This is a genomic window from Flagellimonas sp. L-11 (assembly GCF_056857735.1).
Map to the genome: position 1 here is coordinate 1 of NZ_JBSXNR010000033.1, position 56,180 is coordinate 56,180.

Genomic DNA, 56,180 nt, shown 5'->3' on the forward strand with positions numbered 1-56,180 from the left:
AAAACCTATAATAACAAAAGACCACATTTGAGTCTTAAATACAAAACACCTAATTTTATACATAACAAAAAATCCAGCGAAGCTAGCTTCGCTGGATTGATTTAATTATTAAAAACTGTCAACCTATTTTAGGACGACTCAATCCTTGCCAATTATACTTTGGCGTTTTTTTGTTGTTTGATATTGGAAATATCGTAACCCGCAAATTTTTTCATGTAATGCGAAATACTACTTCCGTAAGCATCGGTTACATCGTTTTGTCCATAAGACCGTAGGTATTTCTTCACGTTTCCAGCCCCTGCCAAATGTGCCGCAGCCAAAATACCGGATTCCGTTACTTTAACACCACCAATTGTTTTTCCGTTGAAGCGCTTTATGTCTCTTCTCAAAATCCACTTGTTTCGGGCAATATTAGCCTCAAAGGCCTTTTCCTGAAGTTCTGGAGTGACCAAAAATTCATCCATATCGTAAACCCCCATCAAATTCAAGGTACTACTACCAAACTGGTATTTACCCAAATAACCCAATGTGTTTACGCTATGATATTTACCCCGGGATTCTTTAAAAGCGAGTGCTTCCTTAAAGCCATTAAAGGCTTTGCCCAGAAAAGGAGGTGGTGCAACCTCGTCCTCGTCAAGAAGTGCGACGGAGCCTTGCGGTGCAAAAAACTCCAAATTGGTAGTTACCTTCAATGATTCAGGAATTTCAATATCCTTTTTATTCATTACGGTGTAAGAACCAAAACTTGTCAAAACTACGATCATGGCAAGATGCAGTATAAAACCTATCCATCTTTTCATAATGTTCATATTTGTGATCTCAATACTATATACGTATCAAAAATCAAATTGGCCGGCAAATATAGGGGGAGTTAACTTAACGGATACCCTAAAGCTCATAAAGATTTCTTAAATCAGCCTTAAAATCCGTTAAAGTGATGAAAATCAACGATAAAGAACTTTATCTCATTACTTTTTGTTGATTCAACCATCGGGTGTATTGTACTTTATTTCGGTTATGTTGCGCCAATGTCTTGGCAAACATGTGATATCCAAAGTTGGAAACATCGGCTACAAAATAGAGATAATCATGTTTTTCAGGATTCAAAACAGCGTCGATTGAAGTAATATCGGGCATGGTGATCGGACCTGGAGGAACCCCTGCATATTTATAGGTGTTGTAGGGTGAATCCATTTCCAAGTCACGGAAAAGTACTCTTTTTATAATGGTATCGTAGTTACCTGTTTCCTTTTTAATGGCATAAATAACCGTGGGGTCGGCCTGTAGTAACATGCCCCTTCTTATTCGATTCAAATAAACACCGGCCACCCGTGGACGTTCATCCACCTTGGCGGTTTCCTTTTGAACTATGGCAGCCAGAGCAGTAACCTCATTGGGAGTAAGACCTAGATTTTCGGCTTTTTGCAGGCGTTCATCGTCCCAAAAACGGTTATATTCAGTTCGCATTCTATCCCTAAAACTTTCAGCATCGGTATTCCAGAAGAACTCGTAGGTGTTTGGAATGTACATGGCCAGCTTGGTGTCTTCGTCAAACTTGGTCTCTTCCAAAAAGCTCGAATCATTAAAAGATTGAAGCAAGGAAAGACTATCCGCTTCAATTTGTTCGGAAATCCTGCCCGCCAACAGGGCCAAGGATTCTTGATTGTTAAAAGACACTTGCACAGGGATATTGGCACTGCGCAGGGTATTGATGATCTCGTTGTTGTTCATCCCTTTTTTCAAAGCATATTTTCCAGCCTTAATATTGGTAATATATCCTTTACGTTTGGCGACAGCTTCAAAAGTGGATAGATCCTTCAACAAAGGTTCCAAGGAGGTTTTTACATCGGTAAAAGATGCATCCGTTTCAATGTAAACAAATGCTTCATCATTATTGAACTGTGTATTGGGGCTAAAAATGGCACTATAAATTTGATAGGCTACAAAACCGCAGATCAACAGCCCCAGAATAGCCGTTGCCCAAAGTACTTTTTTAAGATTCATTTGAGTTGATCTTTTGATACATTATTTCGTTTTTGAACCCTTTACTGGTTCTGATCCATTCTTTTTTGATGCCAACTTCTTCAAAACCCATTTTTTGGAACAAATGGATACTTGCTTCGTTGTCTTCCAAGATATTAGCATACAATTGATGCAGGTCTAAAGTGGAAAAGGCATAATCACACAAAAGTGACAGTGCTTCCGCGCCTGCCCCCTTGTTTCTGTCCCCGGGTTTAACAATCACAATTCCAACACCTGCTCTGCGATGTTTGGGATCAAAATCGAACAAATCAATCAAACCTATGCAATCATCTTGATGATTACTGATGCTAAGTCGTAATTGTTTTACATCGTAAATATCCCTGTGGGCATTATCCAAATATAACTGAAGTACTTTTTTGGAATATGGTTTTAGAGTTCCGCTCACCTCCCAAACCGATGTGTCGTTTTCCAATTTGTACAGAAAATCGAGATCGGTGGGCTCCAAAGCCCTCAAATAGACTTGTTCTCCTTTTAGATTGAGCATTCGATGGTTCCTTTAAATACTTGTATGGCTGGGCCTTTTAAAAAGATATTGCTGTATTTCCCCTCCTTTTTTTCAAAAGCAATCGTCAAATCGCCCCCGATGGTATGAATGTGCACTTCGTTGGCAGTGGTTTTACCGGATTGGTGCATGGCCAAGGCCACAGCCGTAACACCGGTGCCGCAGGAAAAAGTCTCGCCCTCCACTCCTCTTTCGTAGGTTCTTACATCAAAACCGTTGTCTTTGGTCTGCTGCACAAAATTGATATTGCTCCCGGACTCGCCATAAATACCATAGCGGAGTTTTTTACCTTCTTTTTGCACATCAAATTTTCCCAACTCCTTCACTAGCTGAACATGATGCGGGGAACCTGTATCCAAAAAACTATGGTTCTGTTTTTCGTGGATTTTAGCTACATCGATCATCTTTAAGTTGACAATGTCCCCTTCTACCGTAGCATAGTGCAAACCATCGACCGCATTAAAAGTGGCTTCTTTATCAATTACCCCCAAATAATGGGCAAAGGCCACCAAGCAACGTCCTCCGTTTCCGCACATGCTGCTTTCGGCTCCATCGGCATTGAAGTAGACCATCTTAAAATCCGACAAATTGTCATTTTCAAGAAGTATCAACCCATCTGCTCCTATGCCAAATCTTCGGTCGCAAAGCTCCGCAACGAGCTTGGTATTGTTTTTGGGAAATACATCCTGACGATTGTCAATAATTACAAAATCGTTTCCCGTTCCTTGATATTTAAAAAACTGAAGTTCCATACGCATCTACAAAGGAACAAATATATGGGATTCTTTAAGGTTTTTTTTGGAGTTAAAACAGCGTTAAACCGACCTGATCAAGAATTAAAAACTTTTAATTTTGAAACAGCTAAACGTTAAATAATTATAGAATTATGAAGAAGATAGCGAGTTTATTGCTAGTATCTGTATTTGCAGGCGCAATTACACTGGGAGCATACAAATTATTTTTTGAAGAAGAAAACTACAAGTTTGTTACTTCGGAACAAGAAACGCCATTTGTTACCACCAGTAATATGGGTACTTCGGCCAAAGGTGCTGGAATCAACGAAGCTGATTTTACCTTGGCAGCCGAAAAAACGGTCAACTCGGTGGTACACGTAAAAAACCTCACCATTAGTAAAGGACCATCCAGCATAGCAGATTTCTTTTACGGTTTTGAACGCCAACAAACCCCACAAGTGGGAACTGGTTCAGGAGTTATTATCTCTCCTGACGGATATATCGTTACCAACAACCATGTAATCGCCAATTCCAGCCAATTGGAGGTAACCTTGAACAATAATAAATCCTACGAAGCCGAAGTTATTGGTACCGATGCCGATTCCGACATTGCCCTTTTAAAGATTGATGCCGAAGAAGAACTGCCATATTTGGCATTTGGGGATTCCGACAATACTAAAATTGGTGAATGGGTATTGGCCGTTGGCAATCCGTTTAACCTAACATCTACAGTAACCGCTGGTATTGTGAGTGCCAAAGCTAGGTCCTTGTCACCGCGAAGAGCTCAATCCTTTATACAAACCGATGCTGCCGTTAACCCTGGAAACAGTGGTGGCGCCTTGGTGAATACTAACGGTGACCTAATTGGTATTAATACAGCCATTACTTCACAAACTGGTTCTTATGTCGGGTATGCTTTTGCAGTACCCAGCAATATTGCCAAAAAAGTGGTGGAAGACATTATGGAGTTTGGCAATGTTCAAAAAGGACTTTTGGGCATTAGGGGTGGAGACCTTAATCCAGAGGTAGCTACCGAAATGGGAATAGATGATTTGGAAGGCGTTTATATTGCAAGTGTGGAAGAGGAATCTGGGGCCGAGGAAGCTGGTTTGAAGGAAGGCGATATCATAAAGCAGGTAGACAATATCCAAGTAAGCAAGTTTTCTCAACTTACGGGGTACCTTTCCTCCAAAAGACCAGGTGACAAAGTAGAGGTTACATTGAACAGGGATGGAAAAAGTCTTGTGAAAAATGTGGTCCTAAAAAAACAACTCAGTGTTGTTTTGCCCGCTACAGGATTTACGGTTAAGAACTTGTCCAAAAAAGACAGGAAAACTTTTGGGGTCTCGAAAGGTGTTAAAATCACCAATGTCCCTGAATCATATTCCAGATATGGTTTAATCAACAAGGTAATCATTGAATTGGATGGAGAACCTATAAACAACATTGATGATGCCAAGGAGCGTTTTGGCCAATTATCCAGATACGGCAGAACCAGCTTCACCATGATCAATGAAAATGGTGAAAAGGAGCACATGATACTTCAGTAAAAGTGCAGAAAAAACACTTGAAAGCGTCTTTAAACAAGGCGCTTTTTTTATACCCAATATGTTTTACGAAAACGTTTGAAATATATAATTTAGCCGAAAACAATAAACTTCACAACCGCAATCATTATCCATGAGCAACATTTCATCTTACGAAAAAGAACTTGCCTTTCAGGCAGATAGACGAAAAGCAACCACTGAATTCATAAAAATTATCAGCGATCTTTGGTACGACAAGGCCATTGAGGTGGTTTTGTTCAAAAATCAAATCATAGACAAAAATGTAAGTGACATCATTAACCTACACGAATATGCGGGCGAATTTGTTCAAAAACCCATGTCCATTTTTGACTCTGTCGAAATACTTAGGGCAATAAACGACATCAACCTCCCTCCTGCCAAACTGGACATAGGAAAATTGACCTACGAGTACCATTCCAACCAAAGTGCCCATCTTAACGTAAAGGCCTTTGTTATCGACAAACTAAAGGATGCACAATCTTCCAAGACCATTAAACCTAAAGATGTAGTGCTTTATGGTTTTGGGCGCATTGGCCGTTTGGTGGCGCGAGAGCTTATGGCAAAAACCGGTCGTGGTAGCCAGCTAAGGTTGCGCGCCGTTGTTATTCGAGGTGAATTGAACAAAGAAGTCCTTGAAAAAAGGGCTGCACTTCTTAAAACTGACTCGGTACACGGCCCTTTTACCGGTACTGTGGATGTTGACGAAGAAAAACAGGCTCTCGTTATCAATGGAACCACGGTGAATTTCATTAGCGCAAATCGACCAGAGGATATTGACTACACCAAATATGGAATCTACAATGCCCTGGTCATAGACAATACAGGAGCTTTTAGGGACAACAAGGAACTATCCAGACACCTAAAATCAAAAGGGGCCAGCAAAGTATTGCTTACCGCACCCGGTAAAGAAGTACCCAACATTGTGCACGGGGTTAACCATACCGACTTTGACCCCGATAAAACCAAGATCTATTCAGCCGCATCGTGCACCACAAATGCCATTACCCCAATTTTAAAAGTGGTCGAAGATTCCTTGGGCATCAAAAAAGGGCATTTGGAGACTATCCACGCTTATACAAACGACCAAAATTTGGTGGATAACATGCACAAAAAGTACCGCCGCGGCCGTGCAGCAGCCCTCAACATGGTGATTACCGAAACAGGGGCCGGTTCGGCCGTTGCCAAGGCACTCCCATCATTAAAGGGAAAACTTACCTCAAATGCAATCAGGGTTCCAGTTCCCAATGGTTCATTGGCCATTCTTAATTTGGAGGTAAAGAACAAAACATCCAAAGAGGGTATTGATACCATCATAAAAAAATATGCGCTGGAAGGTGATTTGGTGGAACAAATCAAATATGCTTTGAGCAATGAATTGGTTTCTTCGGATATTGTAGGAACCACGGCACCATCAATTTATGACAGTAAAGCCACCATTGTTTCGCCCGGAGGTAAAAATGTTGTGCTCTATATTTGGTACGATAATGAGTATGGATATTCCCATCAAGTGGTTCGATTGGCAAAATATATAGCGAAAGTTAGGCGTTATACGTATTATTAGTAGGGTACGAATTTGTTGAAAGAAGCAGTTTTCTTTTTTGAAATTTGCTATATTGATGTAATTTCGTTCCACCCTTAATCTAAATTTAATACGAGAACATTATTGAACATGAAGTATTTACGCATTTTATTTGCCTTAGCCTTACTTATCCCGTCCATCGCTATCCATGCCCAGGAGGAGGAATCTACCGATGAAGTAGACAATACCCTAAGGGGACAATTGGAAGAGTTGGAAAAAAAGTCGGGAAACTACCGGGCCAATGGTATCCGTTATGAAGTCGTTAAGTTGTCAGATCTCTATGAAACCAAGAAGAACATTTTTGACTCCATAGAAACTGCCAACAAAACCATCAAAGATTTATCGGCTACCATTACGGCCAACGATGCCGAAATAGAGGACCTTAACGGTAAATTGCAGGAAACCACCAATAAACTAAACGCTGTTACCGAAGAAAAGGACAGTATTTCATTTTTTGGTGCCCTGATCAGCAAAGGAACCTATAATTTTATTCTGTGGTCCATCATTTTCGGACTGTTGTTGCTTTTGCTGTTCTTTATCTACCGATTTAGAAATAGTAATTTCTTAACGCAACAAGCCAAATCCGCCCTTGCCGATTTAGAGGAAGAATACCAAAACCATAGGCGACGTGCCCTGGAACGTGAACAAAAAATCAGTCGCCAGCTTCAAGATGAGCTGAACAAGCAAAAAAAATAAGAATCAAGGCTTCCAAAACGGAGGCCTTTCTTTTTTATGCAACAGTTATTAATAGCTTTCATTACTTTTGGGGTGAATTAATTGTCAAGCAACAACGTCCATGCGCATCGACATTATAACCGTGCTTCCCGAGCTTTTAAAAAGCCCTTTTGAAGCCTCCATTTTAAAAAGAGCGATAGAAAAAGGATTGGTAGAGGTGCATCTTCACAATCTGAGGGACTACGCCTCTGGAAACTACAAACAGATAGATGATTATCAGTTTGGAGGCGGTGCAGGCATGGTGATGATGATAGAACCCATCGATAAATGCATTTCCCAACTCAAATCCGAAAGGGAGTACGACGAAGTCATTTACATGACGCCAGATGGCAACACGCTCAACCAGGGAATGGCCAATGAGGTTTCCATGAAAAAGAACATTATTGTGCTTTGTGGTCATTACAAAGGTGTGGACCAACGGGTCAGGGATATGTTTGTTACCCGTGAGATTTCCATTGGAGATTATGTGTTGTCTGGAGGTGAACTTGCGGCCGCCATATTGTGCGATGCCGTAATTCGATTGTTGCCTGGCGTTTTGAATGATGAAACCTCTGCCCTTACCGATACGTTTCAGGATAATCTATTGGCTCCGCCCGTATACACACGCCCGGCGGATTACAAAGGTAAAGAGGTGCCTAGAATTCTATTGAGCGGCAACTTCCCCGAGATTGAAAAATGGCGGGAACAACAAGCTTTGGAGCGCACCCAGCAAAGAAGACCCGACCTTTTGGAGAAATAAAGCGATCAGGAGTCCAAAAACAAAAAAACCACTTGTTATTTATAAATATTGCATTACTTTTGCAATCTCAAAATCAACCTCTGACGAAATCCGTGAAAGTTGGTCTTGTAAAAAACGCTAAAAAAAACAAAAATGGAATCCTTAGTAAAATTTGTTGAAGACGAATTTGTTCCAAAAAAAGAATTTCCAAAATTTTCAGCTGGTGATACCATCACTGTTTATTACGAAATCAAAGAAGGTGAAAAAACACGTACCCAGTTCTTTAAAGGTGTAGTAATACAACGCAGAGGGAGCGGTGCAACAGAAACCTTTACCATCCGTAAAATGTCCGGTACCGTTGGTGTGGAAAGAATTTTCCCCGTAAACATGCCGGCTTTGCAAAGAATTGAAGTAAACAAAAAAGGTAAAGTACGTAGATCTAGAATCTTCTACTTTAGAGGTCTTACCGGTAAAAAGGCCCGTATCAAAGAAGTTAAGGGATAACAATAAGCCCATACAACAAGAGAAAGCACCCAAAATGGGTGCTTTTTTTATGAACAATTGTTAATAACCTTAGTTTATATCATGTTGATTATTAATGCTTTGAAAAGTTGCTAAATTTAATGTTACGCTTTACTTTAGTCCAAGATATGATGGTGATACCATCACGGTCATATCAACTTTTAAAGTTGACGTTCTTTAAAACTGTGGATTCCCTTTTATTTGGTAACACTACTGATCACAAAAGGAATTTCGATTTGGGAAGTGCTTTGGCAGAACCCAATAAGAAATAATAAATTTTATGTGCGAATGGAAGAGCAATTTTCCATTTTGATAAAATTTAGGAATACAACAGCACGCTTTGCAAAATGTAGTTTAGTTGAAAAATTAAAAACATAGCAGCGTATAAACGTCGAAAGGGCGAAAGATGTAATCTAATTAGATTGCAGTTTTGGTACCACCAAACAAATCTTGAGTCCTATCTGAAAGCCATATCTTTTGTAAAAAAAATGATATGGCTTTTGTTTTTTTCACAAATTCTTATCAAAAGCACACACTTTTAGCCACTTCCATTCGTGCTTCACGGCCCATAAATCGTATATTTGCAACCGCTCAAACAAATACATATAAATGGCTAAACTTTATTATACCAAAACAGACGAGGCTCCTGCCTTAGCAACATTATCATTCTTACCCATTGTAAAATCTTTTACCGAAACCGCCAATATTGCCGTAGAAACCAAGGATATTTCTTTGGCCGGTAGAATTGCCGCCGTGTTTCCGGAATTGTTGAACGAGGAACAACAAGTCCCTGATGATTTGTCCATTTTGGGAGAATTGGCCAAAACTCCTGAGGCCAACATCATAAAATTGCCCAACATCAGTGCTTCCATCCCCCAGTTGAAAGAAGCCATTGAGGAATTACAAAAAAAAGGGTACAAGCTACCTGATTACCCTGATGAGCCCAGAACGGACGAAGAAAAAAACATTAAGGCCAAATACGACAAAGTAAAAGGTAGCGCGGTAAACCCGGTGCTTCGTGAGGGCAACTCGGACAGACGCGCTCCAAAAGCCGTTAAAAACTACGCCAAAGCTCACCCACATACCATGGGCGAATGGTCTTCGGATTCCAAAACCCACGTAGCTACCATGTCTCATGGTGACTTTAAGGCCAATGAAAAATCGTTGACCATGGCCCATGCCGAAGATATCCGAATTGAATTAGTGGACACAGCGGGCAATACAACCGTGCTTAAAGATAAACTTTCCCTGTTGCAAGGTGAGGTTATCGATGCCACGGTGATGAGCAAAAAAGCATTGGTAGATTTCTTGACCAAAGAAATCGCCGATGCCAGAGAAAAAAACATCTTGCTTTCCTTGCACTTTAAGGCTACTATGATGAAGGTTTCTGACCCCATTATTTTTGGACATGCGTTGAAAGTATATTTTTCTGAATTGTTCAAAAACTACGGAGATACTTTTGAAAAATTGGGAATCAACCCCAACAATGGCCTAGAGACTTTGTTGGACAAAATCGGGGAACTGCCCAAAGAGCAGCACAGAGAAATTGAAGACGCCATCAAATCCAGCATAGGAAACGGACCCGATTTGGCCATGGTAAATTCCGACAAGGGCATTACCAACCTACACGTACCAAGTGATGTGATCATTGACGCCTCCATGCCTGCCATGATTAGGAACTCCGGTAAAATGTGGGACAAAAACGGAGAGCTTCAAGATACCAAGGCCATTATTCCAGACAGTAGTTACTCTGGAGTTTATCAAGCCACTATCGATTTTTGTAAAGAAAACGGTGCTTTCGACCCTAAAACCATGGGAACTGTACCCAATGTAGGTTTAATGGCCCAAAAAGCAGAGGAATACGGTTCACACGACAAAACTTTCGAAATTGAAAAAGCTGGAACCGTAAAAGTAGTCAACACAGCTGGCGAAACATTGATTGAACACGCTGTTGAGGAAGGCGATATTTGGAGAATGTGCCAAGTAAAGGATGCTCCCGTACAGGATTGGGTCAAATTAGCCGTATCCCGTGCCAGGGCCACCAATACTCCAGCCGTTTTTTGGTTGGATGAAAACAGGGCACACGATGCCGAATTGATCAAAAAAGTAAACCTTTACCTAAAGGACCACGATACAAATGGACTGGACATCAGAATCCTTTCCCCCATCGAAGCTACCAAGTTCACCTTGAAGCGCATGAAGGAAGGAAAAGATACCATCTCCGTATCCGGTAACGTGTTGAGGGACTACCTGACCGACCTCTTCCCTATTTTGGAAGTTGGAACAAGTGCAAAAATGTTATCCATTGTTCCATTGATGAACGGCGGTGGGTTGTTCGAGACCGGTGCCGGTGGTTCCGCTCCAAAACACGTAGAACAATTCTTGGAAGAAGGTCACCTTAGATGGGATTCCCTTGGGGAGTTCTTGGCACTAGCTGTTTCTTTGGAATTCTTTGGAGAAAAGAACAACAATACAAAAGCCCAAGTTTTAGCTGATGCATTGGATAAGGCTACTGAAGAATTCTTGAACCAAGACAGATCACCATCCAGAAAAGTAAACGAACTGGATACTCGTGGAAGCCACTTCTACTTAGCACTTTACTGGGCCGAAGAATTGGCCAAACAAGATAAGGATACGGAGCTAAAATCTGTATTTAGCAAAGTGTACGATGCAATGTCTGCCAACGAGGAGAAAATCGCACAAGAATTGATAGATGCGCAAGGTTCCCCTGTGGATATTGGAGGTTACTACCTTCCAAACCCAGAAATGGCTTCAAAAGCTATGCGACCCAGTGAAACCTTGAACAAAATTCTAAGTACAATAGGATAAACAATAACTGCTTTATGCTCAAGGAGGTATAAAAAGCCTGTTGTCCGTCAGATCGAGTGCAGTCGAGAACCTAAAATGTTTTGATAATCAATAGGTTTCGACTGTGCTCAACCTGATAAAATTGAAATTTACCTGCCTTTGGACCTTTGGGCATTACTTTTTGCATCAAACAACAAAGTACAACAACAAAATCATCAAAATACCTACTGTACCCTGAAGCAATGTGCCCATGGTATGACCCCGCAAAGCAGTTTTCACATTCATGTTGGAAAATTGGGAAACTACCCAAAAATAGCTGTCGTTAATGTGGGAAACCGTCATGGCCCCAGCCCCAATGGCAAGAACGGCCAATGCTTTATCTGTAATAGAAACCAGTCCAAAAGTTTCCAATAGCGGAGCAATAATGGCCGAAGTGGTAATAATGGCTACTGTTGATGACCCTTGAGCGGTTTTAAGCACGGCTGCAATCACAAAAGCAATCAAAAGTCCACCAATACCTGTACTGGATTCCAGATTGATGATTGAAGCAATATCCATGGTACGGAGAATGGCTCCAAAGGCCCCTCCTGTACCAGTTATGAGCACAATGGCACCTGCCTGCTTAAAAGCTTCGGGCACCCACTCTTTTTTTTCTTCGGACGGAACATTTCTGCTCAAGGCAAAAGCAAAGAAAACACCGATCAACAATGCGATGACAGGATTACCAAAAAAATCAAAAACACGGAACAACCAGCCTTCTCCCAAAGGGTGCGTCGGATAATCCACGATGGATTTCATGGCAATCAGAATTATGGGAACGAGCAACGGAAGAAAAGCTTGAAATGGTTTTACCGTAGATTGAATTGCTTCTTTTTCTTCATATAAATGGGCAGTTTCATCTTCCTTTAAAGATCTACCTATGAACCGTGCCCAAAAATAGCCTGAAACGGAAACGGGTATCGCAACCAACAGCCCAAAGATGAGCACCATGCCCAAATCGGCATCTAAAATGGCTGCCGCTGCCAACGGTCCGGGTGTTGGTGGTACAAAAACATGGGCAGAATACAAACCTGTGGCCAATGCAATGGCAAAAACCAAGGCTGGGATGCCCGTTTTTTTGCTGATGGCTTTATTTAATGAAGAAAGAATAATGTAGCCCGAATCGCAATACACCGGAATGGAAATTACAAATCCAGCCAAATTCATCGCCAATGGGGAACGTTTTAAGCCAATCACTTTTAAGATGCTGTTGGCAAGAACTTGTGTGCTCCCAGTTTTTTCGAGATAAACTCCGATTACCGTTCCAAAAGCGATGACCAACCCAATACCCGAAAGGGTTTTTCCAAAACCCTCGGCCATATTGGACATGATGTTTTTGGGTGTTATCCCCAACAAAAAACCAGAAGCCACAGCAGCAATGGTCAGGGAGAAAACGGGATGCATCTTAAATTTTACGGTAGCAATAATAATGAAGAGGACGACAACTCCAAGAACTAGTATTTCCATGGTCAATTTTTGGCGCTATTTGCTCTAAATATAAGCTAATATTCCTACTTTGGCCCCATGAGGCGAACTAACAAGGAACTTCTGGTAAAAGGAATAAAATCGTTTGGCTACACCGTGCTTGCCATGTTTATGGGGCCATTTTTAATCTACGAAGCCTTTAAAAATGAAGGGCACCCCTTTTATTGGCCTGTGTTGATATTAGGGTTTATTTGTGCTGCTTTGGCAATTTATTTAGGTTTTCGTTCAGTAAGCATTGTAATGGAGGCCATTTTCGGTAAGAAACCCAAAAACTAGTTGCCCGTGCTGGGCGGTCTGCTTTTCCATTTATTGGTGAGTTGGGCATAATCATAATCCAAGACCGATTCTTGTCGTTCCAACCTGCTCGCTGCAAAAGCACGTTGCAGAATGTCCTCTATTAAATAATCCTCATGAATTTCTTCGGGCTGGAACTCTTCCTTTAAACTGATCTTGAACAAACTTGCCGTGGTGTTGTACCAAAATGCCCGCCAACCGCTACGGAGTTCCTTTACCAAATCAAAGGCTGTTGTTCCTGTTTGACGATGAATCAGTTTTACCAAAATCTGTCCTTCGGTACGGGTCAGTTTTTTTAACTCTTCGGAAAACTCCCCTTCAATATACTTTTGCACTTTTCGGGTATAACGCCTTTGATGTCTACGCTTTTTTATGAGTTGTAAGCTATCGTTGAGCTCTACCAATCGTTCTGCGGCCAACTTGGCGTAAGGGTACACCTTCAAGGTTTTTCGTCGTAGAATGTAATAGCGAAGTTTATCATTACGGTTCGTGAACTCCAGTTTTCCAAAAATGTAGACTTCGTCAAGTTCAATGGAGCTCATCAAAATGGAGTCACCCTCAAACCGGACATAATAATCCTCAATGGAATCGTTGGCAATGGAATCCTTGGGGTTCATCAACGAATCCTTTTGCGGTTCCTGAGCTAACCCAAGGGCGTTAATTGCCAGAAAAACAACAAGAAAACAGTTACGCAGCATAACATTTCTTTCGCAATAGTCTTGCCAAAAGTAAGTATAAAGGTGTGATTTGGCTATTAAATAAAAGTGAATATTCTTATGTTTGCGTACTAAATCAGATACATGGCAAAAGAGAAGATTATCAACGAAAAATCCCTTGAATTTTTAGAAAAATACTTGAACAATCCATCCCCGACAGGTTACGAGTGGGAAGGGCAGAAAATTTGGATGGACTACGTAAAACCTTATGTGGACGAATTTATTACTGACACCTACGGAACTGCAGTAGCCGTTATAAATCCAGATGCCAAATACAAGGTTGTTATCGAGGGGCATTCCGATGAAATTTCTTGGTACGTTAACTATATCACCGATGAAGGTCTTCTTTACGTTATCCGAAATGGAGGAAGCGATCATCAAATTGCTCCATCTAAATGGGTAAACATCCATACCAAAAATGGTATTGTAAAAGGTGTTTTCGGATGGCCGGCCATCCACACAAGGGACAAGGCCAAGGAAGAACCACCGAAATTGGACAACATTTTTATAGATGTCGGTGCCAAGGATAAAGAGGAAGTGGAAAAAATGGGCGTTCACGTAGGATGTGTAATCACTTACCCCGACAATTTCCAGATTCTGAACAAGGACAAGTTTGTTTGTAGGGCTTTGGACAACCGTATGGGCGGTTTTATGATTGCCGAAGTGGCCCGTTTGCTCAAAAAGAACAAAAAAGAGCTTCCTTTTGGATTGTACATCACCAATTCGGTGCAGGAAGAGATTGGACTTCGAGGTGCAGAAATGATCACACAGACCATTAAGCCCAATGTGGCCATTGTAACGGATGTTTGCCACGATACCACTACTCCCATGATCAATAAAAAGACGGAGGGTGAGACCAAGATTGGCGACGGTCCCGTTATCTCGTACGCACCTGCAGTACAGAACAAATTGCGGGAGCGCATTATTGAAACTGCGGAATCCAACAAAATTCCATTCCAGCGCAACGCTTCGTCCCGATATACAGGTACGGACACCGATGCTTTTGCCTATAGCAATGGTGGTGTCGCCTCTGCTTTGATATCGTTGCCGTTACGCTACATGCACACTACGGTAGAAACGGTCCACAAGGATGATGTGGAGAACGTTATCCGTTTGATTTACGAAACCTTGCTGAACATTAAAGCGGGAGAAACCTTCAGCTATTTTGATTAAACTTGTCATTTCGAACGGATGTGAGAAATCTCACGCTTAGATTTCTCAATCGATAATTTCAAATGACACAAAAATCTTAAAGCATCGTAATCCGAATATAGGCTGCGATGCTTTTTTGTTTTGGATTGATGCTCATTCCGAGCTGTTTTGAACGGAGTCAAAGGGAGCACGAAGAATCCGTCACCTTGTCCCGATAACTATCGGGATAGTTTCAGGGGCTTACAACGAATGGATTCCTGCCTGTTTATCCCGTTGAAGAACGGGACGCAGGAATAACACTAGCACCTGTCATCCTATGTTTGACCTGTCATCCTATGTTTGTAAGAGGATGACAAAGAGAAACATAAAACCGGTTTCAAGAAATTATATTCCATCTCGACTCCGCTCCATGTGACAATTTCTTATCTTTATGTAATATGGATGAGCGTGTTGACATTTTGGACGAACGAGGAAAACCAACAGGGGAATCCTGTTTAAAATCTGAAGCACACCGCAAAGGTTTACTACATCCCACTGTTCATGTTTGGCTGTACACACCCGATGGTCGTGTACTGATTCAACAACGAGGCAAAAACAAAGCTACCCATTCCCTACATTGGGATGTTTCGGTTGCCGGGCACGTGGCTGCGGGGGAAAAAATCATTTCAGCAGCTATCAGGGAAGTTGAAGAGGAAATAGGTATTCAGGTTTCAGAAACCGAATTGGAATCCCTTGGTACTTTTAAGGCCGTGCACAAAATTTCCGAAGATTTTATAGATGCAGAGCTGCATCACATTTTTTTGTGCAAGCTAAACGTCCCGTTGAGCCAACTTACCAAACAGGAAAGCGAGGTTGAAGATTTGGCCTTGGTGCCTCTTTTTAAATTTGCCGAAGAAACTTGGGGCTTGGCCACTACTGGAAAATACGTTCCCCACGGCCCTACCTATTACAAAACCATCATCAAGGAAATCAAACGAAGGACTTGATTTTTTTCGCAAATTCTTCGAGCGAATCCAGAGCGTAGTCGTTTTGGTCGCCTGTCTTCATGTTCTTGACCACAAATTTATCATTGGTCAATTCTTGGTCTCCCAAAAGTATCACGTAGGGAACTCCCCTTTTATCAGCATACTTAAACTGCTTCTGTACCTTGGCATCCGTTGGGTATAAATCGGCTCTTAGTCCTTGCTTACGCAGACCAGATACCAATTTTAAGGCTGCCAATCCCTCTTTTTTTCCAAAATTGAGGCAAAGTACGTCCAAAGAAATATCCAAGCTATCTGGGAAAAGATTCAATTCTTCCAAAACCAGGTAAATACGGTCCAATCCGAAGGAAATACCCACACCGCTCACATCTTTCAGTCCAAAAATGCCCGTAAGGTCATCATAACGTCCACCTCCACCAATGGAACCCATTTTTACGCCTTCGGGCGCTGCCACCTCAAAAATGGCACCAGTGTAATAATTGAGCCCGCGGGCCAGCATAACATCCAGCTGCAAACTGGCCGACTGCAACCCAACCATTTCCACGGTTGAAATAATCTCTTCCAATTCTAAGACACCCAGCATTCCTACTTCAGAATCTGCTAGGATGGTTTTTAGTTTTTCCAATTGTTCGGAAGCGGTTCCCTTGATATCGAACAAAGGCTGTGCTTTGGCAATAGCAGCTTCGGAAATGCCTTTTTCCATCATCTCTGCTTTAACTTTCTCCTCTCCTATTTTATCCAACTTATCCAAGGCCACAGTAAAATCTACCAATAAATGTTTGGCTCCGATGACTTCCGCAATCCCAGAAAGTATTTTTCGGTTGTTGATTTTGATGGTGACACCTTTCAGTCCCAAATCGGTGAAAACGGCATCATAGAGTTGTACAAATTCCACTTCTTGAAGTAAGGAATTGGCGCCAACCACATCGGCATCACATTGGTAAAACTCACGGAAACGCCCTTTTTGCGGACGGTCTGCACGCCACACAGGCTGAATTTGATACCGCTTGAACGGAAAATCAATTTCATTCTGGCGCATAACCACATAGCGGGCAAAGGGCACGGTAAGATCGTAGCGCAGGGCTTTTTCGGAAATCTTGGGCGTCAATGAGGCTGAATTCTTGGAACTATAGGTTACATCATCCACTTTGGAAATAAAGTCTCCCGAATTCAATATTTTAAATATCAAACGGTCGCCTTCATCCCCATATTTACCCATCAGGGTTTCCGAATTTTCGAAAGAAGGAGTCTCAATCGGCTGAAAACCATAAGTTTCAAAATGTTTTTTTATGGTTTGGATGATATAGTTACGCTTGGACACCTCTGCAGGTGAAAAATCTCGGGTTCCTTTGGGTATGGATGGTTTCTTTGCCATGTGGTGTAAAATTCTCGTGCAAATATACGTTTTAGGTTGAAGAACTCAGTAAATAGGAAGCATTGAGCAGTCAAAGGTTTCAGGCACCAAATCCCAAATTCCAATAACCTAGCAACAAAATAACCCCGTAGTCAGTATGCTGTTGGCACTAATCATGTGCGTTTATTTTCTATTTGCTATTTTCATGTATCCCATGCTTAACACGAATGGCACGAATGACCACAAACTTTGGGCTTGATTCTTGAACTTGGTCTTGAAAATTGATGATCATTCCATTATCTGCTCAAACCATTGGTACAGTTCCCCTTTGGTGATAACGGCTCCTTGTTTGATCAATTCGAACTTATCCACATTTTTATCCTCTCCGTAAGCCTTGGAAGCTGTAAGGTATTCCACAAAATCGGATTGATAGTTGCGCTTGAACCAACCAAAGCCGATCTCCGTTCTTAAATCAATCTCCGGATTCATGACCTTAACAGAAAGGAGCTTCATTTCTTTATCCGTTAAGTGGAACAAATGCATGTGCCGTTCGGAAATGTTCTCCAAATATTCCACTTTGCTCAACACCCCTTCCCAAATCAAATCGCTAAAAACGTCTATTTCCTCCTCGGCAACCTCTGGTTTTTCCTTTTTTAAGTTATCCCACTCATCAGCGGTGATGGATTGGGTCGCGAGAAAGTTAATAAATTCGGGATGTAATTCCTCAAGTTGCTCCTTGGTCAATCGTCTATATTTCATGCTGCAAAAATATAAAAGGCTAGGGAAAACCACCGTGTTTTTGACTCAAGAAAACCGTCGAATCCTTGAATTCATTACAATTTCTTTAAGTTTAGATTAACACCCATAATCCCAGTGATTTTTGGCAAGCCCTTTTATTTATTGTAGTTTCGGAAACTAACATTATTAAATAAAACACGTACAGAATGAGATTTTTGAAATCATTTAAAACTTTAGTGGTTTGCATAGCGGCCATAGGTGCATGTGCTTTCTCGCATGTGAACGCGCAAGAACAGGTGGAGGTCACCGATGCTGAACTGGGTAAAATTGCTTCGGCCTTCCAAGGCATTCAAAAAGTGAATATGGAAGCACAACAGAAAGTAATGAAAACAGTTGAGGAAAGTGGTTTTGAGGCCAATAGGTTCAATGAACTTTATCAAGCTTCTGCGTCTCCAGAAAAAACGGTCGATGCCAGTGATGAGGAAAAAGAACGCTTTGGAAAGCTAATGAACGAAATACAACAGATGCAAGTCGGTTTTACCAAACAAATCGAAGAGATTATCAGCAATGAAGGTATGAGCATAGAACGTTACCAGAATATAGCAATGGCATTACAAAGTGATACTGAATTACAAGGTCGTTTGAGAACAATGTTATCAGAACAACCGCAATAGAATTTAATTGAAAAAAAAAAGCCCTCCGAAAAAATCGGAGGGCTTTTTTAAATTATAAGGTTTGAAGTTTACTTTGCTTCAGCAACCACTTCAAATGGGAATTCTACAATAACTTCCCTGTGTAGTCTGATAATTGCTTCGTAAGGACCAACTCTTTTGATAGCTCCACCTTTAATATTGATGAATTTTCTATCGATTTGGTGTCCTTCTTTATCCAAGGCAGCAGCAAGGTCGATGTTTGTTACAGACCCGAACAATTTATCTCCGGCTCCAACTTTAGCAGCAATTTTGATTTCCAATTGCTTTAACGCATCGGCAATCTTAGTGGCCTCATCAATAACCTTTTTCTCCTTGTGAGCTCTTTGCTTAAGGTTCTCCGCCAAAACTTTTTTGGCAGAAGGCGTAGCCAAATCGGCCAAACCTTGTGGGATAAGAAAGTTTCTGCCGTAACCGTTCTTTACGGTAACGATATCATCCTTAAATCCCAAATCCTGTACATCTTCTTTTAGAATAAGTTCCATTCTCTGGTGTTTTTTATTTCAACATATCGCCAACATACGGCATTAACGCTAGGTGACGGGCACGTTTTACGGCCTGCGCCACTTTTCTTTGGTATTTCAAGGAAGTACCGGTTAGTCTTCTTGGAAGCAATTTACCTTGCTCGTTCACCAACTTCATCAAAAAATCAGGGTCTTTATAATCAATGTACTTGATACCGGATTTTTTGAACCTACAATACTTCTTTTGCTTGCTGGTCTCAATGTTAAGCGGGGTCAAATATCTGATTTCCCCGTCTTTTTTTGATTTTGCTTGTTGCTCAATAGATGCCATACCCTTATGCCTTTGCTTTTAGTTTGTTTCTTCTCTTTTCCGCCCAAGCAATTGCGTGCTTGTCCAATTTAACGGTCAAAAAACGCATAACGCGCTCATCTCTTCTAAACTCAAGCTCGTAAGGGCCTATGGCCTCACCTGAAGCTTGGAATTCGAACAAGTGGTAAAATCCACTTTTCTTGTGCTGAATGGGATAGGCCAACTTTTTAAGTCCCCAATCTTCTTTGGAGACCATTTTGGCACCATTCTTAATCAAGAAATCCTCAAATTTCTTGACTGTTTCCTCTATCTGTGTTTCAGACAGAACGGGATTCAAAATGAAAACAGTTTCGTAATGGTTCATTATAATATATTTTTAAAGGAGCGCAAAATTAACAATATTTCTTTCCCCCTGCAAGAAAAGTAGAAAAACTTCGTTTAAGTACAAGAGTTATCAACATTAAAAAACCTAATAAGCCTAAATAACATATATGGCAATTTACACAACAAAATAGACCATGTTTACATCTTTTGTTGTAGGTGAGCAGCTTTTTTATGTAATTTGCCGATGATTTAAAACCCTACAAATCACCCCATTCTATGAAATTAAAAAGTATAATTGTAGACGATTCCTCGATGCAGCGCATGGCCGTTGCAAAGTTGGTCAACAATCATCCACACCTTGCTTTGGTTGCTGAGTACAGCAACGCCATTGAAGCCAAAAATGGCCTTAAAAACCACGAAATCGACCTTATCTTTTTAGATGTTGAAATGCCGATCATTAACGGTTTTGACCTTTTAGAGGCCCTAGAGAACCCACCACAGGTTATTCTGATTACAGGGAAACCTGATTATGCACTTAAAGCTTTTGACTACGACGTAACCGATTATCTTCACAAACCCATCACCTTGGCACGTTTTGAAGCCTCAGTAAAAAGAGCCGTTGCCAAATACGAGCAAATGAACCGGGTGGATGAGGACGAAGAGCACATCTTTGTAAAGAGCAACCTTAAAAAACGTAAGGTTATATTAAACGACATCAAATGGATCGAAGCATTGGGCGATTACATTAAATTGGTAACAGATGAAGCCAATATCGTAATCCTTTCCACTATGAAATCTTTTGAAAAGCAATTGCCTGCCGAAAAATTTCTACGTATCCATAAATCTTAGTATTGTGAATCTGGAGAAGATTGAAAAATTCAACAGCAAAAATGTTGAAGTAGGGGGCAGACAGATTCCATTGAGCAGAAACAAGAAAACAGAACTAGCCGAAGCGCTGGCCAATGTATAATTATATGTGGTCCACGTTGTAGACCAACCGTACACTTTTATACTTGGAAATAGCATTAAAAGATTTTTCAATTCTTTTAATGCTATTTTTTGTTTGGGCCAATGACTGTTTTTGAGGTATTTTAATCATTATATTTTTGAGGTAATCCCTTCTTATTCTCGCCACAGGCGGATATTCGGGGCCAAGAATTTGCACCCCAAGTACATTTCGCAGCGAACCCGCCATCCATTCAGCTGCTTCGTTCAGTTTATTGAAATCCTTATCCTTTAAAGTGATTTTAATGAGACGCACCAAAGGTGGATACTTAAATTGTTCCCTTTCGTAAAACTGCTCTTTGAACATTCCATCATAATTGTTCGTGGTTACCTGCTGTAAAATTTGATGGTATGGATTATAGGTCTGAATAAGTACCTTTCCCCTTTTTTTGGTACGCCCTGCCCTACCCGCTACCTGCGTCAGCATTTGAAAACTCCGTTCATGGGCACGGAAATCGGGAAAATTGAGCATGGAATCTGCACTCATAATGCCTACTAGACTCACATTCCTAAAATCTAGCCCCTTGGTCACCATTTGGGTTCCCACCAAAATATCCATCTCTTGGTTTTCAAAAGATGAAATGATTTTTTCATAAGCATATTTTCCGCGCGTGGTATCCAAATCCATTCGACCTACAGAAACATTTGGAAACAACCGTCCCAACTCTTGCTGGATCTGTTCCGTACCAAAACCCTTATTATCCAAAGTTGGACTGCCGCAGGCCAAACAAGCCTGTTGTAAAGCCATGTGATAACCACAATAGTGGCATCGAAGCTGATTTCTGTGCTGATGGTACGTTAAACTCACATCACAATTGGGGCATTGGGCCACGTGCCCACAAGTGGTGCATTCCACCACAGGGGCAAATCCTCTCCTATTTTGAAAAAGAATGATTTGTTCCCCTTCATCAAGCGCCTCCGTAATGGCCTTGATGAGAATTTCGGAAAAATGCCCTTTCATTCTACGCTTTCGGATAGCTTCTTTTATGTCCACCAGATTAATATCGGGCATCAACACATCACCAAATCTTTTCAAAATGGAAGCATAGCCGTATTTTTTAATTCTGGCGTTGTACATACTTTCAATACTTGGAGTGGCAGACCCCAGAACAATCTTTGCTTTGTGAAGTGCTGCCAAAACCACGGCCGCGTCGCGTGCATGGTAACGTGGAGCAGGGTCAAACTGCTTAAAGGAGCTTTCGTGCTCCTCGTCCACTACCACCAATCCCAAATTGGTAAAAGGCAGAAATAGCGATGACCGTGCACCAAGTACAATCTGGGCTTTTTCTGTATTTTTTAAAACGTTGTTCCACACCTCTACCCTTTCGTGAATGCTATATTTGGAGTGGTATACGGATACTTGATGTCCAAAATAATGCCTCAGCCTATTGATCAATTGGGACGTTAAGGCAATCTCTGGCAATAGATAAAGGGCCTGTTGACCGTTTTCCAGACATTTTTGAATCAGTTTTACGTAGACTTCCGTTTTTCCCGAAGAAGTTACCCCGTGCAACAGTACCGGTTTTTCTTCATCAAAACCTTTGTTGATGTCCTCCAGAGCTTTTTCTTGGTATTCATTCAAGGTAATATGTTTGGATTCTTCGGACCTTTCCTCAAACTGTACCCTGTCTTTTCTAATATGGTATTCTTCAAGGATATTTTTATCAATAAGAGCCTTAATCACGGCTCGGGAGCCACCACTTTCCTTTTCCAGTTCTGAAATGGGGATGGGTTTGATACTTTTGGCTTTCAACTGAAACAAGGACAGCACTACTTGACTCTGTTTGGGTGCTCTTACAAGCTCGTTCAAAAGTTCGGCCAGTTGTTTTTCATCCTCGTATTGTTCCGAAAGCTTAACGTAACGCACCAATTTTGGCTTGTACTGCTCGTACAATTCTTCTTTCTGAAGTATAACGCCTTTGTGAACCAAGGTGTTTATCAGCTTCATCACATTTTTTTTATCCACAATATCGCTGACCTCGGAAATTTTTAAAGCGGTTTGATGCTGAAGTGCTTCGAATACCAAAAATTCATCATCCGTTAATTCCCTTTCATCTACATCCGAATTTTTGTTGGGCAAAATGAGTGTTTCACTTTCCAACATAAAAGCACTGGGCAGGGCACTTCTAATGACTTCGCCCAGGGTACACATGTAATATTTTGCTACCCATCCCCAATGTTTTAATTGTATTTGGGTGACTACGGGTTGTTCATCAAGAATTTGGTAAATTTCTTTGGGTTGATAGGCTTCAGGTGCATTTTGATGTACGCGATAGGCCAGGGCGGTATAAATCTTGGATTTGCCAAAAGGAACGGCTACCCGCATTCCTTCCTGTATAAAATCCGCTTCTGCTTGCGAAATTTTATAGGTAAAGAGTTTTTCCAGAGGAATGGGAAGAACAACATCCAAAAAATAATCCATACGTTAATTCTCTAGTACCCTGTGCCATGTTTGGGTCCTGTACAAAAATGCCAGATAGCCTCTAACTTTTAATCGGTTTTTGTTGTCATCATCCAACCAGACCCTTCCTTTAAAGGTCATTGCCTGTTCGGGATCAAACAACTTATCGCCCTTATAAATACCTTTGTTGTTTTTCTCAAAATCTTCCATGATTTTCATTCCAAGGATAGGTTTGTTTTTTCGCTCTCCTTCGCATTTGGTACACAAAGCACCTTTTTTTCCTTCTTCCAAAATTTCAACAACCTTGGCATGCATTAACCCGTCTTCTTTATATATCTCAATAATGGCCTTGGTGATTCCATTGCGGTCATCAATGGTTTTCCACTTTCCAAAAACGGTTTGGGACCAAGTTATCTGACAAAACAGAAAACATATCAGATACATCCATTTATTGCTCGTTTTGCTGTTTTTCATGTCTTTTTTTTAAGGAATTAAGTGTGGCATTCAATTCAAAACCTAATAATAAGATATTGGAATTTAACCATATAAACACCATTAAAATCAATAATCCTCCCAGTGCTCCATAAAGTTCGTTGTAACGAGCGAACTTCTCAACATAAATGCCGAAAAGATATGAGGTCAGTAAAAACAAAAGGGTCGTAAGCAATGCTCCCGCTGAAAAAAAACGAGCTTGCCTTCCTTCTGCGGTGCCAAAATAGTAAAGTATGGCCGTTGCAAGATACGAGATGCATAAAAAGAACAGCAGTTTTGCTATTTGGATGCCCAATGCATCCCCTTTTTCAATATCGGTTCCCAATGTCCTACCAAAAAATTCACTTGCGTTTTCCACAATGTAAAACTCAAAGTACACAAAGGCTACCGCTCCCAATATCAATAAGATGGAGAGAATGACGCCCACCATAAGGGCATAGGCATATTGACGAAAGAAATTACGGGTGAGCTCTACGTGGTACGAGTATTCAAACCCTCCAAAAATGGCATTTACGCCATTGGCCACCAAAAATATGGACAACAAAAAGGCCGAAGAGAGCAATCCCCCTTGTTTTTGGTCTTTTATCTGCTGATAAATTTCACTAAAATATTCACTGGTGGCAGAAGGCAAAAAGGATTCCAAAAAGTTGAGAAACTGGGTGTCAAAATTGGCATTGCCCACACTTACGTAGGGGATGATAAAGGGTATAAGGGTCACCAAAAAGATAAGCAGGGGAAACAGCGCTAAAAAAATACTGAAAGCAATGGAGCTTGCCCTTGTGGAAAGTGCGCCTTTCACGATTCCCACCAAATACATTTCAATCAAATCATAAAGAGAGAGCCCTTCAAAGGCTTTTAGCTTTATTTTTTTCAATAAGCGCACCAGCCAATTGATTACGGGTATTTTCTCCAATTTCTCCTCTATGGCTTTGGACATTTAAACGGCTTTTAAACTTAAATCCATATTGTAAACAGAATGGGTAAGCGCTCCTGACGATATGTAGTCCACGCCACATTCGGCATATTTGCGTATGGTGTCCTCGGTGATACCGCCCGAAGATTCGGTTAGGCACTTCTCCCCAATTCGTTGCACAGCTTCGTGGGTTTGTTCGTAATCAAAATTATCCAAAAGGATGCGGTACACGCCCTCGGATTTCAATATCTCGTCCACCTCATCCAAATTTCTGGCTTCAACAATAATCTTCAAATCCTTCCCTTTTTCTTTTAAATAATCCTGCGTTTTTTGGATGGCGTTGGTAATTCCGCCTGCAAAATCGATATGGTTGTCCTTGAGCATGATCATGTCGTAGAGGGCAAACCTATGGTTTTCTCCCCCACCAATCTTTACAGCCCATTTTTCAAGGGCTCTTATGCCTGGTGTTGTTTTTCTGGTATCCAAAATTTTGGTATTGGTTCCATCCAATAGTAAAACAAAACTCTTGGTTTTAGTCGCAATCGCGCTCATACGTTGCATGGCATTGAGCACAAGTCGCTCTGCTTTTAAAATACTTTGGGAACTGCCCTCAACATAAAAAACAATATCCCCGTATTTTACCGGTGCGCCATCTTTAACCAAAACCTCCATCTTAAGTTTGGGGTCAACATAGCTAAAAACTTGTTTGGCAAATGCTACGCCAGCGATAACCCCTTCGTCCTTTACCAAAAGTTTTGCTTTGCCTTGGGTAGATGCGGGAATACATGCCAGGGAACTGTGGTCGCCATCACCTACATCTTCCCTAACGGCGTTGGCAATGATCAAATCCAGTTCGTTTTGAAATTGTTCTTCGGAAATCATCCAATTGTGGTTTTAACGAAAATAGTAAAAACATTGTTCGTTGTCCATGCCTTTGGCATGCTTAATTTAAGCTGAAACGTTTATTTTTGGGCATGCAGATTACATTGATTGCCATTGGAAAAACCGACAAGTCTGAACTTGAAGAACTTATAGACGTTTATGAGAAGCGGCTGAAACATTATATCAAGTTTCAAATGGACATAATTCCTGATATAAAAAACAGAAAAAATCTTTCCGAAGCCCAACAAAAGGAAAAAGAGGGCGAACTCATCTTGGCACAACTGCAACCAACGGACACCCTAATCTTGCTTGACGAAAAAGGAAAACAATACTCCTCACTGGATTTTGCCCAGTTCTTGCAAAAAAAGATGAACAGCGGCATTAAAAATCTTGTGCTGGCCATTGGTGGCCCTTATGGCTTTAGTGATGCTGTTTATGCGAAAAGTTCAGGCAAAATAAGTTTGTCCAAAATGACATTTTCCCACCAAATGGTACGGTTATTTATTGTGGAACAAATTTATAGGGGATTCACCATTCTTCGGAACGAACCCTATCATCACCAATGAGATAATTGGAGGCAAGAGACAGGAGCCAAGACCAAAACTGTCATTGTTCCTGTTTATTGAGGCGCAGCGGTCTACCTTCTGTTAATAAAGCACCCTAAATTTAATGGTGTTCTCAATTTTCTTGAGCGCTTTGATCACATCTTTATCGTATTCCTTGTCCAAATCGGTGATTACATATCCCACATCGCTGTCAGTGGAAAGGTATTGACCGGAAATATTGAGACCGTATTGAGCCAATATTTCGTTGATTTTGGCCATAATGCCTGGAACATTGCGGTGAATGTGCAAAAATCGGTGTGCCTTGTTTTGTTTGGGCAATCTAATATTCGGAAAATTAACAGCGTCCACCGTGTTTCCCGAATTGATGTAATCCATAATCTTGTTCGGCACAAAATCGGCAATGTCTCTTTGCGCTTCCTCTGTGCTTCCCCCAATATGTGGCGTAAGAATAACGTTGGACAAGCCTTGCAAAGGTGTTTCAAACGCTCCGTTGCTGCGTGGTTCGGACGGGTACACATCTATAGCTGCGCCACCTAGTTTTCCGTTCTTTAGGGCACTTGCCAGTGCATCAATATCCACTACAAAACCTCTGGAAAGATTGATAAGTTTGGCACCATCTTTCATTTGGTTGATTTCACGTTCGCCGATAAAGTTCCTATTGGCCTTGTTATCATCCACATGAAGTGTAACTACATCAGAAACGGACAACAAATCCTCCAAAGTGTCACATTTTACAGCGTTACCGAGTGCCAGTTGGTCGTTAACATCGTAATAATACACCTTCATGCCCATGGCTTCGGCCAAAACGGACATTTGTTTACCTATGTTACCGTAACCTACAATACCAAGGTTCTTACCTCGTACTTCTTGTGACCCAATGGCTGTTTTGTTCCACTCGCCGTTGTGAATTTCGGTACTACGTGGAAAAATGCTCCGCATTAACATAATGGTCTGTCCAATGGCAAGTTCCACTACGGAACGGGTATTACTGTATGGGGCATTGAACACAACCACACCCCTCCTTTTACTGTAATCCAAATCTATCTGCGTGGTACCGATGCAAAATGCACCGACCACCAACAATTTATCGGCCGCATCCAGTACTTTTTGGGTTACTTGGGTCTTGGACCTAATACCCAAAACATGCACACCTTTAATACGTTCGATAAGGTCTTCCTCGGAAAGGCTGGTTTTGATCAGCTCTACCGAAAAACCTTCTTCGGATAGATTTTCGAAAGCTGCAGGGTGTACATTTTCCAGTAATAGGATCTTAATTCTGTTCTTGGGGTATGATAAGTTTCTTGGCAAATCGTTCACAAATAAAAATTCATCTAGGTTAGGTGCTACGTGGTCGGCATTATTCGTTGCTTTTTCACGGTGCACATTTTCGGTATAGGCGAAAAACTTATGGGCAATACCGGCCTCGCGCATTACGTAATCGCTATAGCCATCGCCAATAACCTGGACCTCGCCTTCCAAGTCCAAGTTTTTTAAACATTCTATTTTACCGTTATGGGCGGCCAAAACATTGGTTTCATCAAAGCCGATGATATTTCCGGCATCATCAAATGTAAAGGTGTTTGCATACACCCGTTCGGATGGAATGTTGTACTCTTTAACAATAGGATCTATAAATTCCTTGAAGCCACAGGAAATTACGTAGATGTGGTCGGAAAACTCGTGAAAGAATTCCTTGTTCGATGCGATTGATTTCGAAATTTTTTGACGCAGCTCCACCACCAAGTCATCCAAATCACTTTTGTTGGCATTCAACAACCGGATTCTTTGTTCCAAGGATTCTGTAAAGGAAATGTCCCCATCGATCCCCAAATTGGTTATTCGCTGTATCTCCGCTACAATCTCATCCCTTTTGGGATTGTTTTGCAACGTCATTTCTGCCAAAACATCCAAAGCCTCAACCCGTGTGAGCGTGCTATCAAAATCGAACACATATTTACGTGCAGTTTCCACCATGAGTCCTTCCAAAAAATTAAGCCACAAAATTAAACATAAATTTCATCCTTAGAATCGGAACTCATCAAAAACCTTACAGATTTGCGGATAAATCAAAAATCCATTACGATTTGTTTTAAATAGCACCTAATTTTTTGCAATCACGTATGGATTGAGTTCAATTGTAAAGTTCAAACTCAAGTATTAAGTTCAAGTTTCAAATCTAAATTCCAAAAAACAGTTCGCGGTTGCAGTGGTAGTCAGAAAGAGGTCTGTTTTCAGTAAATAAATGCCAATGATTAAATCACAAAATCAACGAATCTCTAAAGCCTATTGTCTTACATCTCTCATCTAATATCTTTTTTTGACACGAATTACACGATTGATCACCAATAAGCAGTTTGCAGTGGGCGGTTTGTAGTCAATGAACGTATAAATTGCCCAATCTTTAGTCTTTAGTCTTTATTTCTCTTGTTTCTTGTCTCTTATATCTACCCCCAACCAAGCTACATCCCAACTATCAAAACCAACGTCTGGTCAACTTGCAGTAGATATTATAATCCTTTCCAAACATTTTGGCAAGAACTTTTTCTTCAGGTTTAATCTGAAACCGATTCATATAGGATACAAAACCCGCTGCAATAAGCGTATTGAAGGCATTGCCCAACTTTAGCCCAAAGGCCAACAGAAAAAGGAGCATTCCCAAATACATGGGGTTACGGGTGAATTTATAGATGCCATTCGTCACTAATTTTGAGGTTTTCTTGGGATTCAAAGGATCTACGGTCGTTTTTGTGATGAAAAACTGGATTACCGATATTAAAATGACCAAAACACCCAATCCAGAAAGAAACATGGCCAATTCCTGCTTGCCAAAAAACTCAAACTCGCCAATGGGCAAAAATTTGTCCAAAACATACATTAGTCCTCCAAAAACCAACATTACCAAAGCTGGCGGCACTTTCATTTTCATATCAATTGCTTAAAACTCGAAATTACTACTTTTGAACCTCAAAATAGAACCCTTTTTGATTTGAAACTAGTTTTTGCCACTCATAACGACCATAAGCTGAAAGAAGTTCAGCAATTACTTCCTGAAAACATAGAGCTGTTATCCCTAAAGGATATTGAGTGCTTTGATGAAATTCCCGAAACAGGTGATACCTTGGAAGAAAACGCAAAAATAAAAGCAGATTTTGTGACCCAAACCTATGGCTTAAACTGTTTTTCGGACGATACCGGTTTGCTGGTCGATGCTTTGGATGGAGCACCGGGTGTCTATTCTGCCAGATATGCGGGGGAGCAAAAAAGTGCCAAGGACAATATGGCAAAATTGTTATCTGAGTTAAAAGGGGCGAACGACCGTGCTGCACATTTTAAAACCGTAATCCATTTGAACCTACAAGGTAATAGTTACACGTTTGAAGGTATCGTTGAAGGCCAAATAACCCCAACCACACACGGGGATGGCGGTTTTGGTTACGACCCCATTTTTAGACCCAATGGGTTCGATAAAACCTTTGGCGAACTGCCTCCAAAGACCAAAAATGCTATAAGCCACCGAGGTAGGGCCATTCAAAAATTGGTTGATTTATTAAAAAAAAGCATCTATTAGCTTCCACGGAATAAAATTAACGTACCTTTGCCGCTTTATTAACGCCGCCGGTATGGGCAAGGTGTTGTGATGGGCTTAAATTGGGTTATACAAAATCGCTCTATACAACACAAACATATTTGCGATTTAAGGTATATACACCGCTATGACAAAATTTGAAGCCTTGGGGTTGGACAAACCCCTATTGGATGCTATTTCCGACCTCGGATTTGAATCCCCATCAGAAGTACAAGAAAAATCAATCCCAGTTTTATTGGAAAAGGAAACCGATTTGGTGGCCTTGGCACAAACAGGAACAGGTAAAACTGCTGCGTTTGGATTTCCAATGATTCAAAAAATCCAAGAGGAAAGCAGAACCACCCAAGGATTGATTCTCTCCCCTACGCGAGAGCTATGTTTACAGATTACAAACGAGTTAAAACTCTATTCCAAATATATAAAGGGACTGAATGTGGTAGCCATTTATGGTGGTGCCAGCATTACCGAACAAGCACGACAAATTAAAAAAGGGGCGCAGATCGTTGTGGCCACTCCTGGTCGTATGAAAGATATGATCGGCCGAAGAATGGTCGATATTTCCAAAATTGACTACTGTGTATTGGATGAGGCCGATGAAATGTTGAACATGGGCTTCTTTGAAGACATTAAAGACATTCTATCCAACACGCCCAAAGAAAAGTTGACGTGGCTTTTTTCCGCAACTATGCCCAAAGAAGTGGCTACGATTGCCAAAAAATTTATGCACAACCCTGTTGAGATCACTGTTGGATCTAAAAATGCAGGCGCATCCACCGTACAGCATGAATATTATGTGGTAGGTGGCCGTGATCGTTACGCGGCACTTAAACGTTTGGCCGATGCCAACCCTGGAATTTTCTCCGTGGTGTTCTGCAGAACCAAGAGGGATACGCAGCGTGTTGCTGAAAAATTGATCGAGGATGGGTACAATGCCGGAGCTTTGCATGGCGATTTGAGCCAAAATCAACGTGATCTTGTGATGAACTCCTTCAGAAAAAAACAAGTGCAAATGTTGGTTGCTACCGATGTCGCCGCCCGTGGCATTGATGTAGACGATATTACACACGTAATCAACTACCAATTGCCCGATGAAATTGAAACCTATACCCACCGTAGTGGGCGTACTGGACGTGCTGGCAAATCCGGTATTTCCATGGTTATCATCACCCGCTCCGAACTTCGCAAGATCAAAGCTATCGAGAAAAAAATTCAGCAGGAATTCATAGCCAAACAAATTCCTGATGGCATTGAAATATGCGAGATTCAGCTGTATCATTTGGCCAACAAGATCAAGGAAACCAAAATCAATAAAGAGATTGAGAGTTACCTACCTGCCATTAACGATGTTTTGGAAGGTATTGACCGTGACGAACTCATCAAAAAGATGGTTTCCGTAGAATTCACCCAGTTTTATAACTACTACAGCAAATCCAAAGACCTTAACAGTCAGGATTCCGGTAAGGACAGGGGAACTTCCAAAGGAGACATTCCATCAGAAGGCTCAGTTCGCTATTTTATCAATGTTGGGGAACGCGACGGTTACGACTGGATGTCTTTGAAAGATTTCCTTCGTGATACGCTAAAATTGGAAAAAGAGGATATTTACAATGTAGACACCAAGGACACCTTCTCGTTCTTTAATTCCGATGCACAACTTACCGAATTCATTCTTCAAACCTTTACAGAGTTTAAGGTAGATGGGCGCTTTATTAATGTTGAAGTATCCAAAAACCCCGGTGGTAGCGGTGGTGGCGGAAAAGGAGGCAAAAAACGTCGCGGAAAAAAAGGCGGAGGATACCGCGGTGGGAATAAATCCTACAAAGGCGGAAAAAAAGGAAGTTACGGGAAAAAGGGAGGCAAGAAAAAGCAGGGCTTTTATTAGTTAATTCTATATTAAATGGTAAGTCTCTCCTATTTATTTTTCTTTGTTTAGTACTTTTATAGCTACAAAGGTTGCATGAGAAGATTACTACTTATACTATTGTCCCTTATCCCAATACTCGGTTTTTCCCAAGTTGAAGACGGTCAAAACCAAGTGATAAAGGAGTTTACCGCCACGGTGATCAATGCCCAAACGGAATTTCCATTGGAAAGTGTGCACGTGGTGAACCTGAACCAAGTAAAAGGCACCATTACAAACCAGAATGGCAAGTTTACCATACCAGCGGCGGTCAACGATACGCTTTACTTTTCGTATTTAGGATTTAAAACCCAAAAAGTACGGGTAACCAACGATATGTTCAGGTTTGGAAATACCGAAATTGCATTGACAGAATTGGCCTATGCACTTGAAGAAGTGGTTGTAAGACCATACCAGCTTACGGGTTATCTGGAAATTGATGTCAAGAACCTTCCTGTGGACAACAATGCGTACCAGTACAGTATTTCTGGTCTCAATACCAGTTACGAAGCCGGGAATAAAAGTCCGAGTGCGGTAACCAAGGTTTTGGGGGCCATTCTTAATCCAGCAGACCTCTTGCGAAATCTTTTTGGAAAAAAACCAAGGCAAATGCGCAAGTTGCGGCAAATTAAAGAGGACGATAATATTAGGGATCTTTTGGCATCAAAGTTTGATAGGGAAACCCTTACCGAACTGCTTCAATTGGAAAAAGTGGATATTGAGGACATCCTCAACAACTGCAACTATTCCAAATCATTCATCAAAACAGCGAACGACCTTCAAATTTTGGATGCAATTTCCAGCTGCTACGAAGAGTACAAAGTGCTGAACAGAAACCAATAACGACCAACTTAACCCTGCTCTTGGGATAGTATTGCCCCGCTATAAATAAATTTCATATTTACGTGTGCATTTTATAGCTTTAAACAAAATCCCGATTCATGAAAAAACTACTTGTTGTATTGTCAGTTCTACCTTTGTTTATTGGCTGCAAGCAAGTTGAAAAAAAGCAGCAAGAAACCCATGTAGTTGAAAAAGTGGCGCCCAAAAAGAAGGTGCCCTTTGTTTGGGAAGGTGCGAATATTTATTTTCTGTTGACGGATCGTTTTAATAACGGAAACCCTGAAAACGATGTGAATTTTGATAGAACCGAGGAAACAGGGGTCTTAAGAGGTTTTGAAGGTGGCGACATTGAGGGAATCACACAAAAAATTGAAGAAGGTTATTTTACCGACTTGGGAATCAATGCCATTTGGTTTACGCCCGTAGTGGAACAAATTCACGGGGCCACCGACGAAGGAACTGGTAAAACGTATGGCTATCACGGTTACTGGACAAAGGATTGGACTTCCATTGACCCTAACTTCGGAACGCGGAAAGACTTGGAAAAACTGGTAAAAACAGCGCACAGCAAAGGAATTCGTATTCTTTTGGATGTAGTTTTAAACCATACCGGACCTGTTACGGAAAAAGACCCTGTTTGGCCCGATGATTGGGTGAGAAATGGACCAAAATGTGAGTTTACCACCTACGAAAATACCACAGCTTGCACCTTGGTGGAGAATTTACCGGATATCCTTACCGAATCCGATGAAGCTGTGGAACTGCCCGATGCCCTTTTGGCCAAGTGGAAAGATGAGGGACGTTTGAGCAAGGAACTGGACGAACTCCAACTCTTTTTTGAACGCACAGGATACCCAAGGACTCCAAAATACTACATCATCAAATGGCTTACGGATTATATTAATGATCTAGGGGTTGATGGTTTCCGTGTAGACACTGTGAAGCACGTGAATGAAAACGCTTGGGCAGACCTTTACAAAGAGGCGAACTACGCATTTGAATCATGGAAGAAAAAGCATCAGCATAAAATATTGGACGATAATCCATTTTATATGGTCGGCGAAGTCTATAACTATGGTATTTCGGGTGGTCGAGAATTTGATTTTGGGGACAAAAAAGTGGATTTTTTTGACTATGGATTTAAAAGTCTCATCAATTTTGAACTCAAAAACGATGCGGACAAGAGTTACGAGGCCATCTTTAAAAAATATAGCAAACTGCTTCAAACCAAACTAAAGGACAGGAGCGTTCTCAACTATTTAACCTCACACGATGATGGTGCCCCCTACGACAAGGAAAGAACAAAACCCTATCGCACGGCAAATGTGCTATTACTTACACCTGGCGCATCGCAGGTGTATTATGGCGATGAGACCGCTAGAAATTTAATTATTGATGGCACCGAGGGAGACGCCGCCTTACGCTCGTTTATGAACTGGGAAGATTTGGACAGCCTGCCCGAAACACAAAAAATTCACAAACACTGGCAAAAATTGGGTCAGTTCCGAGCAAACCACCCTGCCATTGGAGCAGGTAAACACAAACGATTGGCCAAATCGCCCTATGTATTTTCAAGGACGTATGTCAATGGGAAATATCGAGACAAAGTAGTTGTGGGGTTGGATTTGCCTAAAGGAAAAAAGTCGCTTTGGGTAAAAGGATTCTTTGGTGACGGTACCACCTTGTACGACACCTATTCCGAGACCGAAGTTACCGTGGCCAACGGAAAAGTGCTATTGGATAATGATTATGACATTGCCCTACTGGAACTTGTGGAATAATCACTATTGCCTAGAGTGCAGTGCGATTCGGTTCCCTTCTGAATCTAAAAAAACCGCCATGTACCCTATTTCGGGACTTATCTGTGTCTTGGGTTGAACAATTTTACCTCCGTTCGGTTCAATACGGTCGAGTTCGTTTTGAACATCTAGACTGTTGAAGTAAATCAACGCCCCTTTACTTTTACTGGGTTTGTACCAATCCTTGTTCTGAATAAGTGAGCCTGAAGCTCCTGGTTTTCCATGATCTGCAGGAAACCATCCCATTTTGGTGCCTCCAAAACCCTGTAACTTTATATCAACTTGAAAAACCGTATCATAAAACGATTTTGCTCGTTCCATATCCCTAACAGGAATCTCGAACCAGCCTACCATATTAAAATCCATAGCTTATTTATTTTCCAATATTTCCTTTAAACTCGCCAGACCTTCTTCAAAATCTTTTCCCACCGCCTTGTCCATGTTCATGAACAGCATCATAATGCTCATCGGGAATTTGTTCTTTCCAGAAAAGCCCCAAACTACTTTAGTTCTATCCTTCTCCACCTCTTTGGTAACGATATAAGCATCCGAAGTGGATTTGAATGGTTTTAAGAATCGAAGTTCGGAATCAATTCGTTCACCTTCCACAATTTTGGTGATTTCCTGCTCCCCCTTCCCTACTTCTTTGTTGCCTTCCCAATAATTAATGGCTCCTACCTCACCATCCGTTCCCGTAAACTTTTTTTTCATATCGGGATCACGTTTACCCCATGGAGACCATTCATCCTGTCGTTTTAAGGATTTGAGATACTCAAAAACAACGCTTTTAGGTTTGGAAATTTCTATAGAGCGAGAGACATTGTAGTTTTTTGGGGCGATAGCTGCCAAAATAATGATCAACAACACTATACCTAAGACAATATATAGCATTATCATAGCTGTAATTTATTGGTTATCAACTAAAAATACGAAATTTATTTACTTGGAAAGGTATCTTTTTAAAATCCCCTCAACATCTTTTATGGATTTTTTGGTCCAATCCAATCGTTTTTCAAACACCTCTATATCGGTTAATTGCCAATTTAGGTCCGAATCGCGCACTTTTTGTGCCAATTGTTGGATGATAATGGCCGCAGAAACGGAAACATTCAAACTTTCGGAAAAGCCCACCATGGGAATTTTAAGGAATCCGTCGGCCTGCTGCATTACTTCTTCTGACAACCCTTCTTTTTCGGTTCCAAAGAAAATTGCCGATTTGATAGCTGGAAAAAAATCAGGCAGGATAGTGGAATCGTTGTGCGGTGTAGTGGCGATTATTTGATAACCATCCTCCTTCAATTTGGAGATACAATCGGTCGTGGTTTGGTAGCGATGCACATCTACCCACTGTTCGGCTCCCATGGCTATATTTTTGTCCAAACGTTTGCCAAAACGATCCTCTATCACATGTACGTCCTGTACCCCAAAAACATCACAACTGCGAATTATGGCACTTGTATTGTGCAATTGATATACATCTTCCACCGCTACGGTAATATGTTTGGTCCGTTGTTGAAGCACATCCAAAAAACGCTGTTTTCGCTCTTCGGTAAGATAGGTTTCCAAGTATGTCAACAAATCATGGTCAAACATAAAACCAAGATAGGAAAAATTGGAATTTTGGTTTCTTGAAAAATGGATTTGTTATCTTGTCCCTCCCGGGATTGGTGTGAGTCTCAAGGCTTGCGCCAAGGTCAAGCAAGAAAACCGGGATACATTCGTGCAGATTGCCTCCATTTATATTTCTCTTTTACGAGAAACACCTCTAAAGACAATTGCCCGTTGCCAAACCTGTGAAAATGTGTGAAATTCGTGTCAAAACCAGAAACAATAAAAACCGGCATCCACAAGCGCCAGTTTTAAGGCTCTCATAAAAAATAAACCTCAAAATATGACCATGAACACCAAAAACGTAGTTTTTTCAACAATTTTCTCCCTGTTCGGAGCATGTAGCTTTGCACAAGAATCTAACAAAGTGCAAAATAACCCAATTTTTGAAGGCTGGTATGCCGACCCAGAAGGTATTGTTTTTGAGGACACATATTGGGTCTACCCCACATTTTCCGACGATTATGACAAGCAATTGCATTTTGATGCCTTTTCATCCAAAGATCTAGTACATTGGGAAAAGCATGAACGCATTTTGGATACGACCAAGATAAAATGGTTAAGGCAAGCTTTGTGGGCGCCATCCATTATTGAAAAGGACAGTAAGTATTATCTTTTTTTTGGCGCCAACGATATTCAGCGGCCCGGTAGAAGCTCCTATGACCCCAATAACGATATTAACCATTATGGAGGAATCGGTGTGGCCGTAGCTGATAGTCCCAGCGGACCTTTCGAGGATCATTTGGGAAAACCTCTGATATCCGACTTCTACAACAACGCCCAACCCATTGACCAATTTGTTTTTAAGGATGTGGACGGTACCCATTATTTTTTCTATGGAGGTTGGAGCCATTGCAACCTTGGCATACTCAATGAAGATTTTACGGGTTTTGAGCCTTGGGAAGATGGTAGTCTGTTCAAAGAAATTACGCCCGAAGGTTATGTGGAAGGCCCGTTCATGTTTTTGCGAAACGGCATTTACTATTTTATGTGGTCCGAAGGCAATTGGACCGATGGCAGTTACAAAGTGGCCTACGCCATGGCAGACAAACCAACAGGCCCCTATAAACGCATCGGAACCATTTTGGAATCCAAAGAAGGGGATATTGCCACCGGGGCTGGGCATCACTCCGTAATCAACAAACCGGGAACGGATGAATGGATCATTGTATACCACCGAAGACCTATTCCCAACAAGGACCGCGACCACAGGGTTACTTGTATGGACAAGATGGAATTCAACCCTGATGGCACCATAAAACCAGTGACTATGACTTTTGAGGGTGTTGGTGGCAACTAAGTTTCTTAAACCAGTTTAACTTTTGTCAGAATTATGCTGGATACATTTGTTCTGATTAATAATTTAAATTGATTATCAAAAGGTTATGAGAAATTTAATTCCCGTTTTACTAAGCGTTCTGCTTTTTAACTGTAACACAAATACACCTAAAAGTTCTGATAAAAATGAAGACAACGGGCTTCAAACAGGAATTTCACATTCTGATACATTGACAAAACATTTAAAACCGTTCAAAGAAGGCCTGCCAACAATTGGACTTTTAATGTATAATGGTGTCCTTCAAAGTGAGGTTGTAGCAACATCGGACGTATTCGCAAAGCCATCAGTTGATGGAGAACAACTCTTCAACGTTATCACCATAGCCGAAACGGACAATCCAATAACCACCGAGGAGGGCATGCATTTTGTGCCGGATTACACTTTAGGTAACTGTCCAAAATTAACTGCATTGTTTGTTCCCAGCGCTTATGACATGTATGCTCAGGTACATAACAATAAAATCATAGATTTTGTACGAGAGAAAAATCAAGAAACCAAATACACAGTAAGCAATTGTGCGGGAGCGCAGTTAATTGGCGCATCTGGAATTGCAGATGGAAAGAAAATTGTAACTTGGATTGGTGGTGGCATACAATTACAAAAAGATTATCCTAACTTAAAAGTTCAAAATGACAGTTTGGTGACTTTTGTCCGAGACGGAAAATTTTTATCTTCAAACGGAAATCTGGCAAGTTACATATCGGCATTGAACCTTTTGGAAACCATGACAAATGAGGAACACCGAAAATTTGTGGAGAGCTACCTTTATTTGGACCGTCTTCAAAATTGGAAAAAATGATGGGCTAACATAAAACCAAAAACATGCTCAAACCAAAAATCGTAGTACTAACCGGGGCAGGGATGAGCGCTGAAAGCGGACTGAAAACCTTTCGGGACGAAAACGGTCTTTGGGAAGGCCATGATGTGATGGAAGTAGCATCGCCACAAGGATTTGCCCGTAATCCTGAGTTGGTGCTCGAATTCTACAACCAGCGAAGGCGGCAATTGTTGGAGGTTGCTCCCAATGCAGGCCATAAGGCTCTGGCTGAATTAGAACAGGGATTTGATGTGAGCATTGTAACCCAAAACGTGGACAATCTGCACGAGAAGGCAGGGAGTTCCCATGTATTACATTTACACGGTGAACTGCTCAAAGTGCGAAGTACCGTAAACGAAAACCATGTGTTGGATTGGAAAAAAGACTTGGTTTTAGGCGATACGGACGACAAAGGGCACCAACTACGCCCCCATATTGTCTGGTTTGGCGAAATGGTACCAATGCTTGAAACTGCCGCGCAAATCACCCAACAGGCCCAAATACTTATTATTGTGGGAACCTCTATGCAAGTCTATCCCGCTGCAAGTTTAATCCACTACGCGCCAAATAAAACCCCGATTTACTTTGTAGATCCAAAGCCCAATATTCGTTCATCGGATTTCGAAAACCTTACCATAATCTCCAAAACAGCAGCAGAGGGAATTCCCGAATTGGTGGAACAGTTTTTTAATAGTTGGCCCTAGTTTCTTTTGCCCAGGCTACCAATACATTTATTTGCTCCTCGGACAATTTCGCATCAGCGTGGGTCCATGTGTATTCCTTTAAGGGCATTTTTCCCTCTTCCACCTCTTCGATGAGTTCTTCCAGTTTGTGATTCTTTTTTTCAGCATCGTAGTTGGCCCAATCGGAAAAATCAAGATGTTCCTTGCCCTCTTCAATATGGTCTGCCAACCAATAGGAAACCGGGGCAATGTTATTGTACCAAGGATATTTGGTATTGGCGCTATGGCAATCATAACAGGCCGTCTTTAAAATTTGTTTTACTGCTGTTGGAGGTTGGGTCTCTGTTTCAAAGGCAGCCACATAATCGCCTTCAGCTACATTTTTTTCAGGTCGGTAAAATTGCATTCCTACCAATACAACCAAAAGAACAATTGCTATTTTTTTCACTATTTTCATCACCTACAGGATTTTAGTAAATATATTGATTTTTTGTGACCGAAGAGGAACTCCATATCAGACTTTGTTCAGGTAGAATATCGAAACTTGAAATAGATGTTTTGGTTCAGCAATTGAAGAAAGAACCCCGACTGGCCAAGGCACTTTTTAAACAGGTGTTGTTGGAAGACAAAGCAGGAAGTTTCAATGCGAGTTGGACTTTTGATCATTTAATGCGAAAAGACCCCTCCTTGATCCTCCCCTTTTTTGAAGATTTTGTGAACGGTTTGTCAAAATTAAAAACCGAATCTTGTATAAGACCCATTGCACACGTTTGTGAAATGATTTGCGAAGCCTACTTTAAGAAAAAAGACCCCGTTTTTGTCCAAAGTATTACCGACGACCAATTGGAAAAAATAATGACATCCTGTTTTGAGTGGCTCATCGGTCCAATGAACATGGCACCCAAGGTATTTTCCATGACCAGTCTGTATTACTTAGGTTCAAAATTTGATTGGGTACGCCCCGAACTCAAACAAGTGTTGGAGGACACTTACGCCACAGGAACCGCGGGCTACAAAAACCGAGCAAAAAAAACTCTGGATAAGTTGGCCAAATTGGGTGTCTAAAACACAGCGTTTAAGTATCTTTGATGCTTTCAAAATTTTCTTGACCATGTCGCTGACACAACTAAATGCCATTTCGCCGATTGACGGTAGATACAGAAACAAAACCAAGGCCCTTAAAGATTATTTTTCGGAAGAGGCCTTGATCAAATACCGTGTTCAAGTTGAGATTGAATACTTTATTGCCCTTTGTGAGGTTCCATTGCCACAACTGGCCGATTTCAACAAAAAGCTGTTCCCCGAATTACAAAAAATTTATCAAGAGTTTTCTGCGGAAGATGCACAGGCGATCAAAGATATTGAAAAGACCACCAACCACGATGTAAAAGCCGTGGAGTACTTCATCAAGCAAAAGTTTGATGCATTAAACCTTCAAAAATACAAGGAGTTTATCCACTTTGGATTGACTTCTCAAGATATCAACAATACTGCGATACCTCTGTCCATCAAAGAAGCTATAAACGATGTATACGTTCCTTCTTATTTAGAGGTTTTGGAGAAATTGAAGGAGCTTGCCAAAGCATGGGAAAACATCCCCATGTTGGCAAGAACACACGGACAACCGGCCTCCCCTACCCGTTTGGGCAAGGAAATCGACGTTTTTGTCGTACGTTTTAAAGAGCAGTTCAATTTATTGAACGATATCCCCAGTGCCGCTAAATTTGGTGGAGCCACTGGGAACTACAATGCCCACAAAGTAGCTTATCCAAAAATTGATTGGAGAGCCTTCGGAAAACAATTTGTACAAGAAAAATTAGGTTTGCACCACTCTTTCCCCACTACTCAAATTGAGCATTACGATCACATGGCCGCTTTGTTCGATTGTCTTAAACGCATCAACACTATTTTGATTGATTTGGATCGAGATATATGGACCTATATTTCCATGGACTACTTCAAACAAAAAATCAAAAAAGGGGAAGTGGGTTCATCGGCCATGCCACACAAGGTAAACCCTATCGATTTTGAAAATTCTGAAGGAAACCTGGGGTTGGCCAATGCTATTTTTGAGCATTTATCCGCCAAATTGCCGATTTCCAGATTACAGCGCGACCTTACGGACAGTACCGTACTACGTAATGTTGGGGTGCCGTTTGCACACACCTTGGTTGGGTTTCAATCCACTTTAAAAGGATTGAACAAATTGGTACTGAACCAAGCCAAGTTTGAAAAAGATCTGGAAGACAATTGGGCTGTTGTTGCAGAAGCCATCCAGACTATTTTGAGAAGGGAAGGTTATCCCAATCCATACGAAGCATTAAAAGGTTTAACGCGTACCAATGAGAAAATCAATCAAAAATCCATTGCCGATTTTATTGAAACATTGAATGTCTCCGATGCTATTAAAGCTGAGTTAAAGCATATAACACCGGCGAATTATACCGGGGTGTGATTTTTGTTATTCCTGCGTCCCGTTCTTCAACGGGATAAACAAGCAGGAATCTCATCCGCTAGGTCATTTTAACATGTAGGACACAGTCTCGATTGAGAAGTCCACTTAATAAATTAGATTTCTCACACTCCCGCTGGTCGGTTCGAAGTGACGTAAAGCTAAGTGCCAAATCATGCATTTTCTCCCCAAGGTAGGTCTCTATTGTCATTCCTGCGAAAGCAGGAGTCCAATCATCGACCCATACAGCTTTTCCTTCGACCATTGCTAAAGGTAAACTAAACGCGAGAACTTAAGACATCTCGACTGCGCTCGATGTGACACGCATCTCCTTCCATTACGCTCACCACCCAGCTTACAAAAACCAGGGGAAAGTGTCTTCTGAAGGAGAGGAACAACTGAAGAAACTCCTTTCACAAGAACAAGTGCAATTCACAAGTTCAAGAGCAAAAACATCTGTGGCCATTCGTGAAATCCGTGTCAAAACCTTTAACACTTTGCCATTGACCTGAAAACCCAAGAATCCAGCTATCGGTTTATCCCTCTTTATGGATTTCCACTTGATGTGGGTATGGAATTTCAATTCCAGCCTTGTCCAAGGCTAACTTACAATTTTCATGGGTCGCAAAATACACGTCCCAATAATCATCTGGCTCACAAAAAGGTCTTACCGCAAAATTCACGGAGCTGTCCGCCAACTCCAACACATTTACCGAAGGCGCGGGGTCTTTTAACACCTTTGGATTAGATGTCAACACCTCCAATAATACATCTTTGGTTTTTTTGATGTCCTCACCGTAACCCACTCCTATTACGGTATCGACACGCATTTTACCCTCTGCGGTATAGTTTATGATGTTCCCGTTGGCCATGGCACCATTGGGAACAATGGCCAGTCTGTTCTGTGGGGTCACCAATTTTGTAGTAAAGATTTCGATTCCTTTTACTTTTCCCAAAACCCCTTGTGCTTCGATTAAGTCATCAATTTTATAAGGTTTAAATATCATAATCAACACACCTCCTGCAAAGTTGGAAAGCGAACCCTGCAACGCCAGCCCAACAGCAAGACCTGCAGCGGCAATCAAGGCTGCAAAGGTAGTGACATCCACTCCCAAACGGGAAATAACTATAATGATCAGGAATATTTTTAATGCCCACGAAAAGAGATTCAAGAGAAATGTCTGAAGAGATTGATCATACTTGCTTTTGGACATCACCTTACGTGTACCCTTTATTATCTTTTTCACCACCCACATACCAATAATGTATATAACAAGTGCTGTAATCAGTTTTGGGCCAAATTCTTTGGCCAGTTCAATACCATAGTCAAACCATTCTTGTGCTTTTTCCATTATGCTAGAGTTTTGTTAGTGTTCTTATTATGAGACACTAAGATACTAAACTAGGTCACGTTTTTGATTTTCCTAAAAAGAAAAAGGGTGACAAACGCCACCCTCCTTAGAAATTTATGATGATTGGCCTTAGCCTTTTAGAAAATCTCCAATTTCACCAAGACCTTCTCCTTTGTAATCGGATTTTTGTATGGCTTGCATTAATTGAATGATATGCGCGGGGTTCATATCCTTACCAAGTACCCTTACTAAGGCAAAGCCTTTATCTTCACTATCCCCATAAATAATTACTTCATCAATGGCGTCCTCATCTCCTAAATATTTAATGACTCCCTTGCCATATTTTGAATTGATTTTCATGAGCTCCACAAACTGGTCTCCCTTTAAGATTTCGCGTACTTTTTTCTTTTCAACCTCATACTCCACTTCATTATCGGCATTCTTTTTAAAGGCCAACAAATTGAATTTACGAAGTGATTCAATAGCTTCTTTTTGGGTTGGGTTCAAATCTTCCTCGTTCAGCTTTAAGATGCTTGCGGGAACATCTATGGACAAAAAGTTTGGGTTCTCCGAATTGTCCACATAATACTCTTGCAGGCTTTGCTGCGAAGCACACGAAGCCAGAAGCACTGCCCCGGCCACCAACATGGTTTTAATAATATGTTTCATCTGTTCTTTTTTTGATTGATTTTATAAACTGATAATCAGTTGACAATAATTAGTTGGAGCTTGTTGCATTTTGTTACAGTATCTAACCGATTATTGCCAACCGATGTCTTAATTAATTCTTTTTACTTGCCTCGTTGAGTTCTTCCGGTAAGTTCATTTTTTTTGTCAATGAACCAATTTTGTTCAAATCAATATCACCGGTAAGTGATAAAATTACAGTCTCGAATTTTCTGCCATCGGCCTCAACGTTATTCATACCTGTCACGAACATGAGCAGTTCGCTCACATGATCCGCATCCTTGCCCTCTTTAATGTAGAACTTGACATTGGCATCTTTGTCCTTTACCCGCATCAACTCTTCCATTTTGGAGAATTTTAGGTAGCTGTCCACGGACGACTTCATGTCCTCACCGATTTTCTTATCCTCGGTAGTGAAGACCTTTAAGCTTTGTAAGCTACTGGCAATATCCATAAAGTCCTGAGCTTCGGGATCATCTACCTCTACATCAATCTTTGCCAATAGGTTGAACATGCTTTTGTTCACCACTACGGATGTTACATCGTCCAAATCTTCAAATTTATCAAAAAGGGATTGTGAAAATCCGGCCAAAGGCAATACTGCCATTACTGTGATTAAAATATACTTTCTCATCTTTTCGTTTTTTAATTGTTGTTGTAAATCTTCTCTTTTGCTTCTTCGAACTCTTTTAGATAGGCCACCTTTTCTGTTCCACGACTAAAATTTTCCGCTAAGAGCTCAAAAGCTTTTTTGGTTTCTTCGTAGGCATATTCTGCCTTTTCTTGTTCCAAACGCTTAGTTTCTTGGTACTGATTACCAAAATAAATGCCAAAGGCAAGAACTACTGCCGCTGCAACGGATAGCCACTTGTAATAGTTTACTCTAGGTTTTAATGGTACCTGCTTGGTGTACTTTTCTTCCTTGGCCGTGGAAAAGTAGTTGAACATGGGTCTGTACTGTTCTAAATGAGGCGCTACCTCTTCTTGTGAAAAATACTCCCTGAGTGCTCTTTCTTCGTCCACTGTAGCAGTGGCCTCGAAATACTTCTCCAATATTTTCTCTATGTTACCCAATTCCATAGTTATGTTTTTTTATTAATTCTTCCCTTACTGTTTTTCTCGCCCTCGACAGTGCTACGCGCACTGCTGTGGGTTTCATGTCCAAGAGCTCGCATATCTCATCGAACTCGTATTGCTCCACATCCCGTAGCTGCAATATCATTTTTTGTTGTTCTGGCAGGTCTTCCATAATCCGTTCCATCCAACTTACGCTGTCCTCGGCCTCCATTTGTTTTTGTAAGGAGGTATTTTGGTCACTATAGTTGCTATGAACCAATTTTAGGTTTCCTGCTTGCTTGGACTTTAACCGGTCCAAACAAAAGTTTTTGGTCATGGTCATGGCAAAGGCCTCTACATTTTTATACTTTGACATTGACTCGTTCTTTGACCATAGCTTCAACAAAATTTCTTGAGTGGCGTCTTCCGCTTCCTCTCTGGAGACCAACAGGCGCTTTGCGAGCCTGTACAGTTTATCCTGAAAAGGTAAAACCACATTTAAGAATTCTGTTTGTTTCATTTGGTTGTCTTAGTTGTTTTTGTGTCTTTCTTATCGACCTACACTATCACGACGATACATATCGAAATTTGTTACAAAAAATTTGTACTCTCCTTATATAAAGGTATTTTGCAAGGCAAATTTGCATGATTGTTCATGTATTTTTACTCAATTCAACCTACACCCTTGATAAATTTGGAATAAAGTTTGAGTAAATTCATTAAAAATTAAGTTATGAAAAAGTATTTCTTCCTGTTTTTGGGATTGTCTTTTGCATTTTTGTCCTGCAGTGATGATGATGGAATCAAAAACGGACCTACTCCCGATCCAGACCCAAGTGCAGATGTGGCTGCCCAAGATTTTATGTGGAAGGCCATGAACCTTTGGTATTTTTGGCAAGCTGATGTTCCTGACCTTGCTGATAATAGGTTCTCCACCAACGCCGAATACACTGCTTTTTTGGAGAGTAATTCTGATCCTGAAAATTTTTATTATAGCATTTGTAACAGACACGAAGAAATTTACGGTGAAGAAACTGCCATAGACCGATTTAGTTTTGCCAACGAAGATTATACCGAGCTGGTAAGCAGTCTCTCGGGTATATCCCAAAGCAATGGTTTAGAGTTTGGATTGGGACTTATTGGCGATACCGATAACGTTTTTGGATTTGTACAATATATTTGGCCAGATTCGGATGCTTCTGCCAAGGACATACAAAGAGGCGAATTTTTTACGAGAGTCGATGGAGTTCAACTAACCGCAAACAACTATATCAACCTACTTTTTGGTGATAATAGTACTTACACGCTCGGAATGGCAACTGTGGCCGATAACACCATTTCTGACAGTGACAAAGAAGTTTCGCTTACCAAAATAGAGAATCAGATTGAAAACCCCATTTTGGTTGCTAAAACATTAGATGTAAACGGTACTAAGGTCGCCTATTTAATGTACAACCGCTTTTTAAGCAGTTTTAACGAAGATTTAAATGATGCCTTTGCAAAATTTAAGGCCAATGGAGCCACTGAACTGGTTTTAGACATGCGTTATAACCCAGGTGGCTCAGTTAACACATCGCGCCTTTTGGCCAGTATGATCTATGGCACCAAAACTAGTGATGTGTACATAAAACAGCGTTGGAACTCCAAGATACAAGCCGAGTTTTCCGATGAATTTCTGACTGACTACTTCGCAAATTCTACGGGAGCGAGTGCCATTAACTCTTTAAATTTGAGCAGAATATTTGTGATTGCCACAGGTGATTCTGCTTCGGCAAGTGAATTGGTGATGAACGGACTGGACCCATATATCGATGTAATCCATATTGGTGAAACAACACGTGGCAAAAATGAATTCTCCATTACTTTGGTTGATGATAGCGAAAACAATTTTATCTATAATAGCGATCGTGAAGGGAATATAAACTCACAAAATTCTTGGGGATTACAACCTTTGGTCGGTAGAAATGAGAATGCGGATGGTTTTTATGATTACACCAGCGGCTTAAGCCCCGACATTGAACTCAGTGAAGATTTAACCAACCTTGGAGTTTTGGGAGACGTAAACGAGCCACTTTTGGCACGTGCACTCCAAGAAATTTCTGGTGGAGCTGCAAAAATCGACTTTACGGTGGAAATGCCCGCAGAATCTTTTACATCTTCAAGATTACATACTCCATTAAAGGATAATATGTTTTTGGACAAACCTCTTCCCACAAATTTGGAGTTGGAATAAAAAAACCTGTTTAAAAAAACATCTAAACCGTTAATGGTAGCTTAACACGGAACCCATAGCCCTTACCCTGAAATAAGTTTAGGGCAAGCAGTTTTTGGTATGACAAATAATTGACTGTAAACTGTTTATCCTTGATTACATATTAACCTATGGGATCCACTTATCCTTGCCAAAATCGGGCTTGCGCTTTTCCAAAAACGCATTGCGGCCCTCCTTGGCCTCATCGGTCATGTAAGCCAAACGAGTGGCCTCTCCTGCAAACACTTGCTGTCCCACCATACCGTCGTCGGTGAGGTTCATGGCAAATTTTAGCATTTTTATGGAGGTCGGTGACTTGGCCAAGACTTCCTGAGCCCATTGGTAGGCAGTGTCCTCCAATTCCTTATGCGGAATTACAGCATTCACCATACCCATTTCATAGGCTTCTTGAGCAGAATAGTTTCTTCCCAAAAAGAAAATTTCCCGCGCTTTTTTTTGCCCCACCATTTTAGCAAGATAGGCCGAACCATAGCCTCCATCAAAACTGGTAACATCAGCATCGGTTTGTTTAAAAATGGCATGCTCTTTACTGGCCAGTGTCATATCGCACACCACATGCAGGCTATGCCCCCCTCCAACGGCCCATCCGGGCACTACGGCAATTACCACTTTGGGCATAAAACGAATCAAACGTTGTACCTCTAGAATATTTAAACGGTGATATCCATCATCGCCAACGTAGCCTTTATGACCGCGTGCTTTTTGGTCCCCGCCACTGCAGAATGCCCATTTACCATCCTTGGATGAAGGTCCTTCACCAGAAAGTAGCACGACCCCAATAGATGTATCCTCCTGGGCATCGTAAAATGCCTTGTAAAGTTCGCTTGTGGTTTTTGGGCGGAACGCATTGCGTATATCCGGACGGTTAAATGCGATACGTGCCACGCCATTACATTTTTTATAGGTGATATCCTCGAATTCCATGGCGGTCTGCCAATTGGGTGATTCCATAATAAACTTTTTATACCACAAATAACGGAAATTCTACGTTATTGTCATTGAGAAGTGCCTCCAGAACTTGTTATAGGGCAAAACCTGATATAATCAAAAAATTGTTGCTTTCTGCACATCCTCTTTACTTAGGGGCAAACCATAACATAACAGTAATTTTACTTATGTAACTTTACCTTTCCAAAGGCGTTGTTCATGAAAAAAATAAGCCACAATTCATTTTTTGATCACCTGAACCAATATGTACCCGTTTCGGAAAAAGCGTTTGGCAAGATTTTGTCGTATTTTGATGAACGTTGTTTGGACAAAAAGGAAATACTGATGCATGCCGGGGGGCCGTGCACCCATATCCACCTTGTGCTCAACGGCTGTATGCACATGTACTTTATCAATGAAAAAGGTGTGGAATGTACCGTTCAGTTTGCGTTGGAAAATTGGTGGCTATCAGACTTCTTGGCCTTTCAGAACAAATCCAACACCGATTTTAATTTACAAGCCGTAGAGAATACCCGGATTCTATCCATCAGTTATGAGAAACAAGAACAATTGCTCCATGAATTTCCAATACTTGAACGTTATTTTAGAACAATCTATCAAATTGCATACGGGGCCTCTCTAAATAAGGTGAAGTATATGTTTGGATTATCAAAAGAGGAAATCTACCTCCACTTTACAGAGCATTTCCCGGAATTTGCACAACGTGTGCCCCAATATTTAATTGCTTCTTTTTTGGGGTTGACTCCAGAATATGTAAGCGAAATACGGGCAAAAAAGCGTTCTTAAACCCGTTTAAGTTTTCTGTTTGTTTCTCTGAATACCTTAGCATCAACATTATAAAAAACAATCATGGAAACAAGAATTCAAATTGATGCAGCGGAACCATTGGCCTTCAAAGCTATGCTTGGGCTTGAAAATTACTTGCTACAAAGCCAGTTGGACAAAATTCACTACGAGTTGATAAAAATTAGGGCCTCACAGATCAACGGCTGTGCGTTCTGTATAAATATGCACACCAAAGATGCCCTGACACTGGGCGAAAACCCAAAAAGATTACTTTTATTGGATGCTTGGTGGGACACGGACCTTTTCTCCGAGGAAGAAAGGGTGATCTTAAAAACTACGGAAGAAGTTACCATGGTACACAAAAATGGGCTAAGCCGAGAAACATACGAAAAAGCCGTAAAGCTATTCGATGAACATTATTTTTCGCAGATTATTATGGCCATTGTTACCATAAACGCTTGGAACCGTATTGCAATAAGCACCCACAAACCTTTACAAGATTAAAAAAGTCATCAAACTACCTTCGCTAAAGGATACTAAAGAGTCCTCCCCCAACCCCTCCAACTGAGAAGAGAATAGTTCCTCCCCTTTGGGGAGGTTAGGTGGGGACAAAACGTGAAATAATAACTACCTTTGAGGTAAGCCCGCGAGGTGTTTAAACGAACAAACCTTAACCCATTTCGATACAGAGCATCGGAAAATTAGCCCCATTTAATGGGATTAAATCCTATATTAGTGTCCCACAATACATCAAAACTTTGATATGAGGACCAGGCATACTTTATTATTTGTTTTGCTGATACTTTCATGCTTATCATGTAAAAACTTTAGAGCAGAAAAAAATGATTCCGAGCCTATAATCGAAGATTTTAATACCGTTGCCATCAATAATGAGTATCAAATAAAGGTTCCCCGTTTCATGAAGGGCACCACTGGATTGAATGAAGAAGCATCCCTTCAGTATCAAAGCCTACTCCAAGAGGCATATCTTCTGGTAATTGATGAGCCAAAATCAAGATTTGAAGAAGTATATAGGGATTTAGGGCAGTACGATGAGCAACTTTCCACAATACAGAATTATAGGGATGCCCGGTTAAAAATACTCTCTCGAACCACTGAAATCAATAGTAGATCCAAACCCCGACCTTTCAAAATAAACGGTTTGAGTGCTGAATTTATAGAAATTGATGCCAATATTAATGGTGTCTCCAGTGAAATCTCTTATTTTTTGACCTTTGTTGAGGGGAATGACAGGGTTTATATGATTATGGCCTGGACCCTAAAAGACAAAAAAATGGAACATAAAAAAACCTTTAAAACGATTGCCGAATCTTTTGAATTGATCGATTAGGAAACCGTCTTAAAGGTTTATTGAATGTTGGTTCTACTTATTACTTGCTCAAATACATTTTTCGCCTGGAGTACAAGTTATAGAACTCATCATCTTTTAAGCTATCAATAAATAAAATGCTCTCCCCGGTACTCTTCATTTCAGGTCCCAAGTTTTTATTCACATTAGGGAACTTATTGAAAGAGAATACAGGTTGTTTTATCGCATAGCCATCCAAATGCGGCTTAAAGTCAAAATCCTTAACCTTTTTATCGCCCAACATCACTTTGGTGGCGTAGTTTACATATGGTTCCTTATATGCTTTCGCAATAAAGGGAACCGTTCGAGAGGCTCTTGGGTTGGCCTCTATGATATAAACGATATCGTCCTTGACAGCAAACTGAATATTGATCAATCCTACCGTGTTGAGTGCTAAAGCAATCTTTTTGGTATGATCTTTAATTTGTTGCATTACAAATTCACCAAGATTGAACGGTGGCAATGTGGCATTGGAGTCTCCCGAGTGAATTCCACAGGGCTCTATATGCTCCATTATCCCGATAATGTATACATCTTCACCATCGCAAATCGCATCTGCTTCAGCTTCAATGGCACCATCCAAATAGTGGTCCAAAAGCAACTTGTTGTTGGGTATTTTTCGCAACAAATCCACCACGTGGGCCTCCAATTCCTCTTTGTTGATAACGATTTTCATTCCTTGTCCACCTAACACGTAGGATGGTCTTACCAACAACGGGAACTTAAGTTCCTCGGCCAAATCCAAGGCTTCATCAGCGGTTTCTGCCACACCGAATCTTGGGTAAGGAATGTTGTTATCCTTCAATAATGTGGAGAAACTTCCCCTATCCTCGGCCAAATCCAAGGACTGGAAGCTTGTTCCGATGATGTTGATTCCGTATTTGTCCAGTTTTTCGGCAAGCTTCAAAGCGGTTTGTCCTCCCAACTGTACAATTACACCTTCTGGTTTTTCATGAAGGATAATGTCGTAGATATGTTCCCAGAAAACAGGCTCAAAGTAAAGCTTGTCCGCGGTATCAAAATCGGTGGAAACGGTTTCTGGGTTACAGTTGATCATAATGGTCTCATAACCACACTCAGCGGCAGCCAAAACACCGTGAACACAGCAGTAATCGAACTCGATTCCTTGACCAATTCGGTTTGGACCGGAGCCGAGAACCACTACTTTCTTCTTGTTGGTAACCACACTATCGTTAGCCACGTAGCGCTCGCCATCGGGTGTCTCTATTTCTTCTTCAAAAGTAGAATAGTAGTAAGGCGTTACCGCTTTAAACTCAGCGGCGCAAGTATCTACCAATTTGTACACTCGATTGATGTTCAAATCCATACGCTTACTGTGCACTTCACTTTCCCAACAATCCAACATGTGGGCAATTTGTCTATCCGCAAAACCTTTTTGCTTCGCTTCCAACAACAATGCTTTTGGCAAGCTCTCTATGGTGTATTTTGATATTTCCATCTCCAAGAAGTGTAATTCCTCGTATTGTTTTAGGAACCACATATCTATCTTGGTGATTTCGTGGATGCGTTTTAATGGGATACCAAGTTGAATGGCATCGTAGATTACGAATACCCTGTCCCAACTTGGTACTCTTAATTTTTCAATAATGGTTTCGTAATCCTTGTACCCTTTTCCATCTGCACCCAATCCGTTTCGTTTGATCTCCAGGGACTGTGTAGCTTTGTGCAAGGCTTCTTGGAACGATCGTCCAATACCCATTACTTCTCCTACGGACTTCATTTGAAGGCCAAGGGTTCTGTCGGAACCTTCGAACTTGTCAAAGTTCCAACGTGGTATTTTTACGATGACGTAGTCCAATGTAGGCTCAAACAATGCCGATGTGGACTTGGTAATCTGGTTGTCTAACTCATCCAAAGTGTAGCCAATGGCCAATTTAGCAGCGATTTTCGCAATCGGATATCCTGTAGCCTTGGATGCCAAAGCTGAAGATCTGGAAACCCTTGGGTTGATCTCGATTGCAATAATATCTTCTTTCTCATCTGGACTCACGGCAAACTGCACGTTACATCCACCTGCGAAGTCCCCTATACTGCGCATCATGTGGATGGCCATATCCCGCATGCGCTGGAACGTCCTGTCGGACAAGGTCATCGCAGGAGCCACGGTAATGGAATCCCCTGTATGGATGCCCATGGGATCCATATTTTCAATGGTACAAATGATTACTACATTGTCGTTCTTGTCGCGTAGCAGCTCCAATTCATATTCTTTCCAGCCCATCAAGGCTTTATCGATCATTACTTCGTGAATGGGAGAAACTTCCAGACCATAGCTCAACATATCGTCAAACTCTGCGGGATCGTGCACTATAGCTGCTCCTGCCCCTCCAAGTGTAAAGGAAGCCCGAATCACTAATGGAAACCCGAATTCTTGGGCAATTTCCTTTCCTTTTAGAAACGATGTTGCGGAAGCCTGTGGTGGCATACCTATACCAATTTTGAGCATCAACTCCCTAAACTTTTCACGGTCTTCGGTAATGTTGATGGCGTCGATGTCCACCCCTATGATTTTTACTCCAAAATCTTCCCAGATACCTTTGTCATCGGCCTCGATACAAAGGTTCAATGCGGTTTGTCCGCCCATAGTTGGCAATACCGCATCAATATTTGGATGTTTTTTGAGTATTTCAATGATCGACTTCGTTGTCAATGGTTTTAGATAAACGTGGTCCGCCATAGTTGGGTCCGTCATAATGGTGGCGGGGTTGCTGTTTATCAAAATGGTTTCGATACCGTCTTCCCTAAGCGATCTAAGTGCTTGGGAACCTGAATAATCGAACTCGCATGCCTGACCGATAATGATTGGGCCAGAACCAATAATCAAAATGGAATTTAAATCTTTTCTTTTGGGCATTTTCTACAGGGGTTTCTCGGTTATTTGTTTATATGTCAAAAAAAAGGTGTTACCTAGAAAAGTAACACCTTTAATTTAAATAATAAATACTATCATTATTTTTTATGTCTTGGCTCAGAGGAAACAGTTAATCTCTTTCTTCCCTTGGCTCTTCTTCTCGCAAGAACTTTTCTACCATTGGCAGTCGCCATGCGCTCCCTAAAACCATGCTTGTTTCTTCTCTTCCTTTTGGATGGTTGATACGTTCTTTTCATTTCCGAACTGTTTTATGGATTTTGATGTCGGGAAATTTGTTTTCCCTAAAAAATTCTGGGCGCAAATATACGAAGACTTTTTACTTTGGCAAGTCCAAACTTAAAATATTTAATTAAGTTTTTAGTACTTTTGCGAGCGCTTAACTAAAGGTAAAAACCACAAGACAATATGTTCAACAAAAATATCAAGCTCGTTATTGCCGTTCTTATCATTGCTTATGCAGTTTACCAGTTTGTGGAAGGCAACATTGGCAACGGAATTGCATTGATCTTGCTATCCTTCGTTTTCATCTTTCTTTATTTTAGAAATGAGTTTATCCTATTGGCCTTTCTTAAAATGAGAAAGCAGGATTTGGACGGTGTGCAACGGTGGCTTGATAAGATAAAGAACCCCGAGTCTGCTTTGATTAAAAAGCAGCAAGGGTACTACAACTACCTGCACGGTATTATCTACTCTCAAAAAAACCTGACGCAGGCCGAAAAGTACTTTAAAAAGGCCTTGAAATTTGGTCTCACCATGGACTACGATGTGGCCATGGTCAAATTGAGCTTGGCGGGCATTGCCATGCAAAAGCGCAGAAAGCGCGAAGCTACCCAATTGTTGAAAGAGGCCAAAAAGTTGGACAAGAACAATATGCTTACCGACCAGATCAAGATGATGCAGCAGCAGATGAAGAAGATTTAGGGTTCTTCCTAAGTTTCCTCATTATCTCTTTTCTTAATTTGGGTTGAAAATTTGTCAAACCAGATTTTGCCTTCGTCAATTTTATCGGCTTTTAATGACTTTAATACTTGTGCCGAATTACCGTCAACTATCACGGTGTTTCTTTTATTAATTGATAAATTCATTAAAAAATGAATTACATTCTATTACATTGAGTGTAAAAATTCAGGTCAAATAAAAGTTATACGTATATTTTAATTAAATTTGTACGTATAATAAGTTCGGTTTATGGACACAAAACTAACTTTAAAGCTTAATCAAGAAATAATTGAACGAGCAAAAGAATATGCTGCAGATAAAAAAATGAGCTTGTCCAGAATTGTGGAAGCTTATTTGCAATCTTTGACATCTGACAAGAAAGATTCAGATGTAGAAATTTCTCCATTCGTTAAAAGTTTATCTACTGGAGTCAAAATCCCTGCTGACTTAGATTCCAAAACAGCGTATTCCGACCAATTATTGGAGAAATACAAATAGATGAGAAAAAGATTGTTTCTCGATACGAAAGTAATTCTTGATTTACTTGGAGAAAGATACCCTTATTATGATTCCATAGCTAAAATTGCCACACTGGCCGATAAAGACGTGCTAACTTTAGTTGTCTCACCCATATCGTTTGCAACTTTAAACTACTTTCTATCAAAATTTGAATCTATACAAATTGCTAGGGGGAAATTAAGGAAATTTAAAATCTTATGTACAATCTGCGAACTAGATGAACACATCATTGAAAAAGGGCTGAATTCCGATTTTAAAGATTTCGAAGATGCGCTACAATATTTTAGTGCTGTGGATTCAGATTGCGACATTATTATTACTAGAAATGGAAAAGACTTTAAAAAGTCTTTATTGCCAGTTATGACTGCGGATGAATATTTGCAGAGCATAAAATCAACATAACATCACCTATTCGAAATGGCAACTGTGCTGCTAAAAACAACCGAAGACCTATACCAACAAATGCCGTAATCTATAAGCGTTCGTTCCAATCCCTACTTCCCCATACTACCCACACGATAGTACCCTTTATTAGGAATTTCGATGGTATACTTTTTACCAGAAGCATTGTTCAAATGCGGTTCGCGCAACCAAGGGTTATGGCGCTTCAGCACCTTGTAGTTGATTTCGTAAAGCTCCGCAAAATCCGCCCAGTTGCTTACCGCGGTATCTACTTCAACCGTAAAAGTCGGGGCCTTTTCATACATATCCTCCTCGTCCAACTGAAAACCGTACTTGTCGCGATTAGATAATATTTCCTTTATGGCCAAAATACGGAACACATAGCGCCCTGTTTCCTGCCCCAAAAGCAAATCGTAATAATCGTCCACTTGCTGAATGTCCATATATTTTTGAATGCCGGCAGGGCCAGCGTTGTATGCGGCAGCGGTCAAGGTCCAGGTTCCAAATCTTTCTTTCCACTTATTTAGGTAATCACACGCCACTTGCGTCGCTTTTTCCACATGGTAACGTTCATCTACGTTATCGTTTACTTCAAGACCATACTCCCTTCCGGTTCCTCTCATTATCTGCCAAAAACCAGTAGCTCCGGCAGGCGACACCACATTTTGCAAACCACTCTCGGCTACGGCCAAATATTTAAAATCATCCGGAATACCATTCTTTTTTAAAATGGGTTCAATAATAGGAAAGTATTTATTGGCCCTTTTCATTAATAAAAGGGCATTGGATTGCCAATAGGTGTTCACCAAAAATTCACGATCAACACGTTCCATAATTTCTGGGTCTTCTTGTGGAACCGGTTCGCCTGCAAAATTGAGGTCTTCAGGAATTTCAATGGCACTAATCTGGTAGGTATCCGCCACATTCTTGTCCGTATTGGCCGTTTCTGGCCCCTTTATGGCTGGTTTTTGCGTTTCACTTGACTGCACAGCAAAAATCAAGGTGCTTCCAACTGCAATCAATCCTATAATAGCGAGTATGTTTTTGATGTATTTCATAGCAATTAATTTTAAGAATACCGTAAAGATACTATTATATAGACGAAATTATTTCAAAATAATTGTGGGAAGGTGCTCATTGAACCACTTGGCACGATGAATGATCATGGTGTGGGTACCATTTTTAACCGTAATGCAATTTTTGATATTGGCTATTGGAAAAATAGCGTCACGTTCCCCTTGAATGTGCTCAACACTATCTACGGGGAGTTCTTGATTCCAATTTACGATCTGATCTATAGACCAATCAATATAATATTTATCACGGATGGATAAATACTTTTCATACAAATGCAAACGCTTGGTCACCGTTTCGCCAAAGGCGTATTTAGCCAATAGTTCCAAATTGTTTACCAAGCCCGTGGGCAGCAATTTGTGCACTTTGGTGTACTTGGCAAAAATCATTCTTTTAGGGAGTTCGTGCTTGCTCTTTACGGAAGATACCACGATTACTTTTCGGGTCGGGATAATTTTGGCCATCTCCTGCACCAATATACCTCCAAAGGAAACTCCCAACAAAACAGGGTTGGGCTCCTCAATCTTATCGCACATCTTTTTGGCATAATCGGTAAGACTGATTCCCCTATCGGGTAGAAACCAATCCAGAGTATGAACGGTAAATTGGTCTTCCGGAAGTTTTATTCCTTCAAAAATAGATGTATTGGCAGCCATTCCAGGTATTAGGTAAACAGGGATTTTATTATCGGACATATAGCACCAAATATCGGCAAGGACTAGGAAATTAGCAATATTTTGACTAATTTTGTATCCCTTTTGCAGCTAACCCCGTCAAATGAATACATTTTTTTAATTAGGGGAACACAGAACTACCCAT

At 40.9% G+C, this 56,180-nt stretch carries 58 protein-coding genes and 1 pseudogene; 28 read left to right on the forward strand and 31 right to left on the reverse strand.

Translation table 11 applies throughout. From position 1 onward, the window contains the following. Positions 1-152 precede the first annotated feature (152 nt). The 4 genes from AC13CC_RS03945 to dapF form a co-directional block, all read right to left on the reverse strand. The gene (locus AC13CC_RS03945) at positions 153-800 is read right to left on the reverse strand and encodes a hypothetical protein (RefSeq protein ID WP_326279994.1); all 648 of its coding nucleotides are present in this window, start codon (positions 798-800) and stop codon (positions 153-155) included. Between the two features lie 160 nt (positions 801-960). After that, complete coding sequence (gene mltG, locus AC13CC_RS03950) at positions 961-2,004, reverse strand: endolytic transglycosylase MltG (protein WP_326279996.1); 1,044 nt, start codon at positions 2,002-2,004, stop codon at positions 961-963. Continuing rightward, on the reverse strand, positions 1,994-2,527 hold the full coding sequence (locus AC13CC_RS03955; RefSeq protein WP_326279998.1) for a GNAT family N-acetyltransferase: 534 nt from the start codon (positions 2,525-2,527) through the stop codon (positions 1,994-1,996). The genes mltG and AC13CC_RS03955 overlap by 11 nt, the downstream gene beginning before the upstream one ends. Further along, on the reverse strand, positions 2,515-3,297 hold the full coding sequence (gene dapF, locus AC13CC_RS03960; RefSeq protein ID WP_326280058.1) for a diaminopimelate epimerase: 783 nt from the start codon (positions 3,295-3,297) through the stop codon (positions 2,515-2,517). Before dapF ends, AC13CC_RS03955 begins: the two co-directional genes overlap by 13 nt. A 134-nt stretch (positions 3,298-3,431) precedes the next feature. On the opposite strand from dapF, the gene AC13CC_RS03965 reads away from it, so the two are divergent. The 6 genes from AC13CC_RS03965 to AC13CC_RS03990 all read left to right on the forward strand — a co-directional run bounded on the left by AC13CC_RS03965 (position 3,432) and on the right by AC13CC_RS03990 (position 11,230). Beyond that, complete coding sequence (locus AC13CC_RS03965; RefSeq protein ID WP_326280000.1) at positions 3,432-4,829, forward strand: trypsin-like peptidase domain-containing protein; 1,398 nt, start codon at positions 3,432-3,434, stop codon at positions 4,827-4,829. Between the two features lie 130 nt (positions 4,830-4,959). Further along, on the forward strand, positions 4,960-6,408 hold the full coding sequence (locus tag AC13CC_RS03970) for a glyceraldehyde-3-phosphate dehydrogenase (RefSeq protein ID WP_326280002.1): 1,449 nt from the start codon (positions 4,960-4,962) through the stop codon (positions 6,406-6,408). A 108-nt stretch (positions 6,409-6,516) separates the two neighbouring features. Continuing rightward, positions 6,517-7,122, forward strand: a complete 606-nt coding sequence (locus AC13CC_RS03975) for a tRNA (guanine-N1)-methyltransferase (protein ID WP_326280004.1) — start codon at positions 6,517-6,519, stop codon at positions 7,120-7,122. Between the two features lie 100 nt (positions 7,123-7,222). After that, complete coding sequence (gene trmD / locus AC13CC_RS03980) at positions 7,223-7,900, forward strand: tRNA (guanosine(37)-N1)-methyltransferase TrmD (RefSeq protein WP_326280006.1); 678 nt, start codon at positions 7,223-7,225, stop codon at positions 7,898-7,900. Between the two features lie 132 nt (positions 7,901-8,032). Continuing rightward, positions 8,033-8,383: a 50S ribosomal protein L19 gene (rplS, locus tag AC13CC_RS03985; RefSeq protein WP_163627495.1), complete on the forward strand. Its 351-nt coding sequence runs from the start codon at positions 8,033-8,035 to the stop codon at positions 8,381-8,383. Positions 8,384-9,010: 627 nt separating this feature from the next. Continuing rightward, positions 9,011-11,230: an NADP-dependent isocitrate dehydrogenase gene (locus AC13CC_RS03990; protein ID WP_326280008.1), complete on the forward strand. Its 2,220-nt coding sequence runs from the start codon at positions 9,011-9,013 to the stop codon at positions 11,228-11,230. 165 nt (positions 11,231-11,395) lie between these two features. On the opposite strand, the gene AC13CC_RS03995 is transcribed toward AC13CC_RS03990, so the two are convergent. Further along, positions 11,396-12,715 (reverse strand): GntP family permease, encoded by a 1,320-nt coding sequence (locus AC13CC_RS03995; protein ID WP_326280010.1) that lies wholly within the window; start codon positions 12,713-12,715, stop codon positions 11,396-11,398. Positions 12,716-12,772: 57 nt separating this feature from the next. On the opposite strand from AC13CC_RS03995, the gene AC13CC_RS04000 reads away from it, so the two are divergent. Continuing rightward, on the forward strand, positions 12,773-13,009 hold the full coding sequence (locus AC13CC_RS04000; RefSeq protein WP_293163981.1) for a DUF6095 family protein: 237 nt from the start codon (positions 12,773-12,775) through the stop codon (positions 13,007-13,009). Here AC13CC_RS04000 and AC13CC_RS04005 read toward each other — a convergent pair. Next, the gene (locus tag AC13CC_RS04005; RefSeq protein ID WP_428979755.1) at positions 13,006-13,725 is read right to left on the reverse strand and encodes a DUF4294 domain-containing protein; all 720 of its coding nucleotides are present in this window, start codon (positions 13,723-13,725) and stop codon (positions 13,006-13,008) included. The genes AC13CC_RS04000 and AC13CC_RS04005 overlap by 4 nt on opposite strands. Before the next feature lie 102 nt (positions 13,726-13,827). On the opposite strand from AC13CC_RS04005, the gene AC13CC_RS04010 reads away from it, so the two are divergent. Together AC13CC_RS04010 and AC13CC_RS04015 are read left to right on the forward strand one after the other, a co-directional pair. Continuing rightward, on the forward strand, positions 13,828-14,916 hold the full coding sequence (locus AC13CC_RS04010) for a M42 family metallopeptidase (protein WP_326280014.1): 1,089 nt from the start codon (positions 13,828-13,830) through the stop codon (positions 14,914-14,916). 416 nt (positions 14,917-15,332) lie between these two features. Beyond that, the gene (locus tag AC13CC_RS04015; RefSeq protein ID WP_326280016.1) at positions 15,333-15,881 is read left to right on the forward strand and encodes an NUDIX hydrolase; all 549 of its coding nucleotides are present in this window, start codon (positions 15,333-15,335) and stop codon (positions 15,879-15,881) included. Here the strand turns inward: AC13CC_RS04015 and hisS are convergent. Together hisS and AC13CC_RS04025 are read right to left on the reverse strand one after the other, a co-directional pair. Continuing rightward, entirely contained in the window at positions 15,865-17,253 is a 1,389-nt protein-coding gene (hisS, locus tag AC13CC_RS04020; protein WP_326280019.1) for a histidine--tRNA ligase, read from the reverse strand. The two genes, AC13CC_RS04015 and hisS, sit on opposite strands and share 17 nt — an antisense overlap. Positions 17,254-17,520: 267 nt before the next feature. Then, the gene (locus tag AC13CC_RS04025) at positions 17,521-17,991 is read right to left on the reverse strand and encodes a DUF6495 family protein (protein ID WP_326280021.1); all 471 of its coding nucleotides are present in this window, start codon (positions 17,989-17,991) and stop codon (positions 17,521-17,523) included. A 185-nt stretch (positions 17,992-18,176) separates the two neighbouring features. Here AC13CC_RS04025 and AC13CC_RS04030 point away from each other — a divergent pair, with 185 nt between their 5' ends. After that, on the forward strand, positions 18,177-18,644 hold the full coding sequence (locus tag AC13CC_RS04030) for a DUF4168 domain-containing protein (protein WP_326280023.1): 468 nt from the start codon (positions 18,177-18,179) through the stop codon (positions 18,642-18,644). A gap of 68 nt (positions 18,645-18,712) precedes the next feature. Here AC13CC_RS04030 and rplI read toward each other — a convergent pair whose 3' ends face one another. From rplI to rpsF, 3 genes are read right to left on the reverse strand one after another with little or no spacing between them, the layout of a single operon-like run. After that, positions 18,713-19,165 carry a 50S ribosomal protein L9 gene (gene rplI, locus AC13CC_RS04035; protein WP_326280025.1) on the reverse strand — a complete coding sequence of 151 codons (453 nt, stop codon included), beginning with the start codon at positions 19,163-19,165 and terminating at the stop codon, positions 18,713-18,715. A 13-nt stretch (positions 19,166-19,178) separates the two neighbouring features. Beyond that, positions 19,179-19,475: a 30S ribosomal protein S18 gene (gene rpsR / locus AC13CC_RS04040; RefSeq protein WP_014031368.1), complete on the reverse strand. Its 297-nt coding sequence runs from the start codon at positions 19,473-19,475 to the stop codon at positions 19,179-19,181. Positions 19,476-19,479: 4 nt separating this feature from the next. Beyond that, positions 19,480-19,818 (reverse strand): 30S ribosomal protein S6, encoded by a 339-nt coding sequence (gene rpsF / locus AC13CC_RS04045; RefSeq protein ID WP_482875958.1) that lies wholly within the window; start codon positions 19,816-19,818, stop codon positions 19,480-19,482. Between the two features lie 236 nt (positions 19,819-20,054). Here rpsF and AC13CC_RS04050 point away from each other — a divergent pair. Next, positions 20,055-20,748 (forward strand): annotated as a pseudogene (locus AC13CC_RS04050) (LytR/AlgR family response regulator transcription factor). Here AC13CC_RS04050 and priA read toward each other — a convergent pair. From priA to nadC, 4 genes are read right to left on the reverse strand one after another with little or no spacing between them, the layout of a single operon-like run. Continuing rightward, positions 20,749-23,205 carry a replication restart helicase PriA gene (gene priA, locus AC13CC_RS04055; RefSeq protein WP_482875959.1) on the reverse strand — a complete coding sequence of 819 codons (2,457 nt, stop codon included), beginning with the start codon at positions 23,203-23,205 and terminating at the stop codon, positions 20,749-20,751. A 3-nt stretch (positions 23,206-23,208) separates the two neighbouring features. After that, positions 23,209-23,658 carry a DUF2147 domain-containing protein gene (locus AC13CC_RS04060; RefSeq protein WP_326280031.1) on the reverse strand — a complete coding sequence of 150 codons (450 nt, stop codon included), beginning with the start codon at positions 23,656-23,658 and terminating at the stop codon, positions 23,209-23,211. Next, positions 23,633-24,613 (reverse strand): YihY/virulence factor BrkB family protein, encoded by a 981-nt coding sequence (locus AC13CC_RS04065; RefSeq protein ID WP_326280033.1) that lies wholly within the window; start codon positions 24,611-24,613, stop codon positions 23,633-23,635. Before AC13CC_RS04065 ends, AC13CC_RS04060 begins: the two co-directional genes overlap by 26 nt. Beyond that, positions 24,614-25,471 carry a carboxylating nicotinate-nucleotide diphosphorylase gene (gene nadC, locus AC13CC_RS04070; protein WP_326280035.1) on the reverse strand — a complete coding sequence of 286 codons (858 nt, stop codon included), beginning with the start codon at positions 25,469-25,471 and terminating at the stop codon, positions 24,614-24,616. Between the two features lie 92 nt (positions 25,472-25,563). On the opposite strand from nadC, the gene rlmH reads away from it, so the two are divergent. Beyond that, a complete protein-coding gene (gene rlmH, locus AC13CC_RS04075) occupies positions 25,564-26,037 on the forward strand; it encodes a 23S rRNA (pseudouridine(1915)-N(3))-methyltransferase RlmH (RefSeq protein WP_326280037.1) in 474 nt (157 codons plus the stop codon). A gap of 81 nt (positions 26,038-26,118) precedes the next feature. On the opposite strand, the gene serA is transcribed toward rlmH, so the two are convergent. Next, a complete protein-coding gene (gene serA / locus AC13CC_RS04080) occupies positions 26,119-28,011 on the reverse strand; it encodes a phosphoglycerate dehydrogenase (RefSeq protein ID WP_326280060.1) in 1,893 nt (630 codons plus the stop codon). 499 nt (positions 28,012-28,510) lie between these two features. Beyond that, positions 28,511-28,963 carry a methyltransferase family protein gene (locus AC13CC_RS04085; RefSeq protein ID WP_326280039.1) on the reverse strand — a complete coding sequence of 151 codons (453 nt, stop codon included), beginning with the start codon at positions 28,961-28,963 and terminating at the stop codon, positions 28,511-28,513. 60 nt (positions 28,964-29,023) lie between these two features. Here AC13CC_RS04085 and AC13CC_RS04090 point away from each other — a divergent pair, with 60 nt between their 5' ends. From AC13CC_RS04090 to AC13CC_RS04105, 4 genes are all read left to right on the forward strand, one after another. Continuing rightward, positions 29,024-29,605, forward strand: coding sequence for a non-canonical purine NTP diphosphatase (locus tag AC13CC_RS04090; RefSeq protein ID WP_326280041.1), 582 nt, complete (start codon positions 29,024-29,026; stop codon positions 29,603-29,605). A gap of 145 nt (positions 29,606-29,750) precedes the next feature. Continuing rightward, positions 29,751-31,505 (forward strand): DEAD/DEAH box helicase, encoded by a 1,755-nt coding sequence (locus AC13CC_RS04095; RefSeq protein ID WP_326280043.1) that lies wholly within the window; start codon positions 29,751-29,753, stop codon positions 31,503-31,505. A 75-nt stretch (positions 31,506-31,580) separates the two neighbouring features. Then, positions 31,581-32,366, forward strand: coding sequence for a carboxypeptidase-like regulatory domain-containing protein (locus AC13CC_RS04100; RefSeq protein ID WP_326280045.1), 786 nt, complete (start codon positions 31,581-31,583; stop codon positions 32,364-32,366). A gap of 98 nt (positions 32,367-32,464) precedes the next feature. After that, on the forward strand, positions 32,465-34,147 hold the full coding sequence (locus AC13CC_RS04105; protein ID WP_326280047.1) for an alpha-amylase family glycosyl hydrolase: 1,683 nt from the start codon (positions 32,465-32,467) through the stop codon (positions 34,145-34,147). Between the two features lie 3 nt (positions 34,148-34,150). Here the strand turns inward: AC13CC_RS04105 and AC13CC_RS04110 are convergent, their stop codons facing one another. From AC13CC_RS04110 to AC13CC_RS04120, 3 genes are read right to left on the reverse strand one after another with little or no spacing between them, the layout of a single operon-like run. Then, complete coding sequence (locus tag AC13CC_RS04110; RefSeq protein WP_326280049.1) at positions 34,151-34,531, reverse strand: VOC family protein; 381 nt, start codon at positions 34,529-34,531, stop codon at positions 34,151-34,153. 3 nt (positions 34,532-34,534) lie between these two features. Next, positions 34,535-35,062: an SRPBCC family protein gene (locus AC13CC_RS04115; protein WP_326280051.1), complete on the reverse strand. Its 528-nt coding sequence runs from the start codon at positions 35,060-35,062 to the stop codon at positions 34,535-34,537. Between the two features lie 42 nt (positions 35,063-35,104). Beyond that, complete coding sequence (locus tag AC13CC_RS04120) at positions 35,105-35,758, reverse strand: TrmH family RNA methyltransferase (protein WP_326280053.1); 654 nt, start codon at positions 35,756-35,758, stop codon at positions 35,105-35,107. 304 nt (positions 35,759-36,062) lie between these two features. Here AC13CC_RS04120 and AC13CC_RS04125 point away from each other — a divergent pair, with 304 nt between their 5' ends. From AC13CC_RS04125 to AC13CC_RS04135, 3 genes are all read left to right on the forward strand, one after another. Further along, positions 36,063-37,073 (forward strand): glycoside hydrolase family 43 protein, encoded by a 1,011-nt coding sequence (locus AC13CC_RS04125; protein WP_326280054.1) that lies wholly within the window; start codon positions 36,063-36,065, stop codon positions 37,071-37,073. 85 nt (positions 37,074-37,158) lie between these two features. Continuing rightward, the gene (locus AC13CC_RS04130) at positions 37,159-37,911 is read left to right on the forward strand and encodes a DJ-1/PfpI family protein (RefSeq protein WP_482875965.1); all 753 of its coding nucleotides are present in this window, start codon (positions 37,159-37,161) and stop codon (positions 37,909-37,911) included. 23 nt (positions 37,912-37,934) lie between these two features. Next, entirely contained in the window at positions 37,935-38,633 is a 699-nt protein-coding gene (locus AC13CC_RS04135) for an SIR2 family NAD-dependent protein deacylase (RefSeq protein WP_482875967.1), read from the forward strand. Here the strand turns inward: AC13CC_RS04135 and AC13CC_RS04140 are convergent. Next, positions 38,617-39,069, reverse strand: coding sequence for a heme-binding domain-containing protein (locus AC13CC_RS04140; RefSeq protein ID WP_326279784.1), 453 nt, complete (start codon positions 39,067-39,069; stop codon positions 38,617-38,619). The two genes, AC13CC_RS04135 and AC13CC_RS04140, sit on opposite strands and share 17 nt — an antisense overlap. Before the next feature lie 35 nt (positions 39,070-39,104). Between AC13CC_RS04140 and AC13CC_RS04145 the strand changes: the two genes are divergently transcribed. Next, a complete protein-coding gene (locus tag AC13CC_RS04145) occupies positions 39,105-39,677 on the forward strand; it encodes an adenylosuccinate lyase (protein WP_326279783.1) in 573 nt (190 codons plus the stop codon). Positions 39,678-39,723: 46 nt separating this feature from the next. Next, a complete protein-coding gene (gene purB, locus AC13CC_RS04150) occupies positions 39,724-41,067 on the forward strand; it encodes an adenylosuccinate lyase (RefSeq protein ID WP_326279781.1) in 1,344 nt (447 codons plus the stop codon). A gap of 533 nt (positions 41,068-41,600) precedes the next feature. On the opposite strand, the gene AC13CC_RS04155 is transcribed toward purB, so the two are convergent. The 5 genes from AC13CC_RS04155 to AC13CC_RS04175 form a co-directional block, all read right to left on the reverse strand. Next, positions 41,601-42,416 carry a mechanosensitive ion channel family protein gene (locus AC13CC_RS04155; RefSeq protein WP_326279778.1) on the reverse strand — a complete coding sequence of 272 codons (816 nt, stop codon included), beginning with the start codon at positions 42,414-42,416 and terminating at the stop codon, positions 41,601-41,603. A gap of 129 nt (positions 42,417-42,545) precedes the next feature. Further along, complete coding sequence (locus AC13CC_RS04160; RefSeq protein ID WP_326279776.1) at positions 42,546-43,085, reverse strand: DUF4252 domain-containing protein; 540 nt, start codon at positions 43,083-43,085, stop codon at positions 42,546-42,548. 112 nt (positions 43,086-43,197) lie between these two features. Then, positions 43,198-43,737 (reverse strand): DUF4252 domain-containing protein, encoded by a 540-nt coding sequence (locus tag AC13CC_RS04165; RefSeq protein WP_326279774.1) that lies wholly within the window; start codon positions 43,735-43,737, stop codon positions 43,198-43,200. Positions 43,738-43,748: 11 nt separating this feature from the next. Next, positions 43,749-44,183: a hypothetical protein gene (locus AC13CC_RS04170; protein ID WP_326279773.1), complete on the reverse strand. Its 435-nt coding sequence runs from the start codon at positions 44,181-44,183 to the stop codon at positions 43,749-43,751. Then, the gene (locus AC13CC_RS04175) at positions 44,170-44,679 is read right to left on the reverse strand and encodes an RNA polymerase sigma factor (protein ID WP_326279771.1); all 510 of its coding nucleotides are present in this window, start codon (positions 44,677-44,679) and stop codon (positions 44,170-44,172) included. Before AC13CC_RS04175 ends, AC13CC_RS04170 begins: the two co-directional genes overlap by 14 nt. Before the next feature lie 213 nt (positions 44,680-44,892). Between AC13CC_RS04175 and AC13CC_RS04180 the strand changes: the two genes are divergently transcribed. Then, positions 44,893-46,392: a S41 family peptidase gene (locus AC13CC_RS04180; RefSeq protein WP_326279770.1), complete on the forward strand. Its 1,500-nt coding sequence runs from the start codon at positions 44,893-44,895 to the stop codon at positions 46,390-46,392. A 147-nt stretch (positions 46,393-46,539) separates the two neighbouring features. On the opposite strand, the gene AC13CC_RS04185 is transcribed toward AC13CC_RS04180, so the two are convergent. Then, entirely contained in the window at positions 46,540-47,382 is an 843-nt protein-coding gene (locus AC13CC_RS04185; protein WP_014031397.1) for a 1,4-dihydroxy-2-naphthoyl-CoA synthase, read from the reverse strand. 195 nt (positions 47,383-47,577) lie between these two features. Between AC13CC_RS04185 and AC13CC_RS04190 the strand changes: the two genes are divergently transcribed. From AC13CC_RS04190 to AC13CC_RS04200, 3 genes are all read left to right on the forward strand, one after another. Then, positions 47,578-48,165: a Crp/Fnr family transcriptional regulator gene (locus AC13CC_RS04190; RefSeq protein ID WP_326279767.1), complete on the forward strand. Its 588-nt coding sequence runs from the start codon at positions 47,578-47,580 to the stop codon at positions 48,163-48,165. A gap of 63 nt (positions 48,166-48,228) precedes the next feature. Continuing rightward, positions 48,229-48,669, forward strand: a complete 441-nt coding sequence (locus AC13CC_RS04195; protein WP_326279765.1) for a carboxymuconolactone decarboxylase family protein — start codon at positions 48,229-48,231, stop codon at positions 48,667-48,669. Positions 48,670-48,928: 259 nt separating this feature from the next. Next, positions 48,929-49,516: a hypothetical protein gene (locus AC13CC_RS04200; RefSeq protein ID WP_326279764.1), complete on the forward strand. Its 588-nt coding sequence runs from the start codon at positions 48,929-48,931 to the stop codon at positions 49,514-49,516. Between the two features lie 40 nt (positions 49,517-49,556). On the opposite strand, the gene carB is transcribed toward AC13CC_RS04200, so the two are convergent. Together carB and rpmH are read right to left on the reverse strand one after the other, a co-directional pair. Beyond that, positions 49,557-52,409 carry a carbamoyl-phosphate synthase large subunit gene (gene carB / locus AC13CC_RS04205; protein WP_326279762.1) on the reverse strand — a complete coding sequence of 951 codons (2,853 nt, stop codon included), beginning with the start codon at positions 52,407-52,409 and terminating at the stop codon, positions 49,557-49,559. A gap of 95 nt (positions 52,410-52,504) precedes the next feature. Continuing rightward, positions 52,505-52,663: a 50S ribosomal protein L34 gene (gene rpmH / locus AC13CC_RS04210; RefSeq protein WP_072882462.1), complete on the reverse strand. Its 159-nt coding sequence runs from the start codon at positions 52,661-52,663 to the stop codon at positions 52,505-52,507. Positions 52,664-52,832: 169 nt separating this feature from the next. On the opposite strand from rpmH, the gene AC13CC_RS04215 reads away from it, so the two are divergent. The 3 genes from AC13CC_RS04215 to AC13CC_RS04225 all read left to right on the forward strand — a co-directional run bounded on the left by AC13CC_RS04215 (position 52,833) and on the right by AC13CC_RS04225 (position 54,287). Then, positions 52,833-53,348 (forward strand): DUF2892 domain-containing protein, encoded by a 516-nt coding sequence (locus tag AC13CC_RS04215; RefSeq protein ID WP_482875970.1) that lies wholly within the window; start codon positions 52,833-52,835, stop codon positions 53,346-53,348. Positions 53,349-53,615: 267 nt separating this feature from the next. Beyond that, entirely contained in the window at positions 53,616-53,864 is a 249-nt protein-coding gene (locus AC13CC_RS04220; protein WP_326279752.1) for a DUF6364 family protein, read from the forward strand. After that, positions 53,865-54,287: a type II toxin-antitoxin system VapC family toxin gene (locus AC13CC_RS04225; protein WP_326279750.1), complete on the forward strand. Its 423-nt coding sequence runs from the start codon at positions 53,865-53,867 to the stop codon at positions 54,285-54,287. 92 nt (positions 54,288-54,379) lie between these two features. Here the strand turns inward: AC13CC_RS04225 and AC13CC_RS04230 are convergent, their stop codons facing one another. Further along, complete coding sequence (locus AC13CC_RS04230; protein ID WP_326279748.1) at positions 54,380-55,345, reverse strand: lytic transglycosylase domain-containing protein; 966 nt, start codon at positions 55,343-55,345, stop codon at positions 54,380-54,382. Between the two features lie 48 nt (positions 55,346-55,393). After that, the gene (locus AC13CC_RS04235; protein WP_326279746.1) at positions 55,394-56,056 is read right to left on the reverse strand and encodes an alpha/beta fold hydrolase; all 663 of its coding nucleotides are present in this window, start codon (positions 56,054-56,056) and stop codon (positions 55,394-55,396) included. Positions 56,057-56,180: the final 124 nt, after the last annotated feature.

Excerpts from the sequence above, each read along its gene's own strand:
- AC13CC_RS03995 (WP_326280010.1), bottom strand. The coding sequence starts at position 12,715 with ATGGAAATACTAGTTCTTGGAGTTGTCGTCCTCTTCATTATTATTGCT.
- AC13CC_RS03970 (WP_326280002.1), top strand. The coding sequence starts at position 4,960 with ATGAGCAACATTTCATCTTACGAAAAAGAACTTGCCTTTCAGGCAGAT.
- AC13CC_RS04180 (WP_326279770.1), top strand. The coding sequence starts at position 44,893 with ATGAAAAAGTATTTCTTCCTGTTTTTGGGATTGTCTTTTGCATTTTTG.
- AC13CC_RS04115 (WP_326280051.1), bottom strand. The coding sequence starts at position 35,062 with ATGATAATGCTATATATTGTCTTAGGTATAGTGTTGTTGATCATTATT.
- AC13CC_RS04220 (WP_326279752.1), top strand. The coding sequence starts at position 53,616 with ATGGACACAAAACTAACTTTAAAGCTTAATCAAGAAATAATTGAACGA.
- AC13CC_RS04195 (WP_326279765.1), top strand. The coding sequence starts at position 48,229 with ATGGAAACAAGAATTCAAATTGATGCAGCGGAACCATTGGCCTTCAAA.
- AC13CC_RS04175 (WP_326279771.1), bottom strand. The coding sequence starts at position 44,679 with ATGAAACAAACAGAATTCTTAAATGTGGTTTTACCTTTTCAGGATAAA.
- nadC (WP_326280035.1), bottom strand. The coding sequence starts at position 25,471 with ATGATTTCCGAAGAACAATTTCAAAACGAACTGGATTTGATCATTGCC.
- AC13CC_RS03955 (WP_326279998.1), bottom strand. The coding sequence starts at position 2,527 with ATGCTCAATCTAAAAGGAGAACAAGTCTATTTGAGGGCTTTGGAGCCC.
- AC13CC_RS04030 (WP_326280023.1), top strand. The coding sequence starts at position 18,177 with ATGAGATTTTTGAAATCATTTAAAACTTTAGTGGTTTGCATAGCGGCC.
- AC13CC_RS04105 (WP_326280047.1), top strand. The coding sequence starts at position 32,465 with ATGAAAAAACTACTTGTTGTATTGTCAGTTCTACCTTTGTTTATTGGC.
- AC13CC_RS04155 (WP_326279778.1), bottom strand. The coding sequence starts at position 42,416 with ATGGAAAAAGCACAAGAATGGTTTGACTATGGTATTGAACTGGCCAAA.
- rpsR (WP_014031368.1), bottom strand. The coding sequence starts at position 19,475 with ATGGCATCTATTGAGCAACAAGCAAAATCAAAAAAAGACGGGGAAATC.
- AC13CC_RS04140 (WP_326279784.1), bottom strand. The coding sequence starts at position 39,069 with ATGAAAATAGTGAAAAAAATAGCAATTGTTCTTTTGGTTGTATTGGTA.
- AC13CC_RS04065 (WP_326280033.1), bottom strand. The coding sequence starts at position 24,613 with ATGTCCAAAGCCATAGAGGAGAAATTGGAGAAAATACCCGTAATCAAT.
- trmD (WP_326280006.1), top strand. The coding sequence starts at position 7,223 with ATGCGCATCGACATTATAACCGTGCTTCCCGAGCTTTTAAAAAGCCCT.
- AC13CC_RS04010 (WP_326280014.1), top strand. The coding sequence starts at position 13,828 with ATGGCAAAAGAGAAGATTATCAACGAAAAATCCCTTGAATTTTTAGAA.
- rplS (WP_163627495.1), top strand. The coding sequence starts at position 8,033 with ATGGAATCCTTAGTAAAATTTGTTGAAGACGAATTTGTTCCAAAAAAA.
- rpmH (WP_072882462.1), bottom strand. The coding sequence starts at position 52,663 with ATGAAAAGAACGTATCAACCATCCAAAAGGAAGAGAAGAAACAAGCAT.
- AC13CC_RS04160 (WP_326279776.1), bottom strand. The coding sequence starts at position 43,085 with ATGAAACATATTATTAAAACCATGTTGGTGGCCGGGGCAGTGCTTCTG.
- mltG (WP_326279996.1), bottom strand. The coding sequence starts at position 2,004 with ATGAATCTTAAAAAAGTACTTTGGGCAACGGCTATTCTGGGGCTGTTG.
- AC13CC_RS04085 (WP_326280039.1), bottom strand. The coding sequence starts at position 28,963 with ATGAAAATGAAAGTGCCGCCAGCTTTGGTAATGTTGGTTTTTGGAGGA.
- AC13CC_RS04230 (WP_326279748.1), bottom strand. The coding sequence starts at position 55,345 with ATGAAATACATCAAAAACATACTCGCTATTATAGGATTGATTGCAGTT.
- AC13CC_RS04025 (WP_326280021.1), bottom strand. The coding sequence starts at position 17,991 with ATGAAATATAGACGATTGACCAAGGAGCAACTTGAGGAATTACATCCC.
- AC13CC_RS04110 (WP_326280049.1), bottom strand. The coding sequence starts at position 34,531 with ATGGATTTTAATATGGTAGGCTGGTTCGAGATTCCTGTTAGGGATATG.
- AC13CC_RS04165 (WP_326279774.1), bottom strand. The coding sequence starts at position 43,737 with ATGAGAAAGTATATTTTAATCACAGTAATGGCAGTATTGCCTTTGGCC.
- rlmH (WP_326280037.1), top strand. The coding sequence starts at position 25,564 with ATGCAGATTACATTGATTGCCATTGGAAAAACCGACAAGTCTGAACTT.
- AC13CC_RS03990 (WP_326280008.1), top strand. The coding sequence starts at position 9,011 with ATGGCTAAACTTTATTATACCAAAACAGACGAGGCTCCTGCCTTAGCA.
- rpsF (WP_482875958.1), bottom strand. The coding sequence starts at position 19,818 with ATGAACCATTACGAAACTGTTTTCATTTTGAATCCCGTTCTGTCTGAA.
- purB (WP_326279781.1), top strand. The coding sequence starts at position 39,724 with ATGTCGCTGACACAACTAAATGCCATTTCGCCGATTGACGGTAGATAC.
- rplI (WP_326280025.1), bottom strand. The coding sequence starts at position 19,165 with ATGGAACTTATTCTAAAAGAAGATGTACAGGATTTGGGATTTAAGGAT.
- hisS (WP_326280019.1), bottom strand. The coding sequence starts at position 17,253 with ATGGCAAAGAAACCATCCATACCCAAAGGAACCCGAGATTTTTCACCT.
- AC13CC_RS04235 (WP_326279746.1), bottom strand. The coding sequence starts at position 56,056 with ATGTCCGATAATAAAATCCCTGTTTACCTAATACCTGGAATGGCTGCC.
- AC13CC_RS04225 (WP_326279750.1), top strand. The coding sequence starts at position 53,865 with ATGAGAAAAAGATTGTTTCTCGATACGAAAGTAATTCTTGATTTACTT.
- AC13CC_RS04000 (WP_293163981.1), top strand. The coding sequence starts at position 12,773 with ATGAGGCGAACTAACAAGGAACTTCTGGTAAAAGGAATAAAATCGTTT.
- AC13CC_RS04200 (WP_326279764.1), top strand. The coding sequence starts at position 48,929 with ATGAGGACCAGGCATACTTTATTATTTGTTTTGCTGATACTTTCATGC.
- AC13CC_RS04190 (WP_326279767.1), top strand. The coding sequence starts at position 47,578 with ATGAAAAAAATAAGCCACAATTCATTTTTTGATCACCTGAACCAATAT.
- AC13CC_RS04060 (WP_326280031.1), bottom strand. The coding sequence starts at position 23,658 with ATGAAAAACAGCAAAACGAGCAATAAATGGATGTATCTGATATGTTTT.
- AC13CC_RS04215 (WP_482875970.1), top strand. The coding sequence starts at position 52,833 with ATGTTCAACAAAAATATCAAGCTCGTTATTGCCGTTCTTATCATTGCT.
- serA (WP_326280060.1), bottom strand. The coding sequence starts at position 28,011 with ATGGTGGAAACTGCACGTAAATATGTGTTCGATTTTGATAGCACGCTC.
- AC13CC_RS04130 (WP_482875965.1), top strand. The coding sequence starts at position 37,159 with ATGAGAAATTTAATTCCCGTTTTACTAAGCGTTCTGCTTTTTAACTGT.
- AC13CC_RS04015 (WP_326280016.1), top strand. The coding sequence starts at position 15,333 with ATGGATGAGCGTGTTGACATTTTGGACGAACGAGGAAAACCAACAGGG.
- dapF (WP_326280058.1), bottom strand. The coding sequence starts at position 3,297 with ATGGAACTTCAGTTTTTTAAATATCAAGGAACGGGAAACGATTTTGTA.
- AC13CC_RS03975 (WP_326280004.1), top strand. The coding sequence starts at position 6,517 with ATGAAGTATTTACGCATTTTATTTGCCTTAGCCTTACTTATCCCGTCC.
- AC13CC_RS04120 (WP_326280053.1), bottom strand. The coding sequence starts at position 35,758 with ATGTTTGACCATGATTTGTTGACATACTTGGAAACCTATCTTACCGAA.
- AC13CC_RS04125 (WP_326280054.1), top strand. The coding sequence starts at position 36,063 with ATGAACACCAAAAACGTAGTTTTTTCAACAATTTTCTCCCTGTTCGGA.
- priA (WP_482875959.1), bottom strand. The coding sequence starts at position 23,205 with ATGGATTATTTTTTGGATGTTGTTCTTCCCATTCCTCTGGAAAAACTC.
- AC13CC_RS04170 (WP_326279773.1), bottom strand. The coding sequence starts at position 44,183 with ATGGAATTGGGTAACATAGAGAAAATATTGGAGAAGTATTTCGAGGCC.
- AC13CC_RS04100 (WP_326280045.1), top strand. The coding sequence starts at position 31,581 with ATGAGAAGATTACTACTTATACTATTGTCCCTTATCCCAATACTCGGT.
- AC13CC_RS03945 (WP_326279994.1), bottom strand. The coding sequence starts at position 800 with ATGAAAAGATGGATAGGTTTTATACTGCATCTTGCCATGATCGTAGTT.
- AC13CC_RS03965 (WP_326280000.1), top strand. The coding sequence starts at position 3,432 with ATGAAGAAGATAGCGAGTTTATTGCTAGTATCTGTATTTGCAGGCGCA.
- AC13CC_RS04005 (WP_428979755.1), bottom strand. The coding sequence starts at position 13,725 with ATGCTGCGTAACTGTTTTCTTGTTGTTTTTCTGGCAATTAACGCCCTT.
- AC13CC_RS04185 (WP_014031397.1), bottom strand. The coding sequence starts at position 47,382 with ATGGAATCACCCAATTGGCAGACCGCCATGGAATTCGAGGATATCACC.
- AC13CC_RS04135 (WP_482875967.1), top strand. The coding sequence starts at position 37,935 with ATGCTCAAACCAAAAATCGTAGTACTAACCGGGGCAGGGATGAGCGCT.
- AC13CC_RS04095 (WP_326280043.1), top strand. The coding sequence starts at position 29,751 with ATGACAAAATTTGAAGCCTTGGGGTTGGACAAACCCCTATTGGATGCT.
- carB (WP_326279762.1), bottom strand. The coding sequence starts at position 52,409 with ATGCCCAAAAGAAAAGATTTAAATTCCATTTTGATTATTGGTTCTGGC.